We start from the raw sequence: 54,269 nt of genomic DNA on the forward strand, positions 1-54,269 counted from the left end.
CGAGGGAGGGGCTGTCAGGCGCTGGCGGCCACGTCTGCCCCTGCGGGCAGGCGCACCAGCAACACGGGCACGGGCGCGGTGCGTGCAATCTGCTCGGCATCGCTGCCCATCAGCACTCGGGCCAGGCCACGGCGCCCGTGCGTGCCCAGCACGATCAGGTCGGCCCCCCAGGCCTGGGCATGCTCCACCACCAGCTGCGCCACGCGGGCGTCCAGGTTTTCAATCAGCACAGTGTCTACCGGTACACCGCGTTGCGCCACGCGCTCCTGGGCCTGGCGCAGCAGGGCTTCGCCGGCCTTGCGCAGGCGGGGCAGTACCTCCTGGCTGTAGACCTCGGGCTGCTCAAAGCCGCTGATGTGGGCCACCGGGTCCATCACATTCAGCAGCCGGATGCGGCCGCCCGTGGATTGCGCGAGGCTGGTGGCCTGGGCCACGGCGTGGTTCGACGTGGGGCTGCCGTCAACGGCAACGAGGATGTGTTGGTAACTCATGGTGGGGCTGGCTCCTCGGGCTCTTTCGTGGGGCGCTGTTGTCGATTGTGAACGACTGTTGTGGGTGAGTGCGGGCTGCAGTTGCCGGTTCACTGGCGTTCTTGCAGCTCCACATCCTTGGGGTAGCGGATGGTGTGCTCGGCGCTGAACTGCGCCGTGGCGCCTGCGGCCAGCGGCTGCTGCCAGGCCACGGTGCCGGGCGTGCGGTTCCAGGCTGTGTCGGTGGGCTGGGGCTGGTAGCGCGATTCGACCTCGATCTTCTCGTTGCGCGACACCGGCGCGGCATGCAGCACCTGCAGCGTGATGCCGGTCTTGTGGCGGTTCTCCACGCTGTAGGCGCGGCGGGTCTTGCGCTCGGTGCGCGAGCCGGTAAAGCCGGTGCTGCCCGTCAGGTCCTGCGCGGGCTCGGCGCGCACGGTGACGAGTTCATCGCGGCCAAATGACAGGCTGGCGCTGCCCTCGGGTGCGCCCGCGCTGGGGGTGGAGAAGTCGATGCGCCCGTTGCCCACAAACGCGCCGTCGCGGTACAGACCTGCCGGCCCTGCGGGCCACACGCCCGGCGGCTGGGCCATGTGGGCCACCAGGTAGGCGGCTTCTTCCACGGCGGGGGCTGTGCGGGTGATCAGCGTGGCGGGGGCCGTGTGGTTGCCCAGCGCCAGCGTCACGCGCTGGCCGCTTGATGGCACGGTGATGCGCTGCGGCACGGCGAACTCGGTGGCAAAACCCTTGTCGAGGGTGCTGACGTCGAAGGTGGGCATGGCCTCCTCGACCGCGTTGCGCGAGCGTGCCACGGGCGAAGGCGCTGCCGCCATGGCCATCGCCACGGCCGGGGCGGCTGCGGCCACGGGGCGCGGCGGCGGGGCCACATCCAGCGTCCATTCGCGCGGCAAGCGGCCCTGTGTGGCGCGGCCTGGCTGGCCGGTGGACAGGGTCAGTTGAACGTTGCTCCAGTCTTCGCCACTGTTTTGCGCCACCAGCGCCTGGCGCTCGATCAACACGGTGGATTTGGTGGCATCCAGCGTGGCACGGTAGGTGGGTTGCCAGCCAGGGCCGCGTACTTGGTAAGACAGGCGCAGCTCGGCCTCGCGCTCGGCGGCCAGGTTGATGGTGACGGACACCACCCGCGCACGCTGGCTGGCCACGCGGTCGCGCTCGGCCACCAGGGGCTTGAGGGCCAGCTCCAGCGCCTCCTGCTTGCGTTGCAGTTGGTGCGCGCGTGCAAAGCTGTCTTGACCAGACTTGCGCAGTACATCGGCGGTAGCGGTGATCTGTGCGGGCGTCGGGGTGGCGACACGGGGGGCGCTTGTAGCAGGCGCTGCCGCCTCCTGGCCATTGCCGGTTTGTGCCACGCTGCGCAGGTAACCATCCACCAGTTGCAGGGCGGAGGCTTCGGCCTTCACTCCCGCGATCTGGTCTTCCAGTTCGCGGATGCGGCCATCCAGCGGGCTCGCGCAGCCCGCCGCCACATCGCGGTCTTCGGTGAGCACGTTGAACTCGCCCACACGCACGGCGGGGTCGGCGTTGATCTGCAGGCTTTGCACATCCAGCGACGCGGGCAGGCAGGCCAGCGTGAGGCTGCGCGCGCCAGCGGGCACCTTGGCCACACGCTCCACCGTGGCGCTGCCGGGGTAGACGGTGACCCGGGCGATGCGGGAGGTGTCCTGGGCGTGGGCCGACGAGGCCGCGATGGAGAGCAGTGCCGCGCTCAAAAGGCCCAAGGTACGGTGCAGGCGCGGGATATTGGGGCTATGAATCACGGGACTCCTTGGGCGTGGATGGACAGCGAAGGATGCTAGCAGCCCGAGCTGCGGATGCAGTGCCCCCGCGTGGTGTGCCTCCGGCGATTCGCGGGGGATCGCGCTACCGCCGCTCAATCAGCTCTATCTGATAGCCGTCAGGGTCTTCAATGAAGGCAATGTTTTCTGCTGAAGTCCGGTCCGGAGAGAGGGACTGCATGGGCCCCGCCTCGCGAACTACCGAAACCCCGGCGGCTTGCAGGCTGGCGCAGCTTTTGGCCACACTGTGAACGGCCAACGCGATGTGTCCGTAGGCCGTCCCACGTTGATAGGCAGACTGGTCCCAGTTGTAGGTCAGTTCAATGCTGGCGTCGGTGGACTCGTGGCCATAGCCGACAAAAGCCAAGGTGAAGCGGCCTTGGGGGAAGCGCTCCTGGCGGTGCAGGCGCATCCCCAGCTTGTTGGTGTAGAACTCGATGGACCGCTCCAGATCTGCCACCCGCAACATGGTATGCAGCAATCGGGTGGGCCGGGGGCTCAGTCCTTCATCGTCAAGAGTCTTCATAGTGGGGCTTGGGGTGGGTTGGACACACGGTGTGGCAAAGTGGGGCGATACAGTCGCACACACCGTGTTGAGGCGTGCTGGATTTACCCGTGGGCTGCTGCTTCGCCCAGCTCCTGGTTGGTGTAGGCCTTGCCGCCAATGCCCCACATGCCGTCCACCGCGTATTTCAGGTTGACCCAGATGTTTTCGCGGGGCTGCTTGCCGCCGCAGGCTTCAAAGAGGATCTCGGTGGCCTCGGCGACATAGGCGGTTTGCACTTCCCGTGTGGCAAATGCAAATGAGGGCGTGAGCCATTCCACGATGGCGACGTTGGTCGGGCTTGTTCCCGCGTAGGTGCTGCCCTCAGGGAGCTCTGAAATATGCCCAATGACGTTGGGTGTGAAGAACTTGTTGCCAGCCAAGCCGTGCAGCTTGAGAAAGGCCTCCGACAGGCGTGCCATGGTGCTTTGTTGGCGGTTTTTGGGCAGGATGCCTTCGGTGATGATGAGTGTGAGGGGCATAGCAGCTTCAGAAAGTTGATGGCTTGGTGCGGACCATCCGCACACCCGGACTGTCGCGAATCGCAAAGACTTCGGAAACAGCTGGCCGGACACAGCGCTTGTGCAGAAAATGCACAACTATGGACAACCTCACGCTGGATGACTTCGCCTTGTTTGTGCAAATTGCCTCGGCACACTCGTTTTCAACCGTGGCACGCGAGCGCAACGTGGCTGCAAGCCACGTCTCGCGCGGCATGGCCCGCATCGAGGCGGCCTGCGGCTTGCGTCTGGCCCACCGCACCACCCACAGCCTGTCGCTCACGGAAGAGGGCGAAATGTTCCTGGAGCACGCGCGGCGGATTTTGGGCGAATATGCCCAGTTGCGAGACGGATTTGGTGGGCGTTCGCTGCACATTGGCGGCACGGTGCGCATCAGTGTCAGCCAGCTGCTCGCTGAATATGTCTTGATTCCCAAGCTGCACCTTCTGGGGGCCCAGTATCCGGGGCTGACGGTCGAACTTCAGATGGAAGACCGTGTGGTGGACATGGCCGATGAGTCGATTGATATTGCGATTCGCGCTGGCGTCGACCCGGCACAGGCATCCGTGGCGCGGTCGCTGGGCAGCCATGGCCGTGCACTCTATGCATCACCTGGGTATGTGCAAACGTACGGAGCTCCGATATCCGTGCAGGATTTGGCTGCGCATCGGCTCATATCCAACGCCTCCACCCCGTCGCACAACCAATGGGATTTTCGGGTGAACGGCGAGCCCACCATGCTGATGGTGAAGGGCAAAGTGCAGGTCAACAGCAGCGCAGCGGTGATCTCCCTCGCCCTGGGTGGCGCGGGCATTGCACGCATGAACGACGTGATTGGCCAGGCGCTGGTGGACCAGGGCAAGCTCTTGCCGGTCTTGCCACAGGCCGTGGAACGCGGGAGCCATCCCATATTTGCGGTGATTCTGAGCACCCGGCACCGCGCGCCCAAAGTGCTGGCCACCATGGACTATTTGCAGACCTGCTTTGCGTCGTTTGCAAAACCATCGGGTGAACCCGGCATGCTGTTGCGCCCCGACAGGGGGTAGGCGTGCAGCGCAGGCACGGGGCTACAACACCCCGGGCACTTGCGCCGCCAAAAAGTCATACACCGCCCGAATCCTGCGGCTGGTGCGGATCTCGCGGTGCACCGTGAGCCAGATAGGCAGCTCGGGCAACGCAAGCTGGGGCAGCACCGCCACCACGTTTGGGTCGGTGCGGGCCATGTAGTTGCCCACAAAGCCGATGCCCAATCCTGCGCGCACGGCTTCCCAATACGCCATGAGGTCGTCGGTGCGAAACGCGAAGTGCTGGCGCTCCACCGGGTAGCCCATGGCGGCAAAGCCTTGCAGGATGTCCTCGTGCCGGTCGTTGCCCACCAGCTCGTGCTGCAGCAGGTCGGGCGGCTGCCGGGGTGTGCCTTTGCGGCGCAGGTAGTCGCGGTGGGCATAGGCGCCCAGCGTGACCGCGCCGATGCGTTTGGCCACCAGGCTGGCCTGGTCGGGGCGCACCATGCGCAGCGCAATGTCGGCCTCGCGGCGCAGCAGGTTGGTGACTTGGTTGCTGGCCACCAGCTCGACCTGCACCTCGGGCAGCGCCTGGCGCATGCGCGCCAGTACGGGCGGCAGCAGCACGCAGGCCACGGGCTGGCTGGCGGTGATGCGCACGGTGCCGCTCACGCCTTCCTCAGCGCCCGACACGCTGCGTGCCAGCTGGTGGGCGCCCATCTCCATGGCGCGGGCCGATTCGGCCAGCCGCAACGCCGTGGCCGTGGGCAGCAGGCCGCGCCCGGTGCGCTCAAACAGCACCACGCCCAGCTGCGATTCGAGTTCGGCAATGTGGCGACCAATGGTGGGCTGGCTGGCGTTGAGCACCCGGGCTGCGCCCAGCAGGCTGCCCTGGTCCAGCGCGGCCAGAAAGGACTGCACCAGGCTCCAGTCAAAGGTTTGGTTCATGGCGATAGCGTGCCTGCAACGGGGTAACAGCAGGGTGGTTGGAGGTATTCAAATTTGCATTGCTGTTATGGATGCTTAGCCAATTGTGTAACGGGCTCTGCGTTTCCACAATCGATACATCCCTTGTGAATGGAGCCCTGACATGACCACCCACCCCCGTTTTCCGCCCTGCACGGACAACCCTTCCACTGTGTTGATCCTGGGCGCCCGGGGCCGGCTGGGACTGGCGGCGGCCCGGGCCTTTGCCCAGGCCGGCTGGCAGGTGCTGGCCCAGGTGCGGCCCGGTGCGCGCGGGCCTGCGCTGCCCGCCATCGCCGGTGTGTGGTGGATGCCCGTGGCGGTGGAGGACACCGCCGCACTGGCGGCCCAGGCGCAAGGCGCGCAGGTGGTGGTGCATGCGCTCAACCCCGCCTACACGCACAAGGCCTGGCGCGAAGAGGCGCCCGCGTTGATGGAAGCTGCCATTGCCGTCACCCGCCAGCTGCGCGCCACGCTGATGCTGCCGGGCAACGTCTACAACTTTGGCGAAGGCATGCCGCCCGTGCTGCACGAAGACACACCCCAGGCCGCCACGGGCTTCAAGGGCCGCATGCGGGTGCAACTGGAGCTGCGCCTGCAGGCTGCCACGCAAGGGGGCGACATGCGCGCCGTGGTGCTGCGCGCCGGGGACTTCTTTGGCAGTGGCACCGGCAGCTGGCTGGACCAGGCCATTGCCAAGGACCTGCCCCGGGGCCGCATCACCTGGCCCGGCCCGCTGGACGTAGCCACGCCCTGGGCCTATCTGCCCGACCTCGCCCGCACCTTCGTGCGCGTGGCGCAAGAGCGGGACCGGCTGGCCCCCTTCGAGTGCCTGCATTTCGCTGGCCATCACGTCACGGCGCAGCAGTGGCTGCACAGCTTCACGGCCATTGCTGCAGAGCAGGGCTGGCTGCCCGATGCGGGCGCGCTGCGGGTGGGGCGGTTGCCGTGGCCGCTGCTGCGCGTGATGGGGCTGGTGGCCCCCACGTTCGCTGCGCTGGCGGACATGCGCTATCTGTGGCGCACGCCCCACCGTCTGGACAACACCCGCCTGCGCGCGCTCATCGGCGACGAGCCCCACACCCCCTTCGATCAGGCCGTGCGCCAGGCGCTGGCAGATTTGGGGCTCGTAGCCTTGCGTTCGACCCGCGCTGCGCTGGCCTGACGGCACAACCTTTGAACCACCGGAGTCTTCTCATGAACCGTCGCAACTTCATTCGTTTGGCAGGTGGTGGCACCATCGCCGCCGCCACCACCGGCACGCTGGTCGCCTGCGGCGCCGTGGGCTCGCACTATCCCGCCGAGGCGGTCGAGGCCTGGCAGGGCCCCGTGGGCGAGACCGATGTGCGCCGCCGGGCGGTGGCCTACGCCATCACCGCGCCCAATTCGCACAACCTGCAGCCCTGGCTGGTGGACTTGCGCGAGAGCGGTGTCATCACCCTGCGCACCGACCCTGCGCGGGTGCTGCCACAGACCGACCCGTGGGGGCGCCAGATACTCATCGGCCACGGCGCCTTCCTGGAACTGCTGGTGATGGCGCTGGCCCAGCAAGGCGTGGCCAGCGAGGTGCTGCTGTGGCCGCAGGGCGAGATGCCTGCGGCCCTGAAGGACTGGGACAACCGTCCCGTGGCGCGCATCACCCTCAAGCCGGGCGGCCAGCCCGACCCGCTGTTTGCCCAGGTGCTGCTGCGCCGCACGCCCAAGACCGATTTCGACACCACCCGCCCCGTGGCGCCCGAGTTGCTGGCCCGGTTGCTGCGCAGCGCGCCGGTTCAAGCCCCGCTCAGCGTCGGCGGCACCGTCAGTGACGCCCAGTTGCCTGCGCTGCGCACGCTGTGCTGGGAGTCCGCCCGGGTGGAGCTGCTCACGCCGCGCACGATGATGGAAAGCATCCAGCTCACCCGCGTGGGCCCGGCCGAGATCCTGCAGCACCGTGATGGCATCTCGATCAACTCGCCCTTTGTGCGCGCGGTGTCGGCCCTTGGCCTGTTCGACCGCTCCGCACCACCCGCCGAAGGCAGCGCGGCGTACAAAAATGCCATGGGCCGCTTTGAAGGCCACAGCCGCACGGCCATGGGTTTTGTGTGGATTGCCGGCCCCAACACGCGCAGCGACCAGATTCATACCGGGCGCCTGTATGTGCGCCAGCAGTTGCAGGCCACGGCGCTGGGTGTGGGCATGCACCCCATGAGCCAGGCGGTGCAGGAATTTGCCGAGATGGCCCCGCACTTCGAGCGCGTGCACCAGCTGGTGCTGGGGCGGCCCGCGCCGCGCACACCCCAGGAGCCCGCCGTGCAGATGTTCTGCCGCATTGGCTACCCGCAGGGCGAGGTGCCTGCCACGCCGCGCAGGCCGCTTGCGCGTTTTGTGCAGGCTTGATTCCGAGGAGGGCAGCACCTGCGCAAAGGGCTGATGCAGATCAACCTCCGGCCACAAGCTGGCGCGCTTTGCCGCTGCTTCACACACTGTTCAGGTGGCGTTCATCGCGGGTTTCTACAGTTGCTGCATTGCAACAATTAGTGGGGCTGGTGATGTGGAAGAAGGTTTTGGGGGGCACTCTGGCGGTGGCCATCGGCGTGTGGATGTTGGCTTTGATCGTGCCCCAGCCTGCACCGCCCGCGTGGAGCGATGTCTGGTGGTGGCGTAACCAGCTGATCCTGCTCACCGGGGTGGCAGCCTGGACGCTGATGTCGCTGATCATGGTGCTGGCCGTGCGGCCCGCGTGGCTGGAAAAACCGCTGGGTGGCCTGGACAAGAGCTACCGCCTGCACAAGTGGGCGGGCATCGGCGCGATTGTGCTGGCGTTGCTGCACTACGGGCTTCAGCTGTCGCGCAGCCTGCTGGCTGACTGGGTAGGCCGCCCAGTGCGCGCGCCGCGCGCGGATTGGTGGCTCAACACCTTCCGCCACCTGGCCGAGGAGATGGGGGAATGGGCTGTGTGGTTCCTCGCGGCCATGTTGGTCATCACGCTGTGGCAGCGGTTTCCGTACCACGTGTGGCGCTACCTGCACAAGCTGCTGGCCGTGGTGTACCTGGTGCTGGCCTTCCATGCTGTGGTGCTCACGCCGCCCGCTTGGTGGCAGCAGCCTGCGGGTGTGCTGGTGGGCCTGTGCACGCTGGTGGGGGTGCTGTGCGCAGTGCGCTCGCTGGCCGGGGCCATCGGGCGCAGCCGCCGCCATGCGGCCCGTGTGGTGAGCGTGTCGCCCCAAGGGGCTGGGGTGCTGGAAGTGACCTGCCAGGTCAGCCCCGCCAGTCGCTGGAAGCATGCGGCCGGTCAGTTTGCGTTTGTCACCTTTGGTCGTGCCGAGGGGGCGCACCCCTTCACCCTGCTCAACGCCGACCAGGGCGACGGCGCGCTGCGGTTTGCCATCAAGGCGCTGGGCGACCACACGGGGCAGCTGCCCCTGCAGGTGCAGCCGGGCCAGACGGTGAGCATCGAGGGGCCGTATGGCTGCTTTGACTTTCGCGGCGACAGCGCCACCGAGCAGGTGTGGGTGGCCGCAGGCATTGGCGCCACGCCGTTCATGGCTTGGCTGGAGTCGATGCAGTCCACGCCCGCGCTGGCGCCCCGGGTGCACCTGCACTACTGCGTGCGCCATGCAGGCGAGGCGGTGTTTGCCGAGCGCATGGCCGCGCTGTGCGCGCGCCTGCCCAGCGTGACGCTGGAGATCCACTACAGCGACGACGCTGGGCCCGTGACACCCACAGCGCTGCTGGCGGGCACCAGCCCGGCGGCGAGCGTGTGGTTCTGTGGGCCGCAGGGTTTTGCCGAGGCGGTGCGCCTGGGCATGCAGCAGCTGGGGCGCTCGCCTGCGCGCTTTCACCAGGAGCTGTTCCAGATGCGTTGAGGCGGGGTTTTCTCCCCGGCGCTCCGGGTGGGGCAGGAGAAAATGAGCCAAATTGCCACTCAGCGCTTTACAGGTAAGCGCAAATAGCTATTGAAAATATAGCAAATGGTGCCCGTAATGTTGGCCGTGAGGTGCTCATGCCCCCAGCGCTACGAACGCGATCAGCCTGCCCATGCGCCGTATCCAGTCCGCGGTGAAGATGAACTGGGGCTTGTCTCTCTTCACACAGGGCTCGATGTTCGGTGGGTTGTCGGCCGGGTAGGGCGAGGTGTCATGCACATCGCCCACATGCGTGCTGCGGTAGGCCTCCATCTGGTTTGCATCGCCCCGTGGGGCAAGCTCTCGGCCCAGTACCGCAAGGCCTTTGCCTATGCGGGCGCGCAGTCCACGCGTGAAGCGTTGCTGACCATCATTGCGAAGTAGCCGGGGTCTTCGGCACCTGCCCCGCAGGGCGGACTCTCAGGCGGGAAACGATGGGCCGTGGGGCTGCAGGCACATGGGCCGTTCGTCGAACGCCAGCCAGCCCAGCGCGTCGCACAGCGCCTGCACCCAGGCGGTGTAGTCGGTGCGCAGCGAGCAATGCATGGCGAGCGGGCCATCGGACACGTTGTCGGGGAGATGGAATTCCACCCCGTGGCCCAGCACCGTGGCGTGGCCCCAGGTGGGCAGGGCCCACTCCAGGCCCGGCACCATCTGCGCGAGCGATGTTTTGATGTGATGGATGTCGCGCAGCATCAGCACCGTGTCGGGTGAGAGCTCGTCGGTGGACAGCGGCAACCTTGCGGGCTGAAAGAACAGGTAGGTATAAGCCATGGAGCGCGATGTTGCACCTTGTTGCACGGGCCACGCACAAGCCTGCAGCGTGCTGCGTGAACTATTGCGCAGCCCGTTAGATTGCGTGCACAGCGGGGCTCAGCGAGCCGCAGGCGCCGATGGCACCAGGTACTCGCGCACCAGGGCCCTGGCACGGTGCAGTCGGCTTTTGGCGGCCTCGCGCGTGGTGCCCAGGCGCCCGGCCATCTCCTCGATCGTGAGCTCCTCGAAGTCGCGCATCAGGAGCGCATCGCGGTAGATCGGTGGCAGCGAGTCGATGGCCAGGGCCAGGTCGTGGCGCAGCTCGTGGTCGGGGCGGTGCGACCAGGCGAGGTTGTCTTCGACTTGCGCCAGTGGCTCGGCCTTGAGCCACGCCAGCATCGGCCGCATGCACAGGCGCTGCACGATGCGCACCACCCAGCCACCAAACGCCGCCACCTCGCGCAGCGCGCCCACGCGGCGGTACACGATGATGAGCGCCTCCTGCACCACGTCGTCGGTGGCCGTGGTGGCTGCGCAATGGCGCAGCGCATAGCGGCGGATGTCGGGGCGGGTGAGGCGCAGCAGCTGCTCCATCGCCACGGTGTCGCCGCTGCGCGCGGCGGGAAGCAGCTGGGCGAGTGTGGGGGCGGTCATGGTTTTAGTCCTCCACAGCGCATTGCGCCACCCGCAGCCTGTGAAACCGGCGCGACCCCTGCGCGGGCAGCCGCGCAAGGGCCGCCCCGCCGCGCTGGCTGCGTCCACCGCCCAGGCGCAGCGTGAGAAGAGCAGGGGGTGAGGGCGCGAAGCGACTCAGGGGGTGTTGTTTCATGTCATTCGACAGGCTTGCGGCCCACCATGGCGCAGGCGGGGCAGTAGCCAAATGCGCCGCTCAGGATGCTGCCAACGCCCGAGGCGGCCAGCGCCAGGCCCAGGGGCGATGCGGCCAGCCACCAGAGGCCCGCAGCGATGAGGGCGACGCCCCCCACAACGCGCAGCAGGCTTTCGGGGCGGGTGATGTTTTTGCGGTACAGCATGGGAATGGGCTCCTTGGTCGGTTGAAGGAGGTGCCAACACAGGGCGCCTCCATCACCAAGAGCCGCGGGTTTCGCAAAAGGATTCATGGGTTGCGAAAAATTTTTTGCCAGTCACGGCTGCCCGTTACCGGAAATGGTCAAACGAGGCGTAGCGCTTGTCTACCGGTTGGCCCTGTGCATCCACCAGTTGCAGTCCAGGTGTGACCAGCACCGTGCCGATGCGGGTGACGGGCGTGCTGCTTGCCTGCGACGCGGCGGCCACCGCGTCACGCTGCGTGGGCGGGGCGGTGAAGGCCAGCTCGTAGTCGTCGCCACCTGCCAACGTGCATTGGCGAATCAATTCAGCATCAAATAGGGCTCCAGCGCTTGATGGATAAGCGCTAGCAGCTATCAGTTTTGAAGTGATGTGCGTGTCGATCCGGGCCCCTACGCCTGAGGCCTTGAGGATGTGCGACAGGTCGCCCAGCAGCCCGTCGCTCACATCCATGGCGCTGCTGGCCACGCCGCGCAGGGCCAGGCCCAGGGCCACACGCGGGGTGGGGCGCTCCAACCGCTGGCGCGCGCGGGCCAGCACGTCGGCGGGCAGGGGGGTGTGGCCCAGCAGTGCCTCCAGCGCCAGGCGGGCGTCGCCCAAGTTGCCGCTCACGTAGATGTCGTCGCCGGGCCGCGCACCGCTGCGCAGCAGGGCCTGGCCGGGGGGCACCTCGCCAAACACGGTGATGCAAATATTGAGCGGGCCCTGCGTGGTGTCGCCCCCCACCAGCTCGCAGCCGTGGGCATCGGCCAGCGCCCACATCCCGCGCGAGAAGCCTTCCAGCCAGGCCTCATCCACCCGGGGTAGTGACAAGGCCAGGGTAAACGCCAGCGGGCGCGCGCCGCACGCCGCCAGGTCCGACAGGTTCACGGCCAGCGCCTTGTGGCCCAGTGCGTCCGGGTCCACGTCCGCAAAGAAGTGGCGGCCCTCTACCAGCATGTCGCTGGAGATGGCCAGCTGCATGCCGGGTGTGGGCGCGAGCAGCGCGCAGTCGTCGCCCACTCCCAGCGCAACGGCACCGTCCGGGCGCGCGGGGCGCGTGAAGTAACGTGCAATCAGGTCGAATTCACCCACGGTGCGGTCCTAAAGAATCGGAGGAAGAAAACGGCGCGAACCCGCTCAGTCGGTCGGCTCTGCGGCGGAAAACCACTGCGCCCAGTGGTCGATGCAGGCCTGGATCTTGGGCAGCCGGTGCCTGCGGGTGAGGGTGATGGCGTGGATGGGGCTGGGCTGCAGGTCCACGCAATGGGCCAGCACCGGTGCCAGCAAACCCTGCCGCACCAGGGGCTCGGCCACCACGGTGGCCAGGCGCGCAATGCCCAGGCCTTGGAGCGCCAAACGCGCGGTGATGGCCGTGCTGCCCGAGCGCCAGTGGCCCTCGGCCACCAGCACCTGCGGTTCGCCATTGATCTGGAAAGGCCAGTGGTTCAGAAACGCCACCGCGCTGTTGGTGATGAGCCGGTGCTGGCGCAGATCCTCGGGGCGCTGGGGCACGCCGTGTGTCTGCAGGTAGCCGGGTGTGGCGTACAGCGCGCGTGCCAGCGTGCCCAGCGGGCGCGCCACCACGGTGTCGGTCAGCGGCGGGCCGGTGCGGATGGCGATGTCGATGCCATCGCGCGCCATGTCGGCCATGCGGTCGTCCACTACCAGTTCCACACGCAGTTGCGGGTGCTTGTGCTGCAGGCTGTCGAAGCTGGGGATCAGCAGGTGTTCGGCCACCACCGAGCTGGACGCCACTCGCACCCAGCCGCTGGGCTGGCCACTTTGCTGGGCGAACTCGCCCTCCAGCTCGTCGAGCGTGCCGGTGATGCGGCGGCAGTAGTCCAGAAAGGTCAGCCCCTCGGGTGTGGGAGTGAGGCCGTGGGTCGTGCGGTGCAGCAGCCGTGCGCCGCAGGCTTCCTCGATGCGCGCCAAGGTGCGTGAGACCTGGCTCACCGGCGCATCGCGCTCGCGCGCTACCGCCGAGAGCGAGCCCAGATCGGTCACGCGCACGAACAGGTGCATGTCTTCAAAGCGGATATCGCGCATCGGGCAATGGTAACGGCGGGGGGCTGGGGAGCCTCTGCACGAATCGTCGCGCTCGATGCGCGCACAGGCCCCTTGCAATCTGTGCAAAACGGCCTTGCAGCGCAGGCGGTTTCCGCCGTGTCCGGTGCTGCCTACAGTGGCTTCACCCTGAAAGGAAATGAGCATGTACCCACAGCACCTGCACCCCGATGACTACCAGCGACTGCGCGACGAGGCCAAGCGCCACGCGCTGCAGCTGCGGCAGGACGCGATTCGCGAAGCCCACACCTGGGTGGCGCGTGGGTTCCTGCGCATGGTCCGCCGGGCTTTCCATCTCGCGCGCACTGAAGCTGCGCCCATGAATCCTTCCACCCCGGAGCTGAAAACACCATGCCAACCCTTGTTCTGAAACTCGCCCCGCTACAAAACCCCGAGCGCTACCGGCAGCTGGCCAGCGCGCTGACCGACTTGACCGTGGACCTGCTGGGCAAGCGCCGCGAGGTGACGGCGGTGGTCATCGACGACCTGCCCGCCGCGCGTTGGCACATCGGCGGTGCGCCCATCGCGCAGCCCACGGCACTGCTGGAGATCAGCATCACAGAGGGTACGAACACACGGGAAGAGAAGGCCGCCTTCATCCAGGCCGCATTTGCTGAACTGCAGCGCCAGCTGGCCGGTGACGGCGCGCTGGCCACGGCCAGCTACGTGGTGGTGCGGGAGTTGCTCGCCAGCGACTGGGGCTATGGCGGGCGCACGCAGCAGGCGCGCAAGCTGGCGCTGGCGGCGTGAAGGTGCGGGTGCGAGGCGCGCTCAGGCTGGTGCGCCGCGAAAGCGCTGCGCTGCCTGGCGGCTGACCTCGGCCAGCAATTGCTCTTCGCGTTGGCGCTCGCGCAGCCAGCGCGCGTCGTTCTGGCCCGCTTCCGCCTCAGTGCGCAGCATGTGCATGGCGCTTGATGCGCCTTGCACGGCGGCGTGTCCGGCGATCTTGTCCATGGTCTTGAGGATGTGCTCGCGCAGCGGCATGTGGTCGCCCGTAGCCGGGTCTACATACACCGCATCCATGCCAAAACGGCAGGCCTGGAAGCGGTTGTAGGTGTACACAAGGTAGTCGTCTTCGGCGGGCATGAAGGGCTGGTCGGCCAGAAACCACGCGCCCAGCGACTGCACGTAGCCCGCGAGTGCGGCAGCGCGCTCAATGGTCAGTGGCGTGTCGAACACGCGGATCTCGATGGTGCCGAACTCGGGCTTGGGGCGAATGTCCCAGTAGAAGTCCTTCATGCTCTTGACCACGCCGGTGCGCGTCATCTTGTCGAAGTAAACCGTGAAGTCATCCCAGGTCAGGGCCATGGGGGCGCGGCCTGACAGCGGAAACGCAAACACCGAGTTCAGGCGTGCCGAGTCGAAGGCGGTATCCTGGCCCTGCACATAGGGGCTCGATGCCGACAGTGCGATGAAGTGAGGGATGTAGCGCGACATGCGGTGCAGCATGAGCAGCGCGGCGTTCGCGTCGGGGCAGCCGATGTGCACGTGCTGGCCGAAGATGGTGAACTGCTTGGACAGGTAGCCATACAGCTCGGACAGCTCACGAAAACGCGGCTTGTCGTAGATGCGCCGCTCGTGCCACTGCTGGAAGGGGTGCGTGCCACCGCCCACCACGGCGATGTTGAGCTTGTCAGCGCTTTTCACCAGCGCATCGCGGATGGGCGTGAGCTGGCCAAGCACCTCGCTGGCCGAGTGGCAGATCCCGGTCGAGATCTCGATCATGCTGTTCGTCATCTCGGGCACCACGCTGCCGGGCAGCGGGGTTTTCTTCATGAGTCGCAGCATGTCCTCGGCATAGGGGGCCAGGTCATAGTCGTTGGTGTTGACGAGCTGCAGCTCCAGCTCAACACCCAGCGTCAGCGGTTCGGAATGGTTGAAGGCTTCAAGACTCACGGCTGTTTTCTCCGTTGTTGCTGCGGGTCAATGGCGCCCAGGGTTTGGAGCTTTCGCCCGCACGGTAAATGGCCACGGTGGCGATCACGGCGCCCAGCACCTCCATCAGCAAGATGGCCGGCAGCGCCACACCGGCAATCACATGGCCGGTGGAAGGCGAGGCCAGCACGAACTGCGAGGCGATCAAGAGTGCGATGGACGACATCGGTGTCATCGCGCAGCCCACCCACAGCGCCTGCTTCCAGCTCGCACCGCTGCCCACGTTGCCCAGTGCCACGCCGGTGGCCTTGGCCACCAGGCGCACGGCAATCAGGGCCAGCACCACGCCGGCCACCGGGGCGCTCCAGTCGGCCTGCGCCGCCACCGTAGAGACCAGCACGAACATCAGCATGGTGAGCAGCGAAGACGCATTGCCCAGCTGCCGCGGCCAGGCCCAGGGCCGGGGGTTGAGCTGCTTGAGCAGCATGCCGCCGAGCAGCGCCGCCAGCGGCGCAGAGCCGCCCATGTGTGCGGCCACGGCCGTGCCTGCGGCTACCAGGGCCAGGAAGAGCATGGAAGTGTTTTCGCTCGTGGGGCTCATCACCCGCAGCGCCATGCGCAGCACCAGCGCCAGCACCGCCGCCACGATGATCGAAACCCCCAGCACCACCACCACGGGCGAGATCGTTTCGAGCACGGTCACGCTCTGCCGGTTGAGCAGCTCCGCCTTGGCGCTGCCGAGGGTGAGCGCGTACAGCGTGGACAGCGTGGTGAGCACGATGGCGCGTTCCGTCACGGGCCCTGCGGCGCGGGTGTCGGCCACCACGCGCGTGAGCACGGCGGGTGAAGCCGCCAGCGCCACCAGGGCCAGCGGCCCGGCCACCTGCGTGGGCAGGTTCAGCCACACCAGCACCCAGTACACAGCGAAGTAGGTGAGCACCGATTCGGCAATGCTCTGCACCAGCACCATGGGGTTGTGACGGAACCAGCGCAGTGGAATGCGGCCACCACATTCAAAGAGCACCAGGGCAATGCCCAGCTCCAGCATGAACAGGCCAATGCCTTGCAGCGGCCACACGGCACCGCTGAACCCGGCCAGCCCGGCGGCGGTGCCCACCAGCGAATAGCCGAGTACCTTGGGCAGGCCGGTGTGGCGCTGCGTGAGATAGCCCGCCATGGCGGCTACGGCCAGCAGCAGCGACCATTGCACCGTGGGCAACCCGGCCGAGGGGCGCAGCCACTGCGCCCAGAAGGTCAGGATTTCGTTCATGTCATGGAACCTCTGCGTCAGACGGGCGGTGCCCGTTGGTGTGAAGGGGCCCGCGCACAGGCCCTCCGCAGATGGGAGGGGGTGCGCTTGGGCGTTGGTGCCCCGAATTTACAGGCGGAAACATTCCAGCCATGTAGGACAGATGCGGCGGTTGCCCGCCATCAGGCCTGCGACGATACACCTACGCTGGCTTGCCGCGCTGGCACAAAAAAGCTCAGGGGCGCGCTGCGCAGGCGGGCGCGTATTGCGGCGTAGATGCGCGAGCGGTCTACACCGCTCACGTTTTGCGCGCGCAGTGCCAGGCTGAAGGCCAGGTAAAAACTCACCGACACATTCAGCGCGCCCAAAAACGGCAGCGAGGCCACAGCCCACCAGAACGCGGGCAAATGCAGCACCTGCAGGCCGAGCGTGGCGCTGGCGGCAGCCACCTGTCCGGTGGACAGCGTGACGTGGCGCACATCGAGCCCCAGCCCAAAAAACGCGGCAAACGCGGGCACCAGGCCGAGCATGAAACCGAGCGAGACGTTGGCCGCAAGGCCCGAGAGGTTTTCGCGCAGGAAGCGGGCCCAGCGCGCGGCGCGCTCGCCGCCCAGCAGCGCCGTGATGCGCGGGTTGTAGTGCAATGCCGAGTCCATGCGGTGCAGCACGAACCAGTTCTCCGTCCAGCCCGCAACGATGCTGGATGCAAACAGCAGCACCCCGGTAAAGGCCGCAAAAAACAGCGAAGGCCCGAGCAGGTGCAAGGATGCGAGCACATGCTCTGCCTCCTTCACGCTGATGGCCGGGCCGCCCGTGGCCAGGGCAATCAGCGTGGCCAGCGCCACCACGGCGGGGAAGACCACCAGCACATTGCCCAGCACGGCCGCCACCTGGGAGCGCACCAGGTGCGTGATCTCATCCACAAACGCCTCGATCGCGCCGCCCGAGCCCAGCTCCTTGAGCTTGGCTGCCATGGCCGGCGCCGTCATGGCCGGTTGTTTGGTGGCCACCGTGAAGTGCAGCAGCTGGATCAGCACAAAGCTCACGGCGTAGTTGACCCCCGCCATGAACCCGCCCCAGAACGCCGACAGCGCCAGCGCATGGAGGCCGAACTTGGTCAGTGTGGTGAACGCCATCAGCGCACCGCCGCCCGCCGCCTTGCGCAGCATGGCGCGGTATTCGGTGCCTGTGCGGGTGATATAGTGCTCGCCCGTCTCGGCGCTGCGCTCGGCCACCTTGGCCGCCAGCAGCGAGGAGTTGGACGCCAGCAACGCGCGCAGGCTGCGCCGCTCCTGCCCCACCATCACCAGGTGCGCCATGAGCTGCGCCGCCGTGACGGCTGGTTGGGCCGACAGCAGGCAGTCGAGCAATTCGCGCACGCGCAGGATGCGCTCGCGCAGCTGCCGCAGGCGAAAGACCAGGCCCACTGAAATGCCGTTGTCCTCGAAATGGGTGTACACGGTGGCAGCCGCCGCGCGGCAGGCTTCCAGGCGCTCGCGCAGGCGCTGGGCCGACTCGTTGAGCCGGTCAGGCGTGCGCAGCGCATGCAGCACCTCCACGCGCAGGCTCTCCACATCGCGGATCAGTGCATGAAAAGGCTGCGCCTCGCGCGCGGACTCGCTCATGCGCAACCGCAGTTCGGGGGCAAATCCGGTCGAGAGAATCTGCCCCGCACAGTAGGTGATGGCATCGAGCAGGGCGCGGTGCCAGCGCGTGGCGCCACCGGGGCTGTTGTTGCCACCCGGGGAAGCCAGCAACTCCACCAGCCGGTTCAGCTGGGCTTCGTCAAGCGCCGCGAGCCACTGGGCGTCAAAAGCGCTGGGCAGCGCCAGCATGAAAAGCTCGGACGCGTCGATGGTCTCTGGGCTGCCCGGCAGCAGCTTGGTGCGCAGACGTTCCGCCATCTCGCTGACCAGCGCAGTGCGGGGCGCAAAGCCAAAATCGGCCAGCAAGGTGGTGATATCGACCTGGCCCACCAAGGTGGCCCACCAGGCTTGCAGCCGCTGCTGGAGATCGGGCCGTGCCGCGACCGCATCGATGAAAAGCTGCACCCGGCCCACAGCGGCAGGCACCGAATCGCGCTTGCCGCGCACCCAGTCCAGCAGGTGGATGAGCCACAGATGGCGATGGGCCAGGTCAGCGGCCGGGTCGAGAGCCGCCAGAATGCTGGCCAGGTCGGAATGGGGGGTGTTTTTCATCGCCGGGCCGCCCCAAGATGAAAAGCGGCCCCCTTGGGGGGCAGCGACCACACGGAGTGGGGAGTGTGGGGGTAATGCTTCATCGCCGGGCCGCCCCAAGATGAAAAGCGGCCCCCTTGGGGGGGCAGCGACCACACGGAGTGGGGAGTGTGGGGGCAATAGCGCTTCAATGCAGCACCCGGCCGCTGAAAGGTTCGCCCGAAGGGCCGTGGCTGATCGCCTCCAGCACGAACAACGGCACCGGGCTGTTGAAAGGCTCGCCATCTTCGGCCACGCAGTGAAAGGTGCCGTGCATGGTGCCGCTGGAGGTGCGCAGCCGGCAACCGCTGGTGTACTGGAACGATTCCCCTGGCTTGAGCAGCGGCTGGTGGCCCACCACACCCAGGCCCTTGACCTCTTCGGTGTGGCCCCGGGAGTCACTGATGATCCAGTGGCGCGAAATCAGCTGCGCAGGCGTTTCCCCGGAATTGGTGATGGTGATGGTGTAAGCGAAGCTGAACACCCCCGTGTCCGGCGCAGACTGCTCGGGCAGGTATTCGGGCAGCACTTCCACGTCAAACTGGTACTTTGGCATGGGGCGAATGGTAACCGTGGAGATTCGTAAAAAGTGCATGCCCGTGGGGTAAAACCCCAGGGCTTCTGCGCTTTGCGACAATCGGAGGATGAGCCGCACATTCCGAATCGCCCCCTCCATCCTCTCTGCCGACTTCGCCCGCCTGGGTGAAGAGGTGCGCAATGTCATTGCCGCTGGCGCAGACTGGATCCACTTCGACGTGATGGACAACCATTACGTGCCCAACCTCACTTTCGGCCCCATGGTGTGCCAGGCGCTCAAGCCCCATGCCAAGACCGCCGCCGGTGTGGCCGTACCGATCGATGTGCACCTGATGATCCAGCCGGTGGACGCCCTGGCCGCCGCGTTTGCCGACGCGGGTGCGGACTACATCAGCTTTCACCCCGATGCCTCGGGCCATGTGCACCGCAGCATCCAGGCCATCCGTTCCAAGGGCGTCAAGCCCGGCCTGGTGTTCAATCCGGCGGAGCCGCTGGACGTTCTCGACTGGGTGATCGACGACATCGACCTCATCCTCATCATGAGCGTGAACCCCGGCTTTGGCGGCCAGAGCTTCATCGACTCGGCCCTGCGCAAGATCGAAGCTGTGCGCAAGCGCATCGACGCCTCGGGCAAGGACATCCGCCTGGAAGTGGATGGCGGCATCAAGACCGACAACATCCGCCGCGTGGCCGATGCGGGTGCTGACACCTTTGTGGCGGGCAGCGCCATCTTTGGCAAGCCGGACTACCAAGGCGTCATCGACGCGATGCGCGCAGAACTGGGGTGATCTCCTGAGCCGCTGCGCAGACTTTGCGCGGTGGCCGTTTTCACAGACCACGCCTTCCTGGAGCTTGGTTATTGTTGTGCAGGGACGGTGATCGTCGTGGTGGTCGATTCACGCAACACGCCGCCGCCGGACACCGAGCCACTCGCCGGGCTGCTTTGCACACGGCGCATGCAATCAGCCTGGTCGGCAGCCGTCTGGAACGCAGCACAACGCTGTGTGGCGTTGTCGTTTGCGGCGGCTCCAGGGTTGCTCAGATCGCCCTTGCGCGAAGCATCCAGCGCGTTGTTGGCCTCGCGCAGGCAGGTGGCCAGACTGTCCTGGGTGTTGTTGGTCATGCACTTTTCCCGCTCCTGCTCATAGCGTGCCCGCGCGTCCTGAGGCGGCGTTTGTGCGAATGCACCCGCGCAGGCCAGCAACAAGGCGGCGGTGAAGAGGGGGGTGGCAAAGGGAATGCGTTTCATGAAAGGGCTCCTGGGGCAATCGCAGACAGTGGTCTGAACGTATGCCTGCAGGGTAGGCCCCACTGCTGCGCGCCGCTGTCGGACAGTGCCGCCCCCTGCCGTGCGCGGGGCGCGTGTTTCGGGCCTGGTCAGCCCAGGCGCTGAAAAGTCAGGACGAAGGCCACGCCGTCGGCCGTATTGCGCGCGTTGATCGTGCCACCCATCTTGGCCATGTAGGTCTTGGCCACGAACAGGCCCTGGCCCCGGTGCCCGCACTCGCCGTCGGGCATGGGAAGGCTGGGGTCGGACACCCCCAGCTCAAAGATGCGCCCCAGCAGATCCTCGGCAATGGTGACACCCTGGTTGCGCAGCGTGGCGCTGGCAGTCGACTCGGAGGCCGCCAGCGTCAGCGTGATGGCCGTGCCCGGCGGGCGGTAGCGGTCGGCATTGCGCAGGATGTGGGTCACCACGTCTTCCAATGCAAATTCGTCCGCCCGAACGATGACCGGGCCCGCCCCTCCTTCATAGACCACGTTGTCGATGCCTGCAAAGTGCGCGTTGTTGGCCACGTGGCGCAGGAAGGCATCCAGGTCCAGCCGACCCTGCGGCACGTCGGCCGCCTGCAAGGCCTCTGCAGGGGAGGCCGTGCCATACAGCACATGCACGGCCTGTTGCATGCGCTGGATGTAGCGGTGGCCCGGGTCGTCGGCGCTGCCGTGCAGCACCATGAGCGATTGCAAGGGGGACATGATCTCGTGCCCCACGGCATGCCACATGTCGCGCTCCTGCTGGGCGCGCAACTGTTCGCGCTGGATATCGTCTTTCACACGCTGGAGCAGGTCGGCCAGGCCGCCAGCCAGAATGCCCAGCTCGTCCGATCCGCGCAGGTCCGACACGTCTAGGTCGCCCAGGCGGGGGCCGATGTGCCCGTCCTGCACGTTGTACGAAACCGCTGCCGCGCGGCGGGTGAGGGCGGTCACGCGGCGGATGAGGCCCACCTCCACCACCAGCCAGGCCAGCGCGATGGCCGCGAGCATGGCGCCCAGGTACCACGACATGCGGGTGGCCACGGCGGCAAGGCCCTGCTCCACGCCGCGCAGGTTGCCGGTAAAGGTGACGGCATAGTTGCCCGCCGGGGTGTCCAGAATGTCGAGGCCGGCCGGTACCGGCTGCGCCTGATGATCGCCAGCGGCTTGCCACTCCAGCGGCAGCCAGCTGATAAGGCGCAGCAGCCAGGGCGCCGACGGGTCTGCCTGCACTTCGGAACCCTTGAGTGTGATCGCTTCGCTGTCGCTCGTGCCCAGCTTGCGGATCTGCACCTGTTCGCCGGGCAGCAGGGTGCGCGCCACATCCGCCAGCGAAGCCGCACCCTGGGCACCGGGGGCATTGCTGTCGAACAGCGCTGCGCCTGTGCCGGGCGCCAGCATTTCCACCCGCACGCGCATGTTGCCAAGATCCTGTGGCGGCCAGACCAGGCGCTGCTTGTCAAACAGCGCTTCGCGGAACAGCTCCACCGGCAGGCGGATGGAGTAGAAGGTGCGGCGCAGGCAATCGGGCACGGCGCCCGCCAGATCCCGGCACTGGCCGTTCTGCCAGAGCCAGCCGCGAAAATCCCGCACTGGCCGCGCGCGGGCATCCAGGGATTCTTCACCGCTGTCCACAAAGCCCGTCAGGCGGCCCCGGGTGCTGATCGTGCCCTGGGGTGGCAGTGTTTCAAAAGGCGCCACCCAGCGGTAGGAAGCGCCGCGCATGTCCAGCGTGATGCGGGCGCGGTGCACGGCCTGCAGATCCAGTGCGCCACGTTCGCGGGGCACCAGCTCGCCCGCGTAGAAGCTGCCCACCAGGTAAATGAAGCCCCCGGCATAGGGGTTGTTGCCGATGGCCGCGCAGACCGATGAGCCGTCGGGGTACTGCACCGCGCAGCCTGCCATCTCCACGGCCTGCTGGGCCTTGTTCTGGTCATCGAAGTCCAGCGCCGCGTAGGGCAGCAGCAGGGGCGCCAGCGGCGCGGGGCCGGCGCCACGGTTGCCCGCATTGAGCAAAGCCAACTGCCCAGAGGGGTGGCGCAGACGGGCCATGACCTCGGACTGGCTGCGCGCGAAGCCATGCTGGTAGCTTTGCCAGCCACGCTCCTTTTCTTCCTTGAGCAGCACCACGCTTAGCGCGACGGTGGCTAGTGCCAGCAGCACAAACACACCGCGCACCAGAATCCGCAACCGAAAGGCGGGCAGCCCCAGGCGGGGCATCTCCAGCGCGGGGTGGCGGAGCAGACGCTTCACTTGCCAGTCCAGCGAAAGCCGCGCATGGGCACGTTCTCAATGCCTTCAAAGCTGGGGTCCACCTCGCGCAACGCCTCGCGGATGGTACTGACGTGCTTGCGCACGTTGTCGCGGTTGCGCCCGCTTTTCACCACCTCAAAAAGTTCGTCGTATGACACCACCTCGCCACTGCGCTGGTGCAGCGTGGCCAGGATGCGCTGGGCCGTCAGCGGCAGGTTGATGCGCTCGCCGCGCCAGGTGGGGGAGCGCTGCCACAGCGGGTCCAGCACCAGTGCATCGCCCGCCGGGGCGGGTGCTGCGCGGGTCGGAGTCTGTGCCTGCGTGGTGCGCAGGATGTCGAGAAAGGTCTCGATGAAGTCGGCCTCCTCGAACGTGGTCTTTTGCAGGTAGTCCCACGCGTCCAGCGCCTTCATGATGCTGCGGTAGATGGCCGCAGGCATGGCCGACACCACCAGCACCGGTGTGCCCTGGCGGCGCTTGTTGATGGCGTTGATGAGCGCCACGCCCGCATGGCGCTCACGGCCCAGTTCGATATCAAGGACCACGGCGTCGTAGTGCTCGCGCGCCAGGGCGGCTTCGGCGTCGTCGCGCGTGAACCACTGGTCAATCACGATGCCGCTCTTCGCACTGGCAATCCAGCCCGCCAGCTGGTTGCTGGTGGGCAGGTCGTCTTCGATCACGGCAATGCGGGTCATGGGCGGGGCGCGGAGTAAGGGTGCGTCGATTATCCGGGGCGCCTTGCTTGCCGGGTGTGAAGGTTTCTTCCGGGCCCGGAGTGTTTGTGCGGCGGGCGTGAGGGCTTTGGGGTGCGCGCTGCGTTGTTGCTTCCGGGGTGAAACCGAAGAATCAGTCCCCAATGAGCAGCCCGGTGAGGCCGCTCAGAAGCAGACAACAAATCACACCCTACCGAGAGAGAGAGAAACACCATGAAAACCGCCTGGAACCGCATCGTACAAGCCCTGCGTGGCCGCAATGCTGCCCCCCGCCCGCTGGACGCCAGCGGCGAATGGCCGCAAGACGCGGCACCTTTGCAGGCGGAAGCTGCCATGCCAGCATCCGCAGACGTGGACGCAGGGCGCATCCACTGGGCCTACCTGCTGCCCACGGCCAGCACGGTGCGCTGGATGGTGGCCGGTGCCATGGTGGTGGGCGCGGGTGCCCTGGTGGTTCGCCACCCGCCGGTGCAGCAGCTGGGCCAGGGTGAGCTGGCGGTCCGCATGAACCAGTTCACCGGTTCGGTGAGCCAGTGGCGTGATGGCAGCATGTGGGTGATCCCCGGTCTCCACAGCGTGCGCATTTTCTCGTTGCGGGACCAGAGCTATCGCCCTGAAGCCATGCGCCAGGCCAATGGCAGCGCACCACTTCAATCGGTGGAAGGCCTGTCGTTCGGGCTCGACCTGAGTGTGCGCTACGCACTCGATCCTGCCTCCGAAACCGTCAAGGCTGGCCGCCTGCCTGATGACGTGGACGCCGACATCGTGGCACCTGCCGTGCAGGGGTTGGTCTACAAGGTTTTTGCCCGCTACACCGTGCGTGAAATTTTCTCGTCCAAGCGTGCCGAGATCGCACAAATCATCGAGACCGAACTGCGCACGCGTCTGGCGGCCGATGGCGTGCTTCTGCGCCACGTGCAGATCGGCAAGGTGGACCTGCCCGCCGAATACCGCCGTGGCATGGACAGCCTGCTGGCCGAAGAGCTGGCGTCCGAGAAGATGCGCTACACGCTGGAGCTGAAAGACAAGCGTGTGAAAGAAACCGAGCTGGACGCCAGCGCCGACAAGGTGCGCCGCGAAGTGGCTGCTGAAGCTGCGGCCCGCGAGCAGGTGATCGCCGCCCGCGCCCAGGAAGAGGCGATGAAACATGTGCTGCCCTTCAAGCAGCGCCAGATCGAGCAGCGCCAGCTGGAGGTCGAGGCCGAAAAGGTATCGCGCATCAAGGCCGCCGAGGGCAGCGCCCAGGCCCGCCGCATCGAAGCCAACGGCGAGGCGGATGCCCGTCAGAAGCTGGCTGAGGCCGAGGCCTACCGTATGGACCGCATTGGCAAGGTGAACGCCGAGCAGATGGCGCGCGAAGGAGCTCTGGTCACCAAGCATCCGCTGCTCATCCAGAAGACGCTTGCCGACAAGCTCTCCGACAAGATCCAGGTCATCATCGCTCCGCCTCCGACCAACGGTGATTTCATCGGCGCGGCGCTGTTGGGCGGCAGCCGCAATGCGCAAGCCGGTGTTGTACAGGCTGCGGGCGTTGCCGACGACGCCTCCACTGTCCAGGCTGTGGAGCAGTGAACATGAATCTCACGACCTTGACCTTCATTGCAGCGGTCGCCAGCGCTGCAGTCACGGTGGCCTCTGCCGCCGTGCCTCCTGCTTCGGCCAATGCCCTGGGCAGTGCCATCGTGGTGCAGGACCAGGCCAGCCTGCGTGCCGCGCCGCGCGATGGCGCCCAGCAGCAGGCCAGCCTGTGGCAGGGCGAGGTGCTGGAGGTGCGCGGCGAGCGCCTGGATTACCTGCAGGTGTGGGACCACAAGCGTGAGCGCGGCGGCTTCATCCGCGCCAGCGATGTGCGCCGCATGGCACTGACCGAGGCCGAAGGCCCCGCGTTGCTGGCTGTGCTGCGTTTTATGCAAGACACGCCGGGTGCTGAGGCGCTGGGGATTGGCCTCACCGCCGCGTACCTGCAGGCGGCTCCCGGCCAGCTGCTGGCGGGTGTCGAGGGCGCGCAGGCTTTTGATGCGCTGGGCACGTTCGCCGACCGGCTTGCACGTCGCGCCTCGGTGGCCGTGCCGGGCAAGGCTTCGGGGGCCAGGCTGTCCGCGCACCTGGATGTGGCCAATGCCTACGGCGTGCGTTTTGCCACCTATGAGGTGGAGGGCCGCATGCAGGTTTGCTATGAAGGCGAAGCCTTTCGCCGCGTGCTGGCCATGCCGGTGGCCGATGCCGCCCAGCGCGCCCGCGCCGCCCTGGCGCTGACGCGGCCAGAGTGCATCAACCCCGACCTGCCAGCCCACGAACGCGCCAGGGTGCACGCCTGGCAGGTCGATGTGCTGGAGCGTGTGGACGTTGCCGGCTTGCCGCCCTACCTGCGCAACCGCGTACAGATGCGCCGCGCCAGCGTGTGGGGCGCCACGGCTTTCGAGCAGGCGCGCAAAAATGTTGCAGATCCAGCGGTGGCTGCCGCTGCTGCGCGCGCGCTGACCGAGTTCGCCGGCGTGAGCAAGGCCGACCTGCCCGACGAGGATCAAAGCAACTACAACGACGCTGCCATGCGGGTGAGTGCGGTGCGCTGGGCACTGGTGCCCACTACCGCGCCAGCGGCCCCGTCCAAAGCAGCCCGCCCGACCCTGGTGACCGAGCCCGGCGCTCCCGGTGAAACCTGTGTGCTGCTGGTGGATTCCCAGCACACGGCCCAGGCCCCGCTGCTGCGCCGTTGCACCTATGGCGTGGTCTGGTCTGCGTCGGCCAGCACCAACCGCGAAGGCACGGCGGTGGCCCTGGCCGTGCAACCCCTGGAAGGCTGGCGCGAGCTGTGGGTGCTGCGCAAGACCGAAGGCGGCTGGCTCGCCGATGTGCTGCCGCCAGCGGCCACCACGCCAGAAACCGGTGTTGCCGAATGGGCCGGATGGGTGCCCGGCGGACAGCAGATGCTGGTGGCACGCGAGGCGCGGGGCCAGGGGCGCTACCGCAAGAGCTTTGAGGTGGTGCGGTTGGACGGCCTGACCACTGAGCGGGTCACAGGGGATGTGGCGGCGCTGCCTTTGTTCCAGCGCTGGCAAGACCCTGCGTGGAAGCGGCAGACGCTGAGCTTGCGCTGAGTGCAGGGTGGGCGGGAGGAAGAAGGCTTCATCGGTTCCTTAAACTTGGGCAACTTTTTCCTCTTCCGTCTTTCTGCCTTATGTCCCACGCCGCCGACCCCATGTTGTCTTCTCTGCTGTCCCGTGTAGATGCCGTCATCGTGGACCTGGACGGCACCATGGTGGACACCATGGGGGATTTCAACGAGGCGATCAATCGCATGCTCCGTGAGCTGGCCCTGCCGGCCATCGAGGCCCTGCACATCGAACACATGGTGGGCAAAGGCTCGGAGCATTTGCTGCGATCAGTGCTAAAACACGTGCTGGCGCTTGATGGTATTGCGCAAGATGCTATAAAAAGCGAAGCATACTATCCTGCAGCCTGGGCCAGCTACCAGCGCCACTACCTGGCGATCAATGGCCAGTTTGCAGGGGTTTACCGGGGTGTGGAGGACGGCCTGAAGGCGCTGCGCGCCCGGGGGCTGCGCCTGGCCTGCCTGACCAACAAACCCACGGACTTTGCGCTGCCGCTTCTGAAGTCCAAGGGCCTCGACGGGTATTTCGAGAAAGTGTTTGGCGGTGACGCCTTCGAGCGCAAGAAGCCCGATCCTCTACCCCTCCTCAAGACCTGCGAAGCGCTGGGCACTGCCCCCGCGCGCACGCTGATGCTGGGCGATTCCAGCAACGACGCGCAGGCTGCCCGCGCGGCCGGGTGCCCCGTGGTGCTGGTCACCTACGGCTACAACCACGGCGCGCCCGTTCAGGCCGTGGATGCCGACGGTTTTGTGGATTCGCTGGCGCAGCTGACCTGAGCCGCTCTCAGGCGGGTAACTGGCGTGGCGCGACGGCGCGGTAGTCCAGCCGCGATGCGCTGATGCTGCTGCCGCGCACGGGGGCGGGCGTTGCATCGCCGTGGCGGGTGGCGTTGGCTGAGAGGCGGAAGACCGCCACCGCATCTACCAGTTGCCCCGCCTGTGTCTTGAGGCTGTCGGCCGCTGCTGCGCTTTGCTCCACCAGGGCCGCGTTCTGCTGCGTGGCCTGGTCCATCTGCGTGATGGCTTCGCCCACCTGCGAGACACCCTGGCTCTGTTCGCTGCTGGCTGCGCTGATCTCGCCCATGATCTCCGTCACGCGGCGGATCGATGCAACCACTTCGCTCATGGTGGCGCCGGCCTTGTCCACCAGGGCTGTGCCGCGCTCCACGCGCTCCACGCTGGTGCCGATCAGGCCCTTGATCTCCTTGGCGGCTTCAGCGCTGCGCCCAGCGAGGCTGCGCACTTCCCCGGCCACCACGGCAAAGCCGCGCCCCTGTTCGCCGGCGCGCGCAGCCTCCACGGCAGCATTCAGGGCCAGGATGTTGGTCTGGAAGGCGATGCCGTCGATGACGCTGATGATGTCGGCGATCTTGCGGCTGCTGTCGTTGATGCCCTTCATGGTCTCGACCACTTCGGCCACCACATCGCCTCCCTGTTGGGCCACGGTGGATGCGCTCATGGCGAGCTGATTGGCCGTGCGCGCGTTGTCGGCGTTCTGGCGCACCGTGGAGCCAAGTTCTTCCATGGATGCGGCGGTCTGCTGCAAGGCTGAGGCTTGCTGTTCCGTGCGTGCCGAGAGGTCGTTGTTGCCGGATGCAATTTCGACGCTGGCGGTGGCCACGCCTTCTGCGTTGTGGCGCACATTGCCGACGATGGTGGCCAGGCGCGATTGCATGGTGGCCAGCGCCTGCAGCAGTTGGCCGGTTTCGTCGTTGCCGCTGGCTTCGATGGGGTGGGTCAGGTCGCCATCGGCAATGTTCTCTGCCGCCTGCTTGCCCCGCTGCACAGGTTGCACGATGGAGCGTGTGACAGTGAAGGCCAATAGCGCCCCCAGTGCCACGGCTATCAGTGTGCCCACGCCCAGCAACACCTGGCTGGCCTTGGCCAGCGTGCTGGTGTCGCTCTGGCTGTCGGCCAGTTGCGTGGCCATGGCAGTGCGCAGGTCGTCGAGGGATTGGAGGTACTTGTCCGCCAGAGGGCGCAAGTCCTTGTCCACCAGCGTGGGCACATTGGGCTCGCCGCCACGGTGCAGTTCGCGGATCTCGGCGAGTTTGTCGTTGTAGGCCTTGCTGGCGGCGGCAATGGTGGCCAGTTGCGCACGGTTCTTGTCTCCCTGTACCAGGCCTTCGATGCGCTGGACCTTGCCCTCGATGCCTTTGGCTGTGGCCTGCGTGTCGGCCGTGAGCTTTTCCATGTAGTCGCGGTCAATGGCCTTGAGGAAGGCCTCGGTGCGCACCCAGTTGAGGCGGATGTCTGACGCCCAGTTCTCCACCAGGGTCTGCTGCTCGATCTCCTGGGTGGCCACGCGTTCGCTAGCGCCTTGCAGGCTCGCGATGCGCCACATGCCGGTGGCGGCAATCAACGCGGTGATGAGCAGGATGGCACCGAACGACGCGCCCAGGCGCAGGCCGACGGAAAGGTTGCTGAGTTTCATGGTGGGGTCTGGCGCAAAAAGGTATCTGGGGGCAGAAAATTGGGGGCGTTACAGACGGCTCGTTGCGGGGCGCGGGTAGCGCGAAAATCTCGGTTCAGGCCGTGGCATCAGTGACTGCGGGGTGCGCGCAGCAAGAGGCCGTTGTTTCGTCAGTGAGGTGCGGGTGTGCTCGCTGGTCCAAAGGCTACTCCCGAGTAGGGAGTGCGTCTGTCGGGCGCGGGACAGCCCCGGGCGGAAGTGCCTCGGGGTTTGTCCCAGGGGGTCACGCAGGCTTGCCCAGAAGGGCGTCCTTGAGCTTCCAGTCGGCGGGCACATTGCCCAGCCAGATGCCCAGCAGCGCGTTGAAGAACTCTGGCTCCTTGAAAGGCTCGCCCTGGGGCTTTCCCTTGACCGTGATCACCGTGCCGGTACCGGGTATCCAGTCGATCATGAACTGGTCGCCCGCCTGCAGCTTCTTGTGGTCCGAGAAGATCTGGCTCATTCGCAGCACGCCCGGGATGAGCTTGGAGAACGCTGCGCGGTCCATGTTGTCCTCCATGCCACGCGAGAACAGCTTGCCCAGCTCGGTGGAGTCGATCTCGCGCAGCATGGTGATGCTCATGCGCTTGGGGCCCTTCAGGGCCATGATTTCAGCGGGAGTCGACGCCTTCTTTTCAAGGTACAGGCCTGCGGTGTACACCTTGAACACGGCCTTGTAGCGAACCCCTGCGCCATTGAGCTGAAGGCTGCTGCCACTCAGGCTGCTCGTCTCTTCATACTTGACGTCGGCCACGGTGATGGGCTGGGCAATAGCACCGGCCGCCAACAGGCAGGCCACGGCTGCTGCGGCACATCGCTGGAGAAACTTCATGCGCAACTCCTAAAAAAGAACGGTCGTTCGTTTCAAATTGTTGCAGTGCTCCTGCCGGGCCGCAACAGGGTTTTCGAGTGGTTGTGCGATCTCGCCTTGAGAGTCGTCAACTCAGGCCCTGAAAAAAGCTTTGCTACACTTTGGCCCATGTTCATTCACCACGTGTTCATCACAGGTTGCAGCGACCGGGGAGCCTGGCCCTGGCGTCAGCCTGTCGCTTTGAACGCCTGATGGCACCTGGGCAGCAGCCCCAGCGTGCACCCGTGGCCTCCACCCCGATGCGGTGAGGCCGATTGAATGGACCGCAGCGCCCCTTTTTCATTGACAGGGACACGCGCTGCGACAGCTGGGAGCCCTCCCCGTGATCACAGAACTTGAATTCAAAAGCCTGGCCAGCGAAGGCTACAACCGCATTCCGCTCATGGTCGAGGCCTTTGCGGACCTGGAAACCCCGCTCTCGCTCTACCTGAAGCTGGCGCACACCAAGGACGGCGGCAAGCACAGCTTCTTGCTCGAATCCGTGGTCGGCGGCGAGCGCTTCGGGCGTTACAGCTTCATTGGCTTGCCCGCGCGCACGCTGCTGCGGGCCAGCGGCTTTGGGGCGCAGGCCAAAACCGAGGTCGTGACGGACGGCCAGGTGGTCGAAACCGCCCAGGGCAATCCGCTCGACTTCATTGAGGCATACCAAAAGCGGTTCAAGGTGGCGCTGCGCCCCGGCCTGCCGCGCTTTTGTGGCGGCCTAGCGGGCTACTTTGGCTACGACGCGGTGCGCTACATCGAAAAGAAGCTGGAGACCACCTGCCCGCCCGACACCCTGGGCTGCCCCGACATCCTGTTGCTGCAGTGCGAAGAGCTGGCGGTCATCGACAACCTCTCGGGCAAGCTCTACCTCATCGTCTACGCCGACCCGGCCCAGCCTGAGGCCTACACCCGCGCCAAGAAGCGCCTGCGCGAGCTGAAAGAGCAGCTCAAGTATTCGGTGAGCGCCCCGGTTGTGAAGGCCACCGAAAGCCACCCCGCCCAGCGCGACTTTGCCAAGGCCGACTACCTGGCCGCTGTGAACCGCGCCAAGGAGCTGATTGCTGCGGGTGACTTCATGCAGGTGCAGGTGGGCCAGCGCATCCACAAGCGCTACACCGAGTCGCCCCTGTCGCTGTACCGCGCGCTGCGTTCGCTGAACCCGTCGCCGTACATGTATTTCTACGACTTTGGCGACTTCCATGTGGTGGGTGCCAGCCCCGAGATCCTGGTGCGCCAGGAGAAGACCGACGAGGGCACCAAGGTCACCATCCGCCCCCTGGCCGGCACCCGCCCGCGTGGCGCCACGCCCGAGAAGGACAAGGCCACCGAGGTCGAACTCATCAACGATCCCAAGGAACGCGCCGAGCACGTGATGCTGATCGACCTGGCGCGCAACGACATCGGCCGCATCGCCAAAACCGGCACCGTGAAGGTGACCGAGGCCTTTGCGGTGGAGCGCTACAGCCACGTGATGCACATCGTGAGCAACGTGGAAGGCATCCTGCACGACGGCATGACCAGCATGGATGTGCTCAAGGCGACCTTCCCGGCCGGTACGCTCACCGGCGCGCCCAAGGTGCACGCGATGGAGCTCATCGACCAGCTCGAACCCACCAAGCGCGGCCTCTACGGCGGCGCCTGCGGCTACCTCAGCTACGCGGGCGACATGGACGTGGCCATTGCCATCCGCACCGGCATCATCAAGAACGGCACGCTCTACGTGCAGGCGGCCGCCGGTGTGGTGGCGGATTCGGTGCCCGAGCTGGAATGGAAAGAGACCGAGCACAAGGCCCGCGCGCTGCTGCGCGCGGCCGAGCTGGTGGAGGAGGGGCTGGAATGACCCACGCTATCGACAAAGTGAAACCCTGCAACACCATGGAGGACGTGCGCCGCGAAGTGAACGCACTGGACGATGTGCTGGTGCCCCTGCTGGTGGAGCGCGTGGGCTATATGACCCAGGCCGCGCGCATCAAGCAAGGCGCAGAGCAAGTGCGCGACGAAGCCCGCATCCAGGCCATCGTGGACCGCGTGCGCGAGCGTGCAGCGGCCGAAGGCGGCGACGCCGACGTGATGGAAACCATCTACCGCAGCCTCATGGAAGCCTGCATTGCCTATGAACACCGCGAGTTCGCCCGCCTGCGCGAGCCCGCCACTGCCGGGAGCGCCGCATGAAACTCTTGATGGTCGATAACTACGACAGCTTTACCTACAACATCGTCCAGTACTTTGGTGAACTGGGCGCCGAGGTCGAGGTGTTCCGCAACGACGAGATCACCGTGGCCGAGATCGAGGTGCGCCTGAACGCGGGCCAGCTTGACCGCCTGGTCATCTCGCCCGGGCCGTGCTCACCTGCAGAAGCCGGTATCTCGGTGGCAGCGATCCAGCACTTTGCCGGCAAGCTGCCCATCCTGGGCGTGTGCCTGGGTCATCAAGCCATTGGTGCAGCCTTTGGCGGCACCATCATCCGTGCGCAGGAGCTCATGCATGGCAAGACCAGCGTGATCACCACCACGCAAAAGGGCGTGTTTGCGGGCCTGCCGGAGCAATTCACCGTCAACCGTTACCACTCGCTGGCCATCGAGCGTGCCACCTGCCCGGATGTGCTCGAAGTGACCGCCTGGACCGACGACGGCGAAATCATGGGCGTGCGCCACAAGACGCTGCCGATCGAAGGCGTGCAGTTCCATCCCGAAAGCATCCTCACCGAACACGGCCACGCCATGCTCAAGAACTTTCTGGAGCAGCGCGCATGACAGCCCCCCAGGGCCTAGCCCAGCTTTTTCAGTACAAGCGGTGGGCCAACCAGGAACTGCTGGCACTGGGCGCGGCATCGCAGGGCGCGCTGCCTGCCGACGATTACCGGCTGTTTGTGCGCATCCTGAACCACAATTACGTGGTGGACCGCATCTTTGCCAGCCACCTGCAGGGCCTGCCTCAGACTGCCTATCAGGCGACCAACACCGATGCAACGCCGGAGCTGGCCACCCTGAGCGAGGCCGTGCGCGCGTCGGACGACTGGTATGCGCAGTACGTGGGCGGGCTGGGCGATGCGCAGCTGGCCGAACCGGTGGCGTTCCGCTTCACCGACGGCGACACGGGGCGCATGTCGCGCAGCGAGATCCTGAACCACTTGGTTGTGCATGGCACGTACCACCGGGGGGCAGCAGGGCGCATCCTGGTTGCGCATGCGGTGCAGCCTCCGCGCGATTCGCTGACGACCTTCCTGCACCGCCTGGAACCTGACCGACGCTGGTAGACACACCCATGCCCGAACTTCATCAACTGCTCATGTTCATCGCGGCAGGCTGGCTGCTCAACCTCACGCCCGGGCCCGATGTGCTCTACATCGTTACCAACGCGCTGCGTTCCGGCACACGCGCGGGCATCGTTGCGGGGCTGGGCATCACGGCCGGGTGCTTCGTGCACATCTTTGCGGCCGCCGTGGGTGTGGGCGCGCTGCTGGCCACCTCGGCCACGGCGTTCACGGTGCTCAAGTGGATCGGCGCGGCCTACCTGATGTGGATGGGCGTGCGCATGCTGCTGTCCAAGCCCGGTGCTGATGGTGGTAACAGCGCAGCGCTGGCAGCTGCGCAGGCGGCCCCTGCGCCGCACACGCCGCTTCGCAAGGTGTTCCTGGGGGGCTTCTGGACCAATGTGCTCAACCCCAAGGTCGCCATCTTCTTCCTGGCCTTTGTGCCGCAGTTCATCGCGCCGGGCACCGACAACAAGGCGCTGGCCTTTGTGCTGCTGGGCGTGCTGTTCAACGTGAACGCCATCCCCGTCAATGTGGGCTGGGCGCTGGCCGCTTCGTGGATGGCGCGCCGTGCCACAGCCATCCAGCGCGGCATGCACTGGCTGGACCGCGTGGCGGGCGCCATGTTCATCGGCTTCGGACTCAAGCTGGCCTTTACTGATCAACCGGCGGCTTGACCGCCACCCCAGGAGACACCGTCATGCCCATCACCCCCCAGGAAGCGCTACAGCGCACCATCGAGCACCGCGAAATCTTCCATGACGAAATGCTGCATCTGATGCGCCTCATCATGAATGGCGAGCTGTCGCCCGTCATGACCGCAGCCATCATCACCGGCTTGCGCGTGAAGAAGGAAACCATCGGCGAGATCACCGCCGCTGCGCAGGTGATGCGCGAGTTCAGTACCAAGGTGCACGTCAAGGACGCGACCCATATGGTGGACATCGTGGGCACGGGCGGCGACGGCGCCAACACCTTCAACATCTCCACCTGCTCGATGTTCGTGGCCGCCGCAGCGGGTGCCAAGGTCAGCAAACATGGCGGGCGCGGCGTATCCAGCAAAAGCGGCAGCGCCGATGTGATGGAGGCCCTGGGCATCCACATCAACCTCAAACCCGAGCAGATCGCCCAGTGCATCGCTGAAGTCGGCATCGGCTTCATGTTTGCGCCCAACCACCACCCCGCCATGAAGAACGTGGCCCCGGTGCGCAAGGAACTGGGCGTGCGCACCATCTTCAACATCCTGGGCCCGCTGACCAACCCGGCCGGTGCGCCCAACATCCTGATGGGCGTGTTCCACCCCGACCTCGTCGGCATCCAGGTGCGCGCGCTGCAGCGCCTGGGCGCCGAGCACGCGCTGGTGGTGTACGGCCGTGATGGCATGGACGAAGTCAGCCTGGGCGCTGCCACTTTGGTGGGTGAGTTGAAAAACGGCCAGATCACCGAGTACGAAATCCACCCTGAGGACTTCGGCCTGCCGATGGCGAGCAATCGCGCGCTCAAGGTCGAGACGCCCGAGCAGTCGCGGGAGATGCTGATCGGCGTGCTCAAGGGCGAGCCTGGCGCAGCGCAAGACATCGTGTGCCTGAACGCGGGCGTGGCACTGTATGCCGCCAATGTGGTCGATTCGGTGCCCGCAGGCTTGGCCAAGGCCCGTGCCGTGATTGCGTCGGGCGCCGCGCTGGCCAAGCTGGAGCAGGTGGTCACGCGCACGCACGCGCTGGCCACGGCGGCCTGACACGGCCATGTGGCGCGACCCTGGCACCTGGATTGCACTGGGCATCTCTGCCCTTTTCATCGTGGCCGGGTTCTTGATGCACCGCGTGTTCACCAAAATTCTGAAACAGGGCTCCCCTGAGCCCGACGACACCGAAACCGACAACCCAAAGGCCGCGCACCATGAGCAGTGACATCCTCAACAAAATCGTCGCCGTCAAGCACGAAGAAGTGGCCGCCGCCAAAAAGCGCCTGTCCTTTGAAGCCATGCGCGCCGACGCCGAGAGCCGTGTGCTCACGCGCGACTTTGAAGGCGCGCTGCGCGCCAAGATCGCCAAGGGCCAGGCGGCCGTAATTGCCGAGATCAAGAAGGCCAGCCCCAGCAAGGGGGTGCTGCGCGCCGACTTCGAGCCCGCTGACATTGCCCAGAGCTACATGGAAGGCGATGGCAAGGTGAGCGCGGCCTGCCTGTCGGTGTTGACCGACCGGCAGTTCTTTCAGGGCCAGCCCGACTACCTGAAACAAGCCCGCGCCAGCACGTTGCTTCCTGTGCTGCGCAAGGATTTCATGGTGGATGCGTACCAGATCTACGAATCGCGCGCCATGGGCGCCGACGCCATCCTGCTGATTGCGGCCAGCCTGGACGACGCCCAGATGGCCGACTTCGAGGCCATTGCCCGCAGCCTGGACATGGCGGTGCTGGTGGAGGTGCATGACCGGCCCGAGCTGGAGCGGGCTCTGAAGCTCAAGACTCCGCTGGTCGGCATCAACAACCGCAACTTGCGCACGTTCGAGGTCACGCTGGACACCACGCTCTCCATGCTCAAGGACGTGCCTGCGGACCGGCTTCTCGTCACCGAGTCGGGCATCTTGAAGCCTGCCGATGTGAAGGCCATGCGCGACGCAGGTGTGCACGCCTTCTTGGTGGGCGAAGCCTTCATGCGGGCGGACGATCCGGGCCTGGCCCTGGCCAAGCTCTTTGGGTGAGAGAGGGTGAAAACTCCTGTTTTAATAGCTGCTTGCGCTTGATGGTAAAGCGCTAGAGCCTATTTCGACCATGAATTCAACTCCCCAGACCCCGGCCCAACTCCAAAGCGCCAACCCCGCCGACTGGTCCGTGGCGCCCGGCTGGCAGCCGTTGGCGGACGCCTTTTTTGCTGGCGCACGCGGGCAGGCGTTGCTCGCGTTCTTGCAGGCGCGGCTGCAGGCGGGTGCGGCGATCTTTCCGCCCCAGCCGCTGCGGGCGCTGGAGCTGACGCCGCCTGAGGACGTGCGCGTGGTCATCCTGGGGCAGGACCCGTACCACGGCCGGGGCCAGGCCGAGGGGTTGGCGTTTTCGGTGGCGCCGGGCGTGCGCCTGCCGCCCTCGCTGCAGAATATCTTCAAGGAAATGCAGCGCGACCTGGGGGTGGCCTTCCCCCCGTTCCCGAACCCCGGCGGCAGCCTGGTCAAGTGGGCGAAGAACGGTGTGCTGCTGCTCAACACCTGCCTCACGGTGGAAGAGGGCCAGGCCGCCAGCCATGCAGGCAAGGGCTGGGAGGAACTGACCGACACCGTCATCCGCCACGTGGCTGAAGGCCCGCGCCCGGTGGTGTTCATGCTCTGGGGCTCGCACGCCCAGTCCAAGCGCGCGTGGATTCCCGCAGACCGCGGGCACCTGGTGCTCACATCCAACCACCCCTCGCCCCTGTCGGCACTGCGCCCGCCTGTCCCTTTTATTGGCAACGGGCACTTTGGCAAGGCGCGGGATTTTCGCGCGCAGCACGGTTACTGAGCAGGGTTTGCAGCATTGCCGGCATGCCATGACCGACGCAGACGTGGAGGCACAAATGTTCGCCTTGCTGGCGCGGCGGGGTGCCGGTGGATGCCACGGTGCCCGGGGGGCCGATTCGCCTGGGGCTGCCGGGTGATGACCAGCACGCCGGATAACCGACGCCAAGGGCTACCACGGCTGCGGTAGCCGCTCCTTGAGCAGTTCCAGAAACGCCTGCGCCGCCACCGGCAGGCTGCGCCCGGCCAGGGTCTGAATTTCGATGTCGCGCAGGTCCATGCCGGGGTCGCTGATGGGCAGGGCCACGATGGCACCCTCGGCCACCAGGTGGCGCACGGCGATCTCGCTGGCCACGGACAGGCCGCCGCCCAGCCGTACAAAGTTGACCACCGTCTTGGCGTGGTTGCTGATGAGCACGGCTTCGAGCTGCAGGCCCTGGCGGCTGCAGACGATGTCGATCATCTGGCGCACCGTGGTTTCGGCCGGGGGCAGGGCCAGCGGGTACCCGGCCATCTGCGCCAGGGGCACGCTGCCTGCGCTGGCCAGTGGGTGGCCCGGGGGTAGCAGGGCCAGCACCGGCGCGCTCTGGCGGTAGGCCACGTCGATGTCCTTGTGCGGTGCGCGGCTGAAGCACAGGCCGATGTCGGCTGCGCCGCTGCGCACGGCGTCGGGCACCTGGGCCGTGGGCAGGGCGATCACGCTGAACTGCACCCCTGCGTACGTGCGCTGGAACTCCACGCACAGGCGCGGCACCAGTTCGTTCGCAAACGCATCCGATGTGGCCAGGCGCACCTGCCCCGCACGCAGGCCCTGCAGCGCGCCGATCTCGCCCAGTGCGCGCTCGGCGTCCAGCACCGTGCGGCGGGCGTGCACGGCCAGGATCTCGCCCGCCGCTGTCAGCACCATGCCGCGCGGGTGGCGCTCAAAGAGGGGGGTGCCCAGTTGCGCCTCCAGCCCCGCGATCTGCCGGCTGAGGGCCGAAGCAGCCACATGCAGCCGAGCCGAGGCCTCGGTGAGCGATCCACTCTGCGCCACGGCCAGAAAGTAGCGCAGGGTGGTGTCTTGCAGCAGGTGGGGACGCATGGAGGAAGGGGCGGAAAGGGAGGTGTTCAGTATGCGCCGGTTTGCCGTGGTGGCAAAGCAGCTTGCTGAAATGCTGTTGGTCAAGCAAGGCGCAGCTTCCTAAGATGGTTCCATCCTCTGTTGTGTCCGATTTCTTTGCGGGAGTGCTCTGTATGCGTCTACTTTCCTGGGGCCGTGGTGTCTGGGGCCTGGCCGGCCTGCTGGTGCTGGCATCTGCCGCGCAGGCACAAGCCAATTGGCCGGACCGCCCCGTGCGGGTGATCGTGCCCTTCCCGGCCAGCGGCGCCACCGACCTGGTGGCCCGCGTGGTCACCCAGCGCGTGGCGGCCGACCTGGGCCAGCAACTGGTGGTGGACAACAAGCCCGGCGCGGGCGGCACCCTGGGCACGGCCGAGGCGGCCAAGGCCGCACCCGACGGTTACACCCTGCTGCTGACCACCAGCAGCACACATGCCATCTCGCCCCACCTCATGCCCAAGCTGGCCTACGACCCACGCAAGGACTTTGTGCCCGTCGCCCATGTGGCCGACGCACCCAGCGTGCTGCTGGTCACCAACAGCCTGCCGGTCAAGACCGTGGGCGAATTGATTGCCTACGCCAAGGCCCACCCCGGCAAGCTCAACTACGCCACCAGCGGCAACGGCACCATCGTGCACCTGAACACGGCCGCCTTCAGCGCCCAGGCGGGTGTGGAGATGACGCACATCCCCTACAAGGGCACGGCCCTGGCCATCCCTGACCTGATTGCCGGGCAGACGCATGTGCTGTTCGATTCCCTGCCCACCGGCATGCCGCACGCCAGGGCCGGCCGCCTGCGCGCACTGGCCGTGACCAGCGAAAAGCGCAGCACCCTGGCGCCCGAGCTGCCAACGCTGGCCGAATCTGGCCTGCCCGGCTATTCGTCGGTGACCTGGTTTGGCGTGTACCTGCCCGCCGGGGCTCCCCCCGCCTTGGTGGACCGCGTGCACAAGGCTTTTGCCAAGGCCGTGCAGGCGCCCGAGGTGGCCGAGAGCCTGGCCAAGCTGGGCGTGGAGCCCGCCGCGCCGCGCACACCCGCGCAGTTTGGTGCCATGGTGCAGGCGGACAGCAACCGCTGGGCGACGGTGATTCGCCAACACAAAATAAGCATTGAATAACCCCCCTGAGGCGCTGCGCGCCTTCCCCCCGCTCTCGCACCGCTGCGCGATGCGGGCGAGGGGACGACACCCTCGGTGCGGGGCGGCCCTTCCTCGGTGTCCTTTTCCTCGGACACGCCAGTTTTCATCCGAGCGGGTCCTGGCCCGCCATGGAGTCCCATCACATGAACCCCCAAGCCCTCGACTGGTCCCTTCCCTACGCCTCCCACCGCAGCGCGGTGATGGGCCGCAATGTGGTCTCCACGTCGCAACCACTGGCGGCGCAGGCGGGGCTGCGCATGCTGCTGGCCGGTGGCAACGCGGTGGACGCCGCCATTGCCGCCGCCATGGCGCTCACCGTGGTGGAGCCCACGGGCTGCGGCCTGGGCAGCGACGGGTTTGCCATCGTGTGGGATGGCAAGGAGCTGCACGGCCTCAATGCCTCGGGCCGCTCGCCCGCAGCGTGGACGCCTGAATACTTCGAAAAATTGGGTGGCATCCCCGAGACGGGCTGGAACGCCGTCACCGTGCCGGGTGCCGTGTCGGCCTGGGTGGCGCTCTCCAAGCGCCTGGGCAAGCTGCCGTTTGCACAACTGGCCCAGCCCGCCATCGACTATGCGCGCAATGGCTTCCCGGTGTCGCCCACCATCGCCCGCCTGTGGGCGCTGGGCGCGGCCAAGCTGGGCACGCAGCCCGGGTTTGCCGAGTGCTTCATGCCGAATGGTAGCGTGCCCCAGGCGGGCGAAATCTTTCGCAGCGAAGCCCATGCGCGCACGCTGGAGCTGATTGCCGAGACCGAGGGCGAGGCCTTTTACCGTGGCGTGATCGCCGAGCGCATCGCGGCGCATGCACAGGCCCATGGCGGCGCCATGACGATGGCCGACCTGGCCGCGCACCAGGCCGACTGGGTTGGCACCATTCAGCAGCGCTTTGGTGATTCCGTGGTTCATGAAATCCCGCCCAATGGCCAAGGCATTGCCGCGCTGATGGCGCTGGGCATGCTCGATGCCCACGGTGTGGGCACGCACCCGCTGGACAGCGTGGAGACCGTGCACGCCAGCATCGAGGCCATGAAACTCGCGTTTGCCGACCTGCACCAGTACAACGCCGACATCGACGCCATGCACGTCAAGCCCGATGCGCTGCTGAACCCCGACTACCTGCGCGGCCGCGCCGCGCTGATCGACACCACGCGCGCTGGCGACCCTGGCTACGGCGCCCCGCGCCCCGGTGGCACGGTGTACCTGGCGGCGGCCGACGCGTCCGGCATGATGGTCTCTTTCATCCAGTCCAACTACATGGGCTTTGGCTCGGGCGTGGTGGTGCCGGGCACGGGCATCAGCCTGCAGAACCGGGGCCACGGCTTCAACCTGATCCCGGGCCACGCCAACCAGGTGGCGCCGCGCAAGCGCCCCTCGCACACCATCATCCCGGCCTTTGCCATGCATGCCGACGGCACGCCCCAGATGGCGTTTGGCGTGATGGGCGGGCCGATGCAGAGCCAGGGCCACACCCAGATGGCACTGCGCGTGCTGCGCTACGGCCAGAACCCGCAGGCGGCGGCTGATGCGCCCCGCTGGCGCGTGACGGGCGGCAAGGGTGTGGCCGTGGAGCCAGGCTTTGACCCTGCCGTGGTCGCCGCGCTGCGCGCGCGCGGGCACGAAGTGACGGTGGAAGAGGGCAACGGCGTGTTCGCCTTTGGCGGCGCCCAGCTGGTGCTCAAGAACGGCAACAGCTACATCGCAGGCTCCGACCCGCGCAAGGACGGGCACGCGGTAGCGTTCTGACGGCCTTGCGCGCAGCGCACTGAGGCGGCTCAGCGCGTTGTGCAGGCCGGAAACCGCTTGGCGAGCTCGTGCGCTGGCATCGTCTCCGCAAGGTCGAGGTTGCGCACCAGCGGGATGTATTCCCCTGTGTCGGTGAATCGCAAGAGGGTGGTCACGACGCGGCTGCCGGAGCCGCCTTGTTGACAGCCCGACAGTTCCAGCCCCAGGCCCAACTGACGGGAACCATCGTCCGTGCCTTTCCAGCCCATGGCCCGCTCTCGCAGAGCCTGCAGGCGCGGCAGGGCGGCTGGGTCGATCCGCCAGACCTGCACATGGGTCCGGGGCGTTTCATATTCCGCGAGCACGCTGCGATCGGCCGTGCTGCGCAGCTCCTGCAGGGGCAATTTTTCTTCCAGGCGCTCGGTGGCGATGGCTCCCCCGGGCTTGCGCAGCGTGCGCGAAACGCTCACCGTGAGCTCCAGTGCGTTGCCATGAAGCTGCAGGCCCGGGCTGTGTACCACGGCGGCGCGCAGCGCGGTGGGGTCCAGCGTCTCCAACTGGAGCTGCCGCAGCTTCCACAGTGATGACACCGGCACACTGCCACAGGCCGACAGCAGCACCAGGGCCAAAAGACACGATGAAGCACGGAGAAAAGCCGAAGGGCGCAGGGGCGTTAGGAAAAACAGCATGGTGGTAAATTTCTGTTTGACGGTATATTATTATTGTTTTACAGAAAAATTTACCGACCATGACGCAACATTTACCCCCATCGGTATCTTCTGTTCACAGCCCCTCGTTTCGCCGCCTGGCCTGGGGCCTTCTCGCGGCCAGCTGGGCGTGTGCCCTGGTATCGCTGGTGTTGTCGATGGCGCGCTGGGCGGCCATCGGGCATGAAACGGGTTGGGGTGGCTGGATGCCGCTGTCGGTGGTGCCCTCGCAGGCCTTGTTGGTCGGCCTCACACCGCCGCCCTCCATGGAGACCCATTGGCGCTGGGTGGGCGTGGCGCTGGAGTGCATTCCCGCTGCGGCCATGCTGTATGCGGTGCTGTGCGTGCATCGCATCTGCCGGTCCTTTCTGGCCGGGGCCGTGTTCGGGCCGGCGGTGGTGCACGGGTTCCGTGGCGTGGGCTGGGGCTTTTTGGCGATGTTCGTGACTTCACTCGTCTACCAGGCGGGGGTGACGGCGCTGCTGTCCTGGCTGGCTTCCGGCCAGCAGAACGGCCTGGTGGCGCTGGGCGTGGGACCGTTTGAAATGAGCGTATTGGTCGTGGGGCTGATGATGTTGCTTCTGGGGCACGTGCTGGCCGAGGGCCACCGCCTGCAAGCCGAAGCGGATGCGTTTGTTTAGCAACTCGCCAGCGAAGGAATTCCTATGGCGATTGTCGTGACCCTGGATGAAATGCTCGCGCGCCGCAAGGTCAAGTCGCGCGATCTGGCGGCCCATGTGGGCATCACCGAGGCCAACCTGTCCCTGCTCAAGAGCGGAAAGGTCAAGGGCGTGCGTTTCGAGACCCTGTCCGCCATCTGCAGTTATCTGCAGTGCCAGCCGGCAGACCTGCTGGCCTGGGTGCCCGATGCGGACACGAAGGATAGCGAGGCGCCTTCGCGTGGCGAGGCTGGTGGCTTGGCCCAGGGCGACTAGGGCAGTGCGAGGCACGCGCGGCTCCGGCCCGCGACTGGCCTGGGCAGTAGCTGGGGCGCTGTTGCTGCATGGATTGGTTCTGGCGATGCTGAGCAGAAGCGATGGTGCTCTGCGAACTTCGCCCGAGCGCAGCGATGCACCTGCCATGGTAAGGGTGACGCTGGCGCCGCTGCCCGCGTCTACGGCACCCAGCGAGCCGTTGCCAGCTGCCGTTCCCCAGCCTGCCGCTCCAACCCGGAGCGCCACACCCGTTGCCAGCGGGCAGGGCCGCACGCAGGCCGTTATTCGCAGCGGGCGGCCGATCGCTGTGGAGCCTGCTGCGCCTGATGGCAGCGTGGAGGGCTTGACCGCCGCACTGCCAGTTGCGCCCGCGCCGCAGGCGCCGGCATCCGGGCCGGGTGATGCCTCACGGGCTGCTCCCAGCATGGACGATGTGGCACGGGCGCTCCAGCGCGAGCGGGCCTGGCAGCGCCGGCAAGGGGCACAGCAATCGCAGCCGCCGCATCAGCGCTGGGAAGTTGCTCCGACTGGGGCCTTGGGATCTGGCATTGCCGAGCGCGACCTGCGCGGCGCAGAGGGCCGGCGCATGGTTCAGGCTGCGGGCCCCTGGGGCACCTACTGTGTGGAGTTGCCTTCGGCCAACCAGCCTCCGGCCATGGGGGCCGCGCCCCGCGTTGCGCCAACCAGCACCTGCCGCTGAATGTGGGAGGCGGCGATGGGCAGTGCCGTCAGCGCGTTTCCCGCACGGTCAGCCAGGTGCTGGCCGCGCCGCTGAGCACGATCGCGGCGATCCCGGCCATCGACCAGCCATCGGGCACATGGCGGTACACCAGCCAGCCCGCCAGCATCGCAAACCCGATCTGCGAATACAGGAACGGCGCGATCGTCACCGGCGTGGTGCGCGCATAGGCATGGAGCAGCAGCATGTGGCCCACCGCGCTCGACAGGCCCATGGTGAACATGCCCGCCCACAGCCACGGATCGCTCACCGGCTGCCAGAAAAACGGCACGCCCAGCGACACCAGCGCGGTGGCGATCCAGCTGGTGTAGAGCTGCGTGGTGGCGGGACTCTCGTGCCCGGCCATCTTGCTGCTCAGCACCTGGTAGCCCGTGCCCGCAGCCAGCATGCACAGCGGCCACAGCAGCGCCCAGGTGAAGGCTTCACCGCCGGGCCGGATGATGGCCAGCGTGCCCGCCAGGCCCGCCACCACCAGCAGCCAGCGCAAAGGGCTCACCGGCTGGTGCAGCCAAAGGGCCGCCACCACCGTCACACACAGCGGCACCGTGGCCACGATGGCCGTGAACTCCGCCAGCGGCAAGGCCGTGAGGCTGATGAAGCCGAACAGGCTGGTCATGGCGAACAGCGCGCCGCGCAAGGCCTGGAAGCGGGGCTGTGTGGTGCGCAGGGCAGGGCGCCCCGCCCGTTGCAGCACGAAGGCCGTGGTCAGCAGCGACTGGAACACATAGCGCATCCACAGCGCCATGACGATGGGTACGCCCACGCTGACCAGCTTGCTTGCGGTGTCCAGCAGCGCAAAGAACGCGCAGGCCGTGACGGCAAGCGCGATGCCCGCCAGCGCCGCACGCCGGCGGGCTGCGGGGCTGGTCGACGTCGCAGGGCCTGAGGAACTCACGGCGTGCTGCGTGCACGCTCCAGCAGCATGGCGTCGCCATAGCTGAAGAAGCGGTACTGCTGGGCAATCGCGTGCCGGTACAGGCCCATGATGTGGGCATATCCCGCAAACGCGCTCACCAGCATCATCAGCGTGCTTTTGGGCAGGTGGAAGTTGGTGACCAGCACATCCACCACGCGGAACTCGAAGCCGGGTGTGATGAAGATGTTGGTGTCGCCCGTGGCCCGGCCGGTCTGGGCCCAGGATTCGAGCGTGCGCACCGTGGTCGTGCCCACGGCCACCACACGGCCGCCGCGCTGGCGGCAGCGCTCCAGCGCGGCCAGCGTGGCCAGCGGAATCTCGTACCACTCGCTGTGCATCTGGTGTTCGGCCAGGTTCTCGGTCTTGCAGGGCTGGAAGGTGCCCGCGCCCACGTGCAGCGTGACGCTCGCGCGCTCGACGCCGCGCGCCGCCAGGTCGGCCAGCACGCCTTCGTCAAAGTGCAGCGCGGCCGTGGGCGCGGCCACGGCGCCGGGGTTGCGGGCAAACACGGTCTGGTAGCGCTGGCTGTCTTCGGCCTCGTCGGGGTCGTGGTCGGTGTTTTGCTGGCGCTCGATGTAGGGGGGCAGCGGCAGGTGGCCGTGGCGGTCCATCAGCTCCCAGGGGGATTCGCCCGCCGGGCCGTGCAGCGCAAAGCGGAACAGCGGGCCGTCCTCGGTGGGCCAGCGGCCCAGCAGCTGCGCGTCAAAGCCGCCCGCCTTGCGGCCACCAGCCATGTGCACCACGCTGCCGGGCAGGGGCTTCTTGCTAACCTTCATGTGGGCCACGACTTCGTTACCCGGGTTGCCAGCCTCGACGGGCAGCACGCGTTCGATCAGCAGCTCCAGCTTGCCGCCACTGGCCTTCTCGCCAAAGATGCGCGCCTTGACCACGCGCGTGTCGTTGAAGACGAGCAGGTCGCCTTCGCGCAGCAGGCCGGGCAGCTCGCGAAAGATACGGTCCACCGGCTGCATGGCGCGGCCGTCGAGCAGGCGCGAGGCGCTGCGTTCGGGCGCGGGGTGCTGGGCAATGAGTTCGGGGGGCAGCGAAAAGTCGAAGTCGCTGAGGGTGAACACGCGGGGTGTTGTGGGGGCGCTGGCTGCGCCGCTGGAGAGATCAGTCATCGTGCTTGAGGGCCGAACGGGCCCGTGCCAAGGTAAAAATTGCGGAAGGCGCGATTGTCACACGGGGGTGCAGGCGCTGCAGGCGCGGTGCTATGGCTGGGGGGTGAACGCCATCGGCGCGGGCACACTGCGCACCAGCCGCCGCACGTCATCCGCCTGGGCCAGTGTGGTGCCAGGGTGCAGCAGCGCGGCCGCCCCGGCCGCCACGCCCCAACGCAGGGCCTCGGCAGGCGCATCGCCCCGGTCCAGCGCCCAGACCAGGGTCGCCAGAAAACAGTCGCCCGCGCCCGTGGTGCCGGTGGTGGCGGGTACGTTGAGGGCCGGGGCCTGCCACACGCCCTCGCGCGTGGCCAGCACGGCGCCTTGTTCGCCCACTGACAACGCCACGATCTCGGCGGCGCCGCTGTGCACCAGCGACTGGGCGGCGGTGCACCAGTCGGCCGCATGTTCCAGCGGCTGTTGCATCACGTCGCGCAGCTCGCGTAGGCTGGGCTTGACCAGCGCCACCCCGGCCTGCAAGGCCGCCGCCAGCGGCGGCCCCGAGGTGTCAACGGCCACCCGCAAGCCCCGGCCGGCTAAGGCACGTGCCAGCTGGGCGTAGAAGTCGTCCGGTGTGCCAGGCGGCAGGCTGCCGCTGGCAATCAGCCAGCGGGGTGGTGGGGTGTGGGTAGCCAGCGCATCCAGGCAGGCCTGCCACTCGGCGGGTTGCAGCGTGGGGCCGGGCAGCACAAAACGAAACTCCTGGCTTGTGGTGGTCTCGACCACCGAGAAGTTCTCGCGCGTATCGCCCGAAATTGGTTGCAGCAGCGTGGGCACGCCCTCCGCGGCCAGCAACTGCCGCACCTGTGTGCCCGCCGCACCGCCCGCCAGCGCCCAGGCGCACACGTCTGCGCCCAGGCGGTGCAGCACCCGCGCCACGTTGATGCCGCCGCCACCCGCAAAGCGCTGCACCGGGCCGCAGCGCAGCTTGTGGGTGGGCGCAACGTGGTCGGTGGTGGTGGCCAGGTCGAGGGCGGGGTTCAGCGTGAGGGTGATCAGTGCGGGCATCGGGCTACCAGACCTTTTCGGCAAAGCCTGACCATAGCTCGTTCAGGTCCGGAAAGCGCCACTTGTCGGGGTCTTCGCGCGCCACGATCTTCTCGGTGCAGCCCGGGGCAGACAGGTCCACCATTTCGGGGGGGATGCGCAGGTCGGACTTGGTCGAGAAGAACACCTTGACCATGGGGGCGGTGAGTGCGGCGGCCGATTGCTCGGTGACCACGCCGATGCGGCCCGAGGTCAGGCGCACGAGCGAGCCCACAGGGTAGATGCCGATACTTTTGACAAAGGCCTGGAAGATGCGGGCGTCGAAATGGTCCTTGGTCCACTCGGCCATGCGGCGCAGTGACTCGGCGGGGTCCCATCCACGCTTGTAGGGCCGGTCGGAGGTGATGGCGTCGTACACGTCGCAAATGGCCGTCATGCGCGCGATCACGCTGATGCCTTCGCCCTGCAGCTTGTCGGGGTAGCCGGAGCCATCGACTTTTTCATGGTGGTGCAGACAGGCGTCCAGCACGGCGTCGGGCACGTTGCCGCCCTCCTTGAGCATGTGGTAGCCCTCCACCGGGTGGCTGCGCACCACGGTGAATTCCTGGTCAGTGAGCTTGCCGGGCTTGTTGAGCACGGCCAGCGGGATGGCCGCCTTGCCCAGATCGTGCAGCAGGCCTGCCATGCCCGCCAGCCGCTGCTGGTCGTCCTTGAGCTTGAGCTGCTTGGCCAGGGCCACCATCAGCGCGCACACCGCCACCGAGTGCATGTAGGTGTAGTCGTCGGCCGTTTTCAGGCGCGCCAGGCTGATGAGCGCGCCGGGGTTGCGGGTGACGGAATCCGAAATTTCTTCCACCAGGCTCTGTGCACTCGCCGAGTCCACCGCGCGGCCCATGCGGGCCTCGTTGAACATCGAGACCACGGCTTCTTTGGATTTCACGCAGATGGCAGCGGCCATCTTGAGTTCGCTGTGCATGTCCGCAGGATTGCGGTTGCGCTTGGGCGGTGGCGGTGGGGATGGCAGCGTGACTTTGATGGGCGGCAGGTCCTCCAGGCGACTGAAGTCGGTGTCAATCTGCGCGTCGGCCTCCTCGCGCGACACCGACGCGGTGCCCGCCGCCACGTCCAGCCCCTTGTCGGTGTCAATCCAGATTTCCTGGATGGCAGTGGCTTGTATCCGGGCCAGGTCCCCGGGGTCTTTGAGCAAGAACTTGGCCCGCCAGAACGGGTGGTCCATCCACGACCCGCAGAACTCGTGCAGATACATGCCCAGGGTGAGATGCTGAATGTGAATGCGCTTGAGCATGGTAGGGGACCTGGACTCTGAATAAACGCCCGTCTTTAGGCGTAATCAACGGTAACCATGGTAGCCTTTTTGCCCCACCCTTGTCGTTCGCAGAACCCGCTACATGCCCGCCGCAGCCCCCAGAGTTTCCCTTAGCGCCAAGGCTTCGGCAGCCCCTGCTGCGGCCAAAGGCGGCGCGTCGGTGGCACAAAAGGCGCTGCAAAAGCTGGGGCTCCAACGTGACATCGACCTCGCCCTGCACCTGCCCCTGCGCTACGAGGATGAAACCCGCATCACCCCGCTGGCTAATGCGCGCGACGGGCAGATGGTGCAGATCGAAGCCACGGTGACTGCGAGCGAGATTCAGCTACGCCCGCGCCGCCAGCTGCTGGTGCAGGTGGAGGACGACACCGGCTCGTGCGAGCTGCGCTTCTTCAGCTTCTACCCCTCGCACCAGAAAACCCTGGCCGTGGGTGCGCGCCTGCGCATCCGGGGTGAGATCAAGGGCGGCTTCTGGGGGCGGCAGATGATGCACCCGGCGTTCCGCGTGGCGGGCGGCGAGCTGCCTGCGGCGTTGACGCCCGTCTACCCCACCACCGCCGGTTTGCCCCAGCCCTACCTGCGCCGTGCGGTGGTGGGCGCGCTGACGCGGGTGGACTTGTCAGACACCCTGCCACCCGGTGCCGAGCCGCCGGTGACTCGGGTTTATGGCCAAAATGGCCTCCAGCGCTTATTCAGCCTGCGCGAGGCGCTCACTTTTTTGCACCACCCCACGCCCGATGTGGCGCTGTCCACGCTGGAGGACCACAGCCACCCCGCGTGGCAGCGCCTCAAGGCCGAGGAGTTACTGGCCCAGCAGCTATCGCAGCAGCAGTCGCGCCGCGCACGCGACATGCTGCGTGCGCCCGTGTTGCGCGCCCAAAAAGCCGCCGACGGTGCCTTGCCGCTGCATGAGCAGTTGCTGGCCGTGTTGCCCTTCAGCCTCACCTCCGCCCAGCGCCGCGTGGGCGAAGAAATTGCCGCCGACCTGGCCCGCCAGGTGCCCATGCACCGGCTGCTGCAGGGTGATGTGGGCTCGGGCAAAACCGTGGTCTCGGCCCTGGCCGCCTGTCTGGCGATGGATGCGGGCTGGCAGTGCGCGCTGATGGCCCCCACCGAAATCCTGGCCGCGCAGCATTTCGCCAAGATGATCGGCTGGCTCGAACCCCTGCTGGCCGAGCGCGGCCGCAAGGTGGTCTGGCTGGTGGGCGGGCAAAAGAAAAAGGACCGCGCTGCCATGCTGGCGCTGGTGGCCAGCGGCGAGGCCGCGCTGGTGGTGGGCACCCACGCCGTGATCCAGGAGCAGGTGCAGTTCAAGAACCTGGCGCTGGCCATCATCGACGAGCAGCACCGTTTTGGCGTGGCGCAGCGGCTTGCCTTGCGGCAGAAACTCGCTGCCCATGGCATGGAGCCCCACATGCTCATGATGAGTGCCACCCCTATCCCGCGCACGCTGGCCATGAGCTACTACGCCGACCTCGATGTGTCGGTCATCGATGAGCTGCCCCCGGGCCGCACGCCCATCGTTACCAAACTCATTGCCGACAGCCGCAAGGACGAAGTGATTGAGCGCATCGGCGCGCAGGTGGAGGCCGGGCGGCAGGTGTACTGGGTGTGCCCGCTGATCGAAGAAAGCGAGGCGCTGGACCTCTCCAACGCCACCGCCACCCACGCCGATCTGAGCGAGGCCTTGCCGGGCTGCATGGTCGGTCTGCTGCACTCGCGCATGCCCACGGCCGAGAAGAAGGCCGTGATGGCGCTCTTCACCAGCGGCCAGATGGGCGTGCTGGTCAGCACCACCGTGATCGAGGTGGGGGTGGACGTGCCCAATGCCTCGCTCATGGTCATTGAACATGCCGAGCGTTTTGGGCTGAGCCAGCTGCACCAGCTGCGCGGCCGGGTGGGCCGGGGCGCGGCCGCCTCGGCCTGTGTGCTGCTGTACGCCACCAACGACAGCGGTCGCGTGGGCGAAACCGCCAAGGAGCGCCTGCGCGCCATGGCCGAGACCAACGACGGCTTCGAGATCGCCCGGCGCGATCTGGAGATTCGCGGGCCCGGCGAGTTTCTGGGCGCGCGCCAGTCGGGGGATGCGCTGTTGCGCTTTGCCGACCTGGCGACCGACACGCACCTGCTCGAATGGGCGCGCGAACTGGCGCCGCAGATGCTGGACCGGTATCCTGACCTGGCCGCAAAGCACGTCGCGCGCTGGTTGGGTGGAAAATCCGACTATCTCAAGGCATGACACGGCCTGCTGGAACACACCATGACCCTCACCGAACTCAAGTACATCGTTGCCGTAGCGCGGGAGAAGCACTTTGGTCATGCGGCCGATGCCTGCTACGTGTCGCAGCCCACACTGTCGGTGGCCATCAAGAAGCTGGAAGAAGAGCTGGATGTGAAGCTCTTCGAGCGCAGCGCGGGTGAGGTTTCGGTGACGCCGCTGGGCGAAGAGATCGTGCGCCAGGCGCAGAGCGTGCTGGAGCAGGCGGCGGCCATCAAGGAGATTGCCAAGCGCGGCAAGGACCCGCTGGCGGGGCCGCTCACCCTGGGGGTCATCTACACCATCGGGCCCTATCTGCTGCCCGAGCTGGTGCGCCAGTCCATCACGCGCACACCCCAGATGCCGCTGATGCTGCAGGAGAACTTCACCGTCAAGCTGCTGGAGATGCTGCGTACCGGCGAGATCGACTGTGCCATCCTGGCCGAACCTTTCCCCGACACGGGCCTGGCCATGGCGCCGCTGTATGACGAGCCCTTCATGGCGGCCGTGCCCAGCACGCACCCGCTGGCGGTGAAGAAGTCCGTGACGGCGGCCGAACTCAAGAGCGAGACCATGCTGCTGCTAGGGGCGGGCCATTGTTTTCGCGACCATGTGCTGGAGGTCTGCCCCGAATTTGCGCGCTTTGCGAGCAACGCCGAGGGCATCCGCAAGTCGTTTGAAGGCTCTTCGCTCGAAACCATCAAGCACATGGTGGCCGCAGGCATGGGCGTGACGCTGGTGCCGCGCCTTTCAGTGCCGCGCGATGCACTGCTCACCGTGTCACGCCGCCGCAAGAGCGACGAAAGCTATATCCGCTACCTGCCCATCCGCGAAGAAGACGGCGGCCCGCCACCCATGCGCCGTGTGGTGCTGGCATGGCGGCGCAGCTTTACCCGGTATGAAGCCATTGCGTCATTGCGCAACGCGGTGTATGCCTGCGAGCTGCCGGGGGTCAAGCGGCTGTCATAAGGCCGGCCTGGCCTGCACCGCGCTGGCGGGCGATGTCCTGCTGCCGTGGTGTGGCTCTGACGCAGGTCAGGCTCGCTGGTCATGGCCTTGCGCTACAGTGTTTTTGGTGCGATGCCTCCAGGTCCGACGGGTCGGCGGGCATCTGCTGTCGAATCCATCTTCACTTCAGGAGCAATGACATGGCCAAGGCCTCCAAGACCACCGCCCCCACCATCAACATCGGCATCAGTGACAAGGACCGCGCTGCCATCGCCCAGGGCCTGTCGCGCCTGCTGGCCGACACCTACACGCTGTACCTCACCACCCACAACTTCCACTGGAACGTGACGGGCCCCATGTTCAACACGCTGCACACCATGTTCATGGCGCAGTACACCGAGCTGTGGAATGCCGTGGACCCGATTGCCGAGCGCATCCGCTCGCTGGGCCATGTGGCGCCGGGCTCCTATGCCGAATTCGGCAAGCTGGCCACGGTGCCCGATGCGCCCGCCAAGCCGCCCAAGGCACTGGAGATGGTGCGCGTGCTGGTCGAAGGCCATGAGGCCGTGGCCCGCACCGCGCGCAGCCTGTTCCCCCTGGCCGACAAGGCCAGCGACGAGCCCACGGCCGACCTGCTGACGCAGCGCCTCACGGTGCACGAGCAGACGGCGTGGATGCTGCGCTCGCTGCTCGAAGAGTAAAAGGGTTCGCAGCTTCCACGCGCATTACCCGAGGGGCGCAGAACACTGCAGCACAGCGAAAAAGAGCGCCTTGTCCTACATGGCGCCGTTCCATCGCCTGCGCATGATGCGGGTTTTGGTCCTGCTCCCTTCTTCGCAGGGCGGCATGGCGTATCAATCCCCTCTGATGTATGCGAATCCTGTACGTTGAAGACAACCCGGAGCTGCGCGAGACCATCGGCATGCTTATGGAAGGTGAAGGCCGGACGGTCACGCCCTGCGCCACTGCCGAGGAGGCGCTGGCTCTGGATGCTGGGGACGTCTTTGATGTGGTGGTGACCGATGTCAGCCTGCCCGGCCTTTCGGGCACGGAACTGGCCCGCCAGCTGCTGGCGGATGATCCGCAGCGGTGGGTGGTGCTGTGCTCCGGCTACGAGCTGGGTAGCCACCCGCGCAGTTGGGGGCCCAACGTGCGCGCATTGCTCAAACCTTTTGAGCTGGAAGAGCTGGAGCAGCTGCTCGAGTCCATCCAGACAGCGCTGGCTTCAGCCGCCGGCTGAGGCTTGCTAGCGCCGATCGCTCGCTGTTCATACTTTACTTCATCACGCCACCCGCCTAGTCGTGGTGACCTGCGCTGTTGTGCTGGGCTGCGCGCAGTCAATTGCGGGGGCTGCGTACTGGCGAGTGGCGCGGCAGTCTCACCCGAAAGGTCGTGACATCGTCCAGTGACTGGGCCTCGATGGTTCCATGGTGGGCCCGCACGATCTGGTGCGCAATGAAGAGCCCCAGCCCCAGCCCTTGGTGGCGGCCGGGCTCACGCTCTCCCCCCCGGAACGGGTCGAACAAATGCGGCAGCAGCGCAGAGGGAATGGTGCCGCCGTTGGACACCGTGATGCTCACCTCCTCAGGGCTGGTACCGTCCACTGCAATCTGCACAGGGTGGTCGACTCTGCCGTGGTGCAGGGCGTTGCCAACCAGGTTGGTGATCACCTGACACAGGCGTTCGGCATCCCAGGTGCCGGCCAGGTCGCCTTGCAGGGTGGACCCGATGTAGCGTTCCGGGTGGCTGGTGGCCACCTCATCCAGCGTGCGCTGCACCAGCGCCTGCATGTGGGTGGAGCCCAGCTGCAGCGCCAGCCCGCCCGCCTGGCGAATGCGGGTCACGTCCAGCAGGTCTTCGATCATGTGGCCCATGCGCTGGCTGGCGCCCAGCACCCGGTCGGCCATCAGCACCGCCTTGTCGGGGGGCGGCTGGCGCTTGAGCACGGTGGCCGCCGCGACGATGGACTGCAGCGGTGTGCGCAGGTCGTGGCTCAGCACGGCCATGAACATTTCGTTGATGCGCAAGGCCTCGGTGCGTGCGCGCAGCTCGTGCGCCAGCGCCTGCTTGCGCCGGTGCAGTTCAAAGAACACGCTCGCCTTGTTGGTGAGCATGTGCGGGTCGATGGGTTTGTACAGAAAGTCCACCGCCCCGCTCTCGTACCCCCGGAACTGCCAGTTTTGCTCGCGCGAGCCCGCCGTCATGAAGATGAGCGGGATGTGCCGGGTGCGCTCGCTGCCCCGGATCAGTTCCGCCAGCTCGAAGCCGTTCATGTCGGGCATCTGCACGTCCAGCAAGGCCAGGGCCACGTCGTCATGGGCCAGCAGCAGTTCCAGGGCCTCGGGGCCCGACTGGGCCTTGAGGATGTCCAGCCCGTCGCGTTGCAGCAGCGCCTCCAGGGCGATCAGGTTTTCCTCGACATCGTCAACGAGCAGGCATTTGGTGTGGTCAGTCTGGGGCATGGGCGGTGGGGAGTGTGGATGGGGTTCTCAAGGAAGGACGCATATGCCCGTATCAAAGCTGCTGGCGCTGGTGCAGGTCCGCCAACAGCCTGGCAATGCCTTCAGGGGGCAGGATGTGGTCAACCGCCAAGGCCGCGATGGCCGCCTGCGGCATGGTGGGCATGCTGGCGCTGGCGGGGTCTTGCACGATCGTGAGGCCGCCCGCCGCCTGAATGGCTTGCAGGCCGTGCACACCGTCTTCGTTGGCGCCTGACAGCAGGACGCCCACCAGCCGGGGGCCGTAGTGGTCTGCCGCCGATTCGAACAGCACGTCGATGGAGGGGCGGGAAAAATGCAGAGGGGCGTCCAGCGACAGCCCCACATGCGGACCCCTGGGCCCGGCATCGACCAGCAGGTGATAGTCGGGTGGCGCAAAGCTGACCGAGCCTGGCGTGATGGCGTCCTTGTCCTGCGCCTCGCGCAGCGCCAGGGCGCAGCGGGGCTGGAAGATGTCCACCAGCAGGCTGCGCCGGTCCCGGGGCAGGTGCAGCACGACCAGAACCGCAGCCTGCAGTGTGGCGGGCAGCGCGGGCAGCAGCTGCAAGAGGGCATCAATACCGCCCGAAGAGCCACCCACCACGACGGCGTGGTAGCCCCCCGGTGGCGATGGCCTTGGCGCCAGGGCGGGGCTGGTCATAGTCCGGCCTTTTTTCGGTAGATGCGGTCCTCCAGCACGAAGTCCTCGAAGGCATCGGTGTGCCCAGAAAACCGCAATGACTCCTTGGAGCCCAGGCCCAGGAAGCCCCGGTGGCACAGCGACTCGCGGAACAGCCCGAGTGCACGGTTCTGCAGGTCGCGCTCGAAGTAAATGAGCACATTGCGGCAGGACACCAGATGGACCTCGGCAAACACGCTGTCGGTGGCCAGGCTGTGGTCAGAGAACACCATGTGCTCGCGCAAGCCCTTGTCGAACACCACGCGGCCATAGCCGGCAGCGTAGTAGTCCGACAACGAGCTGCGAGCGCCGGAGCGCGCGTGGTTCTCGGTGAAGGCAGGCACCCGGGACAGGTCGAACACACCTGCCTCGGCGGCGCGCAGCGCGTGCGGGTTGATGTCCGTGGCGTAGATCAGCGTACGGTCCAGCAGGCCTTCTTCCTGCAGCAGGATGGCCAGCGAATACACCTCTTCTCCCGCGCTGCACCCGGCCACCCAGACCTTGAGCGACGGGTAGGTGCGCAGCAGTGGCACCACCTCCTGGCGCAGCGCCTGGAAGTAACTGGGGTCGCGGAACATGTCGCTCACCTGCACGGTGAGGTATTCGAGCAGCGCAGGGAACACGGCGGTCTCGTGCAGCACGCGGTCCTGCAGCTGCGACAGCGTCTTGCAGTCGAACTGCACCAGCGCCGACGCCAGCCGCCGCTTGAGCGACGCCTGTGCGTAGCCCCGGAAGTCGTAGTGGTAGCGGTGGTAGATGGCATCGATCAGCAGGCGCTGCTCGATGTCGGCGGTGCGGGCCTTGCGATGGGGCATGGCGGGGCCTACTTGGGCATCCACACCCGCACCAGGGACAGCAGCTTCTCCACGTCCAGCGGTTTGG

The 54,269-nt window shown here is 66.8% G+C and carries 59 protein-coding genes (1 of these 59 running past the window's edge); 29 read left to right on the top strand and 30 right to left on the bottom strand.

Going from position 1 to position 54,269, the window contains the following annotated elements; all coding sequences use genetic code 11:
• Positions 1–14: 14 nt before the first annotated feature.
• From NFX52_RS02360 to NFX52_RS02375, 4 genes are all read right to left on the bottom strand, one after another.
• Positions 15–491 (bottom strand): universal stress protein, encoded by a 477-nt coding sequence (locus NFX52_RS02360; RefSeq protein ID WP_055395551.1) that lies wholly within the window; start codon positions 489–491, stop codon positions 15–17.
• An 89-nt stretch (positions 492–580) separates the two neighbouring features.
• Positions 581–2,248, bottom strand: a complete 1,668-nt coding sequence (locus NFX52_RS02365; protein WP_238385508.1) for a DUF4139 domain-containing protein — start codon at positions 2,246–2,248, stop codon at positions 581–583.
• A gap of 103 nt (positions 2,249–2,351) precedes the next feature.
• A complete protein-coding gene (gene gloA / locus NFX52_RS02370; RefSeq protein WP_055395553.1) occupies positions 2,352–2,792 on the bottom strand; it encodes a lactoylglutathione lyase in 441 nt (146 codons plus the stop codon).
• An 83-nt stretch (positions 2,793–2,875) separates the two neighbouring features.
• Positions 2,876–3,292: a tautomerase family protein gene (locus NFX52_RS02375; protein WP_055395555.1), complete on the bottom strand. Its 417-nt coding sequence runs from the start codon at positions 3,290–3,292 to the stop codon at positions 2,876–2,878.
• A 119-nt stretch (positions 3,293–3,411) separates the two neighbouring features.
• Between NFX52_RS02375 and NFX52_RS02380 the strand changes: the two genes are divergently transcribed.
• On the top strand, positions 3,412–4,356 hold the full coding sequence (locus NFX52_RS02380; RefSeq protein ID WP_055395557.1) for a LysR family transcriptional regulator: 945 nt from the start codon (positions 3,412–3,414) through the stop codon (positions 4,354–4,356).
• Positions 4,357–4,377: 21 nt separating this feature from the next.
• Here the strand turns inward: NFX52_RS02380 and NFX52_RS02385 are convergent, their stop codons facing one another.
• On the bottom strand, positions 4,378–5,262 hold the full coding sequence (locus tag NFX52_RS02385) for a LysR family transcriptional regulator (protein ID WP_055395561.1): 885 nt from the start codon (positions 5,260–5,262) through the stop codon (positions 4,378–4,380).
• Between the two features lie 142 nt (positions 5,263–5,404).
• Here NFX52_RS02385 and NFX52_RS02390 point away from each other — a divergent pair, with 142 nt between their 5' ends.
• The 3 genes from NFX52_RS02390 to NFX52_RS02400 all read left to right on the top strand — a co-directional run bounded on the left by NFX52_RS02390 (position 5,405) and on the right by NFX52_RS02400 (position 9,128).
• On the top strand, positions 5,405–6,445 hold the full coding sequence (locus NFX52_RS02390; protein ID WP_055395563.1) for an NAD-dependent epimerase/dehydratase family protein: 1,041 nt from the start codon (positions 5,405–5,407) through the stop codon (positions 6,443–6,445).
• Between the two features lie 32 nt (positions 6,446–6,477).
• Positions 6,478–7,659, top strand: coding sequence for an Acg family FMN-binding oxidoreductase (locus tag NFX52_RS02395; protein WP_252635367.1), 1,182 nt, complete (start codon positions 6,478–6,480; stop codon positions 7,657–7,659).
• A 128-nt stretch (positions 7,660–7,787) separates the two neighbouring features.
• Positions 7,788–9,128, top strand: coding sequence for a ferredoxin reductase family protein (locus tag NFX52_RS02400; protein ID WP_238385509.1), 1,341 nt, complete (start codon positions 7,788–7,790; stop codon positions 9,126–9,128).
• Positions 9,129–9,263: 135 nt separating this feature from the next.
• On the opposite strand, the gene NFX52_RS02405 is transcribed toward NFX52_RS02400, so the two are convergent.
• On the bottom strand, positions 9,264–9,407 hold the full coding sequence (locus NFX52_RS02405) for a hypothetical protein (protein ID WP_162239751.1): 144 nt from the start codon (positions 9,405–9,407) through the stop codon (positions 9,264–9,266).
• Between NFX52_RS02405 and NFX52_RS02410 the strand changes: the two genes are divergently transcribed.
• A complete protein-coding gene (locus NFX52_RS02410) occupies positions 9,402–9,551 on the top strand; it encodes a hypothetical protein (protein ID WP_162239752.1) in 150 nt (49 codons plus the stop codon). The genes NFX52_RS02405 and NFX52_RS02410 overlap by 6 nt on opposite strands.
• A 36-nt stretch (positions 9,552–9,587) precedes the next feature.
• Here the strand turns inward: NFX52_RS02410 and NFX52_RS02415 are convergent, their stop codons facing one another.
• The 5 genes from NFX52_RS02415 to NFX52_RS02435 form a co-directional block, all read right to left on the bottom strand.
• On the bottom strand, positions 9,588–9,941 hold the full coding sequence (locus tag NFX52_RS02415) for a hypothetical protein (RefSeq protein WP_055395567.1): 354 nt from the start codon (positions 9,939–9,941) through the stop codon (positions 9,588–9,590).
• A 99-nt stretch (positions 9,942–10,040) separates the two neighbouring features.
• Positions 10,041–10,577, bottom strand: a complete 537-nt coding sequence (locus NFX52_RS02420; protein ID WP_055395569.1) for an RNA polymerase sigma factor — start codon at positions 10,575–10,577, stop codon at positions 10,041–10,043.
• Between the two features lie 176 nt (positions 10,578–10,753).
• Positions 10,754–10,957 (bottom strand): YgaP family membrane protein, encoded by a 204-nt coding sequence (locus tag NFX52_RS02425; RefSeq protein WP_010466405.1) that lies wholly within the window; start codon positions 10,955–10,957, stop codon positions 10,754–10,756.
• A gap of 124 nt (positions 10,958–11,081) precedes the next feature.
• The gene (gene thiL, locus NFX52_RS02430) at positions 11,082–12,065 is read right to left on the bottom strand and encodes a thiamine-phosphate kinase (RefSeq protein ID WP_055395571.1); all 984 of its coding nucleotides are present in this window, start codon (positions 12,063–12,065) and stop codon (positions 11,082–11,084) included.
• 45 nt (positions 12,066–12,110) lie between these two features.
• Positions 12,111–13,019 carry a LysR family transcriptional regulator gene (locus NFX52_RS02435; protein WP_055395573.1) on the bottom strand — a complete coding sequence of 303 codons (909 nt, stop codon included), beginning with the start codon at positions 13,017–13,019 and terminating at the stop codon, positions 12,111–12,113.
• Between the two features lie 163 nt (positions 13,020–13,182).
• On the opposite strand from NFX52_RS02435, the gene NFX52_RS02440 reads away from it, so the two are divergent.
• Together NFX52_RS02440 and NFX52_RS02445 are read left to right on the top strand one after the other, a co-directional pair.
• On the top strand, positions 13,183–13,407 hold the full coding sequence (locus tag NFX52_RS02440; RefSeq protein ID WP_147433269.1) for a hypothetical protein: 225 nt from the start codon (positions 13,183–13,185) through the stop codon (positions 13,405–13,407).
• Positions 13,389–13,787 (top strand): tautomerase family protein, encoded by a 399-nt coding sequence (locus NFX52_RS02445; protein ID WP_121421424.1) that lies wholly within the window; start codon positions 13,389–13,391, stop codon positions 13,785–13,787. Before NFX52_RS02440 ends, NFX52_RS02445 begins: the two co-directional genes overlap by 19 nt.
• 21 nt (positions 13,788–13,808) lie before the next feature.
• Here NFX52_RS02445 and NFX52_RS02450 read toward each other — a convergent pair whose 3' ends face one another.
• The 4 genes from NFX52_RS02450 to apaG all read right to left on the bottom strand — a co-directional run bounded on the left by NFX52_RS02450 (position 13,809) and on the right by apaG (position 18,933).
• Entirely contained in the window at positions 13,809–14,933 is a 1,125-nt protein-coding gene (locus tag NFX52_RS02450; RefSeq protein WP_055395579.1) for a YbdK family carboxylate-amine ligase, read from the bottom strand.
• Positions 14,923–16,182 (bottom strand): cation:proton antiporter, encoded by a 1,260-nt coding sequence (locus NFX52_RS02455; protein WP_055395581.1) that lies wholly within the window; start codon positions 16,180–16,182, stop codon positions 14,923–14,925. Before NFX52_RS02455 ends, NFX52_RS02450 begins: the two co-directional genes overlap by 11 nt.
• A 161-nt stretch (positions 16,183–16,343) precedes the next feature.
• Positions 16,344–18,359, bottom strand: coding sequence for a site-specific recombinase (locus NFX52_RS02460; RefSeq protein ID WP_207401883.1), 2,016 nt, complete (start codon positions 18,357–18,359; stop codon positions 16,344–16,346).
• Between the two features lie 166 nt (positions 18,360–18,525).
• On the bottom strand, positions 18,526–18,933 hold the full coding sequence (gene apaG, locus NFX52_RS02465) for a Co2+/Mg2+ efflux protein ApaG (RefSeq protein WP_055395585.1): 408 nt from the start codon (positions 18,931–18,933) through the stop codon (positions 18,526–18,528).
• 88 nt (positions 18,934–19,021) lie between these two features.
• Between apaG and rpe the strand changes: the two genes are divergently transcribed.
• Positions 19,022–19,702: a ribulose-phosphate 3-epimerase gene (gene rpe, locus NFX52_RS02470; RefSeq protein ID WP_055395586.1), complete on the top strand. Its 681-nt coding sequence runs from the start codon at positions 19,022–19,024 to the stop codon at positions 19,700–19,702.
• Positions 19,703–19,770: 68 nt separating this feature from the next.
• Here the strand turns inward: rpe and NFX52_RS02475 are convergent, their stop codons facing one another.
• The 3 genes from NFX52_RS02475 to NFX52_RS02485 form a co-directional block, all read right to left on the bottom strand.
• Positions 19,771–20,163 (bottom strand): hypothetical protein, encoded by a 393-nt coding sequence (locus NFX52_RS02475; protein WP_055395588.1) that lies wholly within the window; start codon positions 20,161–20,163, stop codon positions 19,771–19,773.
• 128 nt (positions 20,164–20,291) lie between these two features.
• Positions 20,292–22,421, bottom strand: a complete 2,130-nt coding sequence (locus NFX52_RS02480) for a sensor histidine kinase (protein ID WP_055395590.1) — start codon at positions 22,419–22,421, stop codon at positions 20,292–20,294.
• Positions 22,418–23,116: a response regulator transcription factor gene (locus tag NFX52_RS02485; protein ID WP_055395592.1), complete on the bottom strand. Its 699-nt coding sequence runs from the start codon at positions 23,114–23,116 to the stop codon at positions 22,418–22,420. The genes NFX52_RS02480 and NFX52_RS02485 overlap by 4 nt, the downstream gene beginning before the upstream one ends.
• Positions 23,117–23,347: 231 nt before the next feature.
• Here NFX52_RS02485 and NFX52_RS02490 point away from each other — a divergent pair, with 231 nt between their 5' ends.
• The 3 genes from NFX52_RS02490 (at position 23,348) to gph (ending at position 27,023) form a co-directional block, all read left to right on the top strand.
• A complete protein-coding gene (locus NFX52_RS02490) occupies positions 23,348–24,706 on the top strand; it encodes an SPFH domain-containing protein (RefSeq protein WP_252635369.1) in 1,359 nt (452 codons plus the stop codon).
• A gap of 2 nt (positions 24,707–24,708) precedes the next feature.
• Positions 24,709–26,232 (top strand): hypothetical protein, encoded by a 1,524-nt coding sequence (locus NFX52_RS02495; RefSeq protein WP_242701060.1) that lies wholly within the window; start codon positions 24,709–24,711, stop codon positions 26,230–26,232.
• 101 nt (positions 26,233–26,333) lie between these two features.
• Positions 26,334–27,023 carry a phosphoglycolate phosphatase gene (gene gph / locus NFX52_RS02500; RefSeq protein ID WP_238385510.1) on the top strand — a complete coding sequence of 230 codons (690 nt, stop codon included), beginning with the start codon at positions 26,334–26,336 and terminating at the stop codon, positions 27,021–27,023.
• 7 nt (positions 27,024–27,030) lie between these two features.
• Here the strand turns inward: gph and NFX52_RS02505 are convergent, their stop codons facing one another.
• Entirely contained in the window at positions 27,031–28,680 is a 1,650-nt protein-coding gene (locus NFX52_RS02505) for a methyl-accepting chemotaxis protein (RefSeq protein WP_055395600.1), read from the bottom strand.
• Positions 28,681–28,942: 262 nt separating this feature from the next.
• The gene (locus NFX52_RS02510) at positions 28,943–29,530 is read right to left on the bottom strand and encodes a chalcone isomerase family protein (protein WP_055395601.1); all 588 of its coding nucleotides are present in this window, start codon (positions 29,528–29,530) and stop codon (positions 28,943–28,945) included.
• A gap of 361 nt (positions 29,531–29,891) precedes the next feature.
• Between NFX52_RS02510 and trpE the strand changes: the two genes are divergently transcribed.
• The 9 genes from trpE to NFX52_RS02555 all read left to right on the top strand — a co-directional run bounded on the left by trpE (position 29,892) and on the right by NFX52_RS02555 (position 36,294).
• On the top strand, positions 29,892–31,391 hold the full coding sequence (gene trpE / locus NFX52_RS02515) for an anthranilate synthase component I (protein ID WP_055395603.1): 1,500 nt from the start codon (positions 29,892–29,894) through the stop codon (positions 31,389–31,391).
• The gene (locus NFX52_RS02520) at positions 31,388–31,723 is read left to right on the top strand and encodes a chorismate mutase (protein ID WP_055395605.1); all 336 of its coding nucleotides are present in this window, start codon (positions 31,388–31,390) and stop codon (positions 31,721–31,723) included. The genes trpE and NFX52_RS02520 overlap by 4 nt, the downstream gene beginning before the upstream one ends.
• Complete coding sequence (locus NFX52_RS02525) at positions 31,720–32,304, top strand: anthranilate synthase component II (protein ID WP_055395606.1); 585 nt, start codon at positions 31,720–31,722, stop codon at positions 32,302–32,304. Before NFX52_RS02520 ends, NFX52_RS02525 begins: the two co-directional genes overlap by 4 nt.
• Positions 32,301–32,807 (top strand): DinB family protein, encoded by a 507-nt coding sequence (locus NFX52_RS02530; RefSeq protein WP_055395608.1) that lies wholly within the window; start codon positions 32,301–32,303, stop codon positions 32,805–32,807. The genes NFX52_RS02525 and NFX52_RS02530 overlap by 4 nt, the downstream gene beginning before the upstream one ends.
• Before the next feature lie 8 nt (positions 32,808–32,815).
• Positions 32,816–33,481, top strand: coding sequence for a LysE family translocator (locus tag NFX52_RS02535; protein WP_055395609.1), 666 nt, complete (start codon positions 32,816–32,818; stop codon positions 33,479–33,481).
• Between the two features lie 23 nt (positions 33,482–33,504).
• Positions 33,505–34,542: an anthranilate phosphoribosyltransferase gene (trpD, locus tag NFX52_RS02540; RefSeq protein ID WP_055395612.1), complete on the top strand. Its 1,038-nt coding sequence runs from the start codon at positions 33,505–33,507 to the stop codon at positions 34,540–34,542.
• A 7-nt stretch (positions 34,543–34,549) separates the two neighbouring features.
• Complete coding sequence (locus tag NFX52_RS02545) at positions 34,550–34,714, top strand: hypothetical protein (RefSeq protein WP_202907130.1); 165 nt, start codon at positions 34,550–34,552, stop codon at positions 34,712–34,714.
• The gene (trpC, locus tag NFX52_RS02550; protein ID WP_056065300.1) at positions 34,704–35,507 is read left to right on the top strand and encodes an indole-3-glycerol phosphate synthase TrpC; all 804 of its coding nucleotides are present in this window, start codon (positions 34,704–34,706) and stop codon (positions 35,505–35,507) included. The genes NFX52_RS02545 and trpC overlap by 11 nt, the downstream gene beginning before the upstream one ends.
• 70 nt (positions 35,508–35,577) lie before the next feature.
• Positions 35,578–36,294 carry a uracil-DNA glycosylase gene (locus NFX52_RS02555; protein WP_055395614.1) on the top strand — a complete coding sequence of 239 codons (717 nt, stop codon included), beginning with the start codon at positions 35,578–35,580 and terminating at the stop codon, positions 36,292–36,294.
• Positions 36,295–36,462: 168 nt separating this feature from the next.
• Here NFX52_RS02555 and NFX52_RS02560 read toward each other — a convergent pair whose 3' ends face one another.
• Positions 36,463–37,374 carry a LysR family transcriptional regulator gene (locus tag NFX52_RS02560; protein ID WP_055395616.1) on the bottom strand — a complete coding sequence of 304 codons (912 nt, stop codon included), beginning with the start codon at positions 37,372–37,374 and terminating at the stop codon, positions 36,463–36,465.
• Between the two features lie 152 nt (positions 37,375–37,526).
• Between NFX52_RS02560 and NFX52_RS02565 the strand changes: the two genes are divergently transcribed.
• Positions 37,527–38,510 carry a Bug family tripartite tricarboxylate transporter substrate binding protein gene (locus NFX52_RS02565; RefSeq protein ID WP_055395742.1) on the top strand — a complete coding sequence of 328 codons (984 nt, stop codon included), beginning with the start codon at positions 37,527–37,529 and terminating at the stop codon, positions 38,508–38,510.
• A gap of 164 nt (positions 38,511–38,674) precedes the next feature.
• Positions 38,675–40,276 (top strand): gamma-glutamyltransferase family protein, encoded by a 1,602-nt coding sequence (locus NFX52_RS02570; protein ID WP_055395618.1) that lies wholly within the window; start codon positions 38,675–38,677, stop codon positions 40,274–40,276.
• Positions 40,277–40,305: 29 nt separating this feature from the next.
• On the opposite strand, the gene NFX52_RS02575 is transcribed toward NFX52_RS02570, so the two are convergent.
• Entirely contained in the window at positions 40,306–40,944 is a 639-nt protein-coding gene (locus NFX52_RS02575) for a hypothetical protein (protein WP_156358626.1), read from the bottom strand.
• A 59-nt stretch (positions 40,945–41,003) separates the two neighbouring features.
• On the opposite strand from NFX52_RS02575, the gene NFX52_RS02580 reads away from it, so the two are divergent.
• From NFX52_RS02580 to NFX52_RS02590, 3 genes are all read left to right on the top strand, one after another.
• A complete protein-coding gene (locus tag NFX52_RS02580; protein ID WP_082437325.1) occupies positions 41,004–41,603 on the top strand; it encodes a DUF2975 domain-containing protein in 600 nt (199 codons plus the stop codon).
• A 24-nt stretch (positions 41,604–41,627) separates the two neighbouring features.
• On the top strand, positions 41,628–41,897 hold the full coding sequence (locus NFX52_RS02585) for a helix-turn-helix domain-containing protein (protein WP_055395624.1): 270 nt from the start codon (positions 41,628–41,630) through the stop codon (positions 41,895–41,897).
• Between the two features lie 85 nt (positions 41,898–41,982).
• A complete protein-coding gene (locus tag NFX52_RS02590; RefSeq protein ID WP_252635371.1) occupies positions 41,983–42,597 on the top strand; it encodes a hypothetical protein in 615 nt (204 codons plus the stop codon).
• Between the two features lie 28 nt (positions 42,598–42,625).
• Here NFX52_RS02590 and NFX52_RS02595 read toward each other — a convergent pair whose 3' ends face one another.
• The 4 genes from NFX52_RS02595 to NFX52_RS02610 all read right to left on the bottom strand — a co-directional run bounded on the left by NFX52_RS02595 (position 42,626) and on the right by NFX52_RS02610 (position 47,005).
• Positions 42,626–43,531, bottom strand: a complete 906-nt coding sequence (locus NFX52_RS02595; protein ID WP_055395628.1) for a DMT family transporter — start codon at positions 43,529–43,531, stop codon at positions 42,626–42,628.
• On the bottom strand, positions 43,528–44,673 hold the full coding sequence (gene queA, locus NFX52_RS02600) for a tRNA preQ1(34) S-adenosylmethionine ribosyltransferase-isomerase QueA (protein ID WP_055395630.1): 1,146 nt from the start codon (positions 44,671–44,673) through the stop codon (positions 43,528–43,530). Before queA ends, NFX52_RS02595 begins: the two co-directional genes overlap by 4 nt.
• A 90-nt stretch (positions 44,674–44,763) precedes the next feature.
• On the bottom strand, positions 44,764–45,720 hold the full coding sequence (locus NFX52_RS02605; protein WP_055395632.1) for a 1-phosphofructokinase family hexose kinase: 957 nt from the start codon (positions 45,718–45,720) through the stop codon (positions 44,764–44,766).
• Between the two features lie 4 nt (positions 45,721–45,724).
• On the bottom strand, positions 45,725–47,005 hold the full coding sequence (locus tag NFX52_RS02610; protein ID WP_055395633.1) for a cyclic di-GMP phosphodiesterase: 1,281 nt from the start codon (positions 47,003–47,005) through the stop codon (positions 45,725–45,727).
• Positions 47,006–47,108: 103 nt separating this feature from the next.
• On the opposite strand from NFX52_RS02610, the gene recG reads away from it, so the two are divergent.
• The 4 genes from recG (at position 47,109) to NFX52_RS02630 (ending at position 51,471) form a co-directional block, all read left to right on the top strand.
• A complete protein-coding gene (gene recG, locus NFX52_RS02615; protein WP_055395635.1) occupies positions 47,109–49,265 on the top strand; it encodes an ATP-dependent DNA helicase RecG in 2,157 nt (718 codons plus the stop codon).
• Positions 49,266–49,286: 21 nt separating this feature from the next.
• Positions 49,287–50,252, top strand: a complete 966-nt coding sequence (locus NFX52_RS02620) for a LysR substrate-binding domain-containing protein (RefSeq protein WP_055395637.1) — start codon at positions 49,287–49,289, stop codon at positions 50,250–50,252.
• Between the two features lie 179 nt (positions 50,253–50,431).
• Positions 50,432–50,932 carry a Dps family protein gene (locus NFX52_RS02625; RefSeq protein ID WP_055395640.1) on the top strand — a complete coding sequence of 167 codons (501 nt, stop codon included), beginning with the start codon at positions 50,432–50,434 and terminating at the stop codon, positions 50,930–50,932.
• Between the two features lie 170 nt (positions 50,933–51,102).
• Positions 51,103–51,471 (top strand): response regulator, encoded by a 369-nt coding sequence (locus NFX52_RS02630; protein WP_055395642.1) that lies wholly within the window; start codon positions 51,103–51,105, stop codon positions 51,469–51,471.
• A gap of 97 nt (positions 51,472–51,568) precedes the next feature.
• Here NFX52_RS02630 and NFX52_RS02635 read toward each other — a convergent pair whose 3' ends face one another.
• The 4 genes in view from NFX52_RS02635 to NFX52_RS02650 are tightly spaced (at most 52 nt apart) and all read right to left on the bottom strand, a layout consistent with a single transcriptional unit that may run on beyond the window.
• Positions 51,569–52,693: a hybrid sensor histidine kinase/response regulator gene (locus tag NFX52_RS02635; protein ID WP_055395643.1), complete on the bottom strand. Its 1,125-nt coding sequence runs from the start codon at positions 52,691–52,693 to the stop codon at positions 51,569–51,571.
• 52 nt (positions 52,694–52,745) lie between these two features.
• Entirely contained in the window at positions 52,746–53,369 is a 624-nt protein-coding gene (locus NFX52_RS02640) for a chemotaxis protein CheB (protein WP_055395645.1), read from the bottom strand.
• Positions 53,366–54,202, bottom strand: coding sequence for a CheR family methyltransferase (locus tag NFX52_RS02645; RefSeq protein WP_055395743.1), 837 nt, complete (start codon positions 54,200–54,202; stop codon positions 53,366–53,368). Before NFX52_RS02645 ends, NFX52_RS02640 begins: the two co-directional genes overlap by 4 nt.
• 8 nt (positions 54,203–54,210) lie before the next feature.
• Positions 54,211–54,269: the final stretch of a response regulator gene (locus tag NFX52_RS02650; RefSeq protein ID WP_055395647.1), read on the bottom strand. It continues 3,385 nt past the right edge of the window; the window shows 59 of its 3,444 coding nt (coding positions 3,386–3,444); the start codon falls outside the window, past its right edge; its stop codon occupies positions 54,211–54,213.

This window comes from Acidovorax facilis (assembly GCF_023913775.1).
Taxonomy (GTDB): Bacteria; Pseudomonadota; Gammaproteobacteria; order Burkholderiales; family Burkholderiaceae_C; genus Acidovorax; species Acidovorax facilis.

Bases quoted from the DNA above. Each gene is read 5' to 3' on its own strand.
- NFX52_RS02360 (WP_055395551.1), bottom strand. From the start codon at position 491: ATGAGTTACCAACACATCCTCGTTGCCGTTGACGGCAGCCCCACGTCG.
- gloA (WP_055395553.1), bottom strand. From the start codon at position 2,792: ATGAAGACTCTTGACGATGAAGGACTGAGCCCCCGGCCCACCCGATTG.
- NFX52_RS02375 (WP_055395555.1), bottom strand. From the start codon at position 3,292: ATGCCCCTCACACTCATCATCACCGAAGGCATCCTGCCCAAAAACCGC.
- NFX52_RS02380 (WP_055395557.1), top strand. From the start codon at position 3,412: ATGGACAACCTCACGCTGGATGACTTCGCCTTGTTTGTGCAAATTGCC.
- NFX52_RS02385 (WP_055395561.1), bottom strand. From the start codon at position 5,262: ATGAACCAAACCTTTGACTGGAGCCTGGTGCAGTCCTTTCTGGCCGCG.
- NFX52_RS02390 (WP_055395563.1), top strand. From the start codon at position 5,405: ATGACCACCCACCCCCGTTTTCCGCCCTGCACGGACAACCCTTCCACT.
- NFX52_RS02395 (WP_252635367.1), top strand. From the start codon at position 6,478: ATGAACCGTCGCAACTTCATTCGTTTGGCAGGTGGTGGCACCATCGCC.
- NFX52_RS02410 (WP_162239752.1), top strand. From the start codon at position 9,402: ATGCACATCGCCCACATGCGTGCTGCGGTAGGCCTCCATCTGGTTTGC.
- NFX52_RS02415 (WP_055395567.1), bottom strand. From the start codon at position 9,941: ATGGCTTATACCTACCTGTTCTTTCAGCCCGCAAGGTTGCCGCTGTCC.
- NFX52_RS02420 (WP_055395569.1), bottom strand. From the start codon at position 10,577: ATGACCGCCCCCACACTCGCCCAGCTGCTTCCCGCCGCGCGCAGCGGC.
- NFX52_RS02425 (WP_010466405.1), bottom strand. From the start codon at position 10,957: ATGCTGTACCGCAAAAACATCACCCGCCCCGAAAGCCTGCTGCGCGTT.
- NFX52_RS02435 (WP_055395573.1), bottom strand. From the start codon at position 13,019: ATGCGCGATATCCGCTTTGAAGACATGCACCTGTTCGTGCGCGTGACC.
- NFX52_RS02440 (WP_147433269.1), top strand. From the start codon at position 13,183: ATGTACCCACAGCACCTGCACCCCGATGACTACCAGCGACTGCGCGAC.
- NFX52_RS02445 (WP_121421424.1), top strand. From the start codon at position 13,389: ATGCCAACCCTTGTTCTGAAACTCGCCCCGCTACAAAACCCCGAGCGC.
- NFX52_RS02455 (WP_055395581.1), bottom strand. From the start codon at position 16,182: ATGAACGAAATCCTGACCTTCTGGGCGCAGTGGCTGCGCCCCTCGGCC.
- NFX52_RS02460 (WP_207401883.1), bottom strand. From the start codon at position 18,359: ATGAAAAACACCCCCCATTCCGACCTGGCCAGCATTCTGGCGGCTCTC.
- apaG (WP_055395585.1), bottom strand. From the start codon at position 18,933: ATGCCAAAGTACCAGTTTGACGTGGAAGTGCTGCCCGAATACCTGCCC.
- rpe (WP_055395586.1), top strand. From the start codon at position 19,022: ATGAGCCGCACATTCCGAATCGCCCCCTCCATCCTCTCTGCCGACTTC.
- NFX52_RS02475 (WP_055395588.1), bottom strand. From the start codon at position 20,163: ATGAAACGCATTCCCTTTGCCACCCCCCTCTTCACCGCCGCCTTGTTG.
- NFX52_RS02485 (WP_055395592.1), bottom strand. From the start codon at position 23,116: ATGACCCGCATTGCCGTGATCGAAGACGACCTGCCCACCAGCAACCAG.
- NFX52_RS02490 (WP_252635369.1), top strand. From the start codon at position 23,348: ATGAAAACCGCCTGGAACCGCATCGTACAAGCCCTGCGTGGCCGCAAT.
- NFX52_RS02495 (WP_242701060.1), top strand. From the start codon at position 24,709: ATGAATCTCACGACCTTGACCTTCATTGCAGCGGTCGCCAGCGCTGCA.
- gph (WP_238385510.1), top strand. From the start codon at position 26,334: ATGTTGTCTTCTCTGCTGTCCCGTGTAGATGCCGTCATCGTGGACCTG.
- NFX52_RS02505 (WP_055395600.1), bottom strand. From the start codon at position 28,680: ATGAAACTCAGCAACCTTTCCGTCGGCCTGCGCCTGGGCGCGTCGTTC.
- NFX52_RS02510 (WP_055395601.1), bottom strand. From the start codon at position 29,530: ATGAAGTTTCTCCAGCGATGTGCCGCAGCAGCCGTGGCCTGCCTGTTG.
- NFX52_RS02520 (WP_055395605.1), top strand. From the start codon at position 31,388: ATGACCCACGCTATCGACAAAGTGAAACCCTGCAACACCATGGAGGAC.
- NFX52_RS02525 (WP_055395606.1), top strand. From the start codon at position 31,720: ATGAAACTCTTGATGGTCGATAACTACGACAGCTTTACCTACAACATC.
- NFX52_RS02530 (WP_055395608.1), top strand. From the start codon at position 32,301: ATGACAGCCCCCCAGGGCCTAGCCCAGCTTTTTCAGTACAAGCGGTGG.
- NFX52_RS02535 (WP_055395609.1), top strand. From the start codon at position 32,816: ATGCCCGAACTTCATCAACTGCTCATGTTCATCGCGGCAGGCTGGCTG.
- trpD (WP_055395612.1), top strand. From the start codon at position 33,505: ATGCCCATCACCCCCCAGGAAGCGCTACAGCGCACCATCGAGCACCGC.
- NFX52_RS02545 (WP_202907130.1), top strand. From the start codon at position 34,550: ATGTGGCGCGACCCTGGCACCTGGATTGCACTGGGCATCTCTGCCCTT.
- trpC (WP_056065300.1), top strand. From the start codon at position 34,704: ATGAGCAGTGACATCCTCAACAAAATCGTCGCCGTCAAGCACGAAGAA.
- NFX52_RS02555 (WP_055395614.1), top strand. From the start codon at position 35,578: ATGAATTCAACTCCCCAGACCCCGGCCCAACTCCAAAGCGCCAACCCC.
- NFX52_RS02560 (WP_055395616.1), bottom strand. From the start codon at position 37,374: ATGCGTCCCCACCTGCTGCAAGACACCACCCTGCGCTACTTTCTGGCC.
- NFX52_RS02565 (WP_055395742.1), top strand. From the start codon at position 37,527: ATGCGTCTACTTTCCTGGGGCCGTGGTGTCTGGGGCCTGGCCGGCCTG.
- NFX52_RS02570 (WP_055395618.1), top strand. From the start codon at position 38,675: ATGAACCCCCAAGCCCTCGACTGGTCCCTTCCCTACGCCTCCCACCGC.
- NFX52_RS02575 (WP_156358626.1), bottom strand. From the start codon at position 40,944: ATGCTGTTTTTCCTAACGCCCCTGCGCCCTTCGGCTTTTCTCCGTGCT.
- NFX52_RS02580 (WP_082437325.1), top strand. From the start codon at position 41,004: ATGACGCAACATTTACCCCCATCGGTATCTTCTGTTCACAGCCCCTCG.
- NFX52_RS02585 (WP_055395624.1), top strand. From the start codon at position 41,628: ATGGCGATTGTCGTGACCCTGGATGAAATGCTCGCGCGCCGCAAGGTC.
- NFX52_RS02590 (WP_252635371.1), top strand. From the start codon at position 41,983: ATGCTGAGCAGAAGCGATGGTGCTCTGCGAACTTCGCCCGAGCGCAGC.
- queA (WP_055395630.1), bottom strand. From the start codon at position 44,673: ATGACTGATCTCTCCAGCGGCGCAGCCAGCGCCCCCACAACACCCCGC.
- NFX52_RS02605 (WP_055395632.1), bottom strand. From the start codon at position 45,720: ATGCCCGCACTGATCACCCTCACGCTGAACCCCGCCCTCGACCTGGCC.
- NFX52_RS02610 (WP_055395633.1), bottom strand. From the start codon at position 47,005: ATGCTCAAGCGCATTCACATTCAGCATCTCACCCTGGGCATGTATCTG.
- recG (WP_055395635.1), top strand. From the start codon at position 47,109: ATGCCCGCCGCAGCCCCCAGAGTTTCCCTTAGCGCCAAGGCTTCGGCA.
- NFX52_RS02620 (WP_055395637.1), top strand. From the start codon at position 49,287: ATGACCCTCACCGAACTCAAGTACATCGTTGCCGTAGCGCGGGAGAAG.
- NFX52_RS02625 (WP_055395640.1), top strand. From the start codon at position 50,432: ATGGCCAAGGCCTCCAAGACCACCGCCCCCACCATCAACATCGGCATC.
- NFX52_RS02630 (WP_055395642.1), top strand. From the start codon at position 51,103: ATGCGAATCCTGTACGTTGAAGACAACCCGGAGCTGCGCGAGACCATC.
- NFX52_RS02635 (WP_055395643.1), bottom strand. From the start codon at position 52,693: ATGCCCCAGACTGACCACACCAAATGCCTGCTCGTTGACGATGTCGAG.
- NFX52_RS02640 (WP_055395645.1), bottom strand. From the start codon at position 53,369: ATGACCAGCCCCGCCCTGGCGCCAAGGCCATCGCCACCGGGGGGCTAC.
- NFX52_RS02645 (WP_055395743.1), bottom strand. From the start codon at position 54,202: ATGCCCCATCGCAAGGCCCGCACCGCCGACATCGAGCAGCGCCTGCTG.